58 protein-coding genes and 2 pseudogenes are annotated in these 55,288 nt (G+C 58.3%); 16 read left to right on the forward strand and 44 right to left on the reverse strand.

Annotated features, from left to right (window positions below):
- Both AACS24_RS00690 and AACS24_RS00695 read right to left on the reverse strand, forming a co-directional pair.
- The coding region (locus AACS24_RS00690; RefSeq protein ID WP_181364138.1) for a transcription-repair coupling factor at nt 1-2,383 on the reverse strand (2,383 nt) is incomplete at its 3' end.
- An 18-nt stretch (nt 2,384-2,401) separates the two neighbouring features.
- On the reverse strand, nt 2,402-2,980 hold the full coding sequence (locus AACS24_RS00695) for a PilZ domain-containing protein (RefSeq protein ID WP_033113131.1): 579 nt from the start codon (nt 2,978-2,980) through the stop codon (nt 2,402-2,404).
- A 76-nt stretch (nt 2,981-3,056) separates the two neighbouring features.
- Between AACS24_RS00695 and AACS24_RS00700 the strand changes: the two genes are divergently transcribed.
- Genes AACS24_RS00700 through lolE form a run of 3 tightly spaced genes read left to right on the forward strand, consistent with a single transcriptional unit; the run spans nt 3,057 to nt 6,287 of the window.
- Nucleotides 3,057-4,292 (forward strand): lipoprotein-releasing ABC transporter permease subunit, encoded by a 1,236-nt coding sequence (locus tag AACS24_RS00700; protein WP_108570454.1) that lies wholly within the window; start codon nt 3,057-3,059, stop codon nt 4,290-4,292.
- A 55-nt stretch (nt 4,293-4,347) separates the two neighbouring features.
- Nucleotides 4,348-5,046, forward strand: a complete 699-nt coding sequence (lolD, locus tag AACS24_RS00705; protein ID WP_181364134.1) for a lipoprotein-releasing ABC transporter ATP-binding protein LolD — start codon at nt 4,348-4,350, stop codon at nt 5,044-5,046.
- Nucleotides 5,046-6,287, forward strand: a complete 1,242-nt coding sequence (gene lolE / locus AACS24_RS00710) for a lipoprotein-releasing ABC transporter permease subunit LolE (protein ID WP_108570456.1) — start codon at nt 5,046-5,048, stop codon at nt 6,285-6,287. The genes lolD and lolE overlap by 1 nt, the downstream gene beginning before the upstream one ends.
- Before the next feature lie 113 nt (nt 6,288-6,400).
- Here the strand turns inward: lolE and yfbR are convergent, their stop codons facing one another.
- A complete protein-coding gene (gene yfbR, locus AACS24_RS00715) occupies nt 6,401-6,991 on the reverse strand; it encodes a 5'-deoxynucleotidase (protein ID WP_108570457.1) in 591 nt (196 codons plus the stop codon).
- 95 nt (nt 6,992-7,086) lie between these two features.
- The gene (locus AACS24_RS00720; RefSeq protein ID WP_042032366.1) at nt 7,087-7,521 is read right to left on the reverse strand and encodes a YccF domain-containing protein; all 435 of its coding nucleotides are present in this window, start codon (nt 7,519-7,521) and stop codon (nt 7,087-7,089) included.
- Nucleotides 7,522-7,978: 457 nt separating this feature from the next.
- Here AACS24_RS00720 and tig point away from each other — a divergent pair, with 457 nt between their 5' ends.
- The 6 genes from tig (at nt 7,979) to ppiD (ending at nt 16,418) form a co-directional block, all read left to right on the forward strand.
- Entirely contained in the window at nt 7,979-9,289 is a 1,311-nt protein-coding gene (tig, locus tag AACS24_RS00725; protein WP_041207530.1) for a trigger factor, read from the forward strand.
- 86 nt (nt 9,290-9,375) lie between these two features.
- Nucleotides 9,376-9,999 (forward strand): ATP-dependent Clp endopeptidase proteolytic subunit ClpP, encoded by a 624-nt coding sequence (clpP, locus tag AACS24_RS00730; protein WP_033113124.1) that lies wholly within the window; start codon nt 9,376-9,378, stop codon nt 9,997-9,999.
- 70 nt (nt 10,000-10,069) lie between these two features.
- A complete protein-coding gene (clpX, locus tag AACS24_RS00735; RefSeq protein WP_033113123.1) occupies nt 10,070-11,344 on the forward strand; it encodes an ATP-dependent protease ATP-binding subunit ClpX in 1,275 nt (424 codons plus the stop codon).
- A gap of 141 nt (nt 11,345-11,485) precedes the next feature.
- A complete protein-coding gene (gene lon, locus AACS24_RS00740; RefSeq protein ID WP_041207531.1) occupies nt 11,486-13,840 on the forward strand; it encodes an endopeptidase La in 2,355 nt (784 codons plus the stop codon).
- 240 nt (nt 13,841-14,080) lie between these two features.
- Entirely contained in the window at nt 14,081-14,353 is a 273-nt protein-coding gene (hupB, locus tag AACS24_RS00745) for a nucleoid-associated protein HU-beta (RefSeq protein ID WP_005315375.1), read from the forward strand.
- 151 nt (nt 14,354-14,504) lie between these two features.
- The gene (ppiD, locus tag AACS24_RS00750) at nt 14,505-16,418 is read left to right on the forward strand and encodes a peptidylprolyl isomerase (protein WP_181364135.1); all 1,914 of its coding nucleotides are present in this window, start codon (nt 14,505-14,507) and stop codon (nt 16,416-16,418) included.
- A 199-nt stretch (nt 16,419-16,617) separates the two neighbouring features.
- Here the strand turns inward: ppiD and AACS24_RS00755 are convergent, their stop codons facing one another.
- From AACS24_RS00755 to AACS24_RS00775, 5 genes are all read right to left on the reverse strand, one after another.
- A complete protein-coding gene (locus tag AACS24_RS00755; protein WP_108570458.1) occupies nt 16,618-18,210 on the reverse strand; it encodes an ABC-F family ATPase in 1,593 nt (530 codons plus the stop codon).
- Nucleotides 18,211-18,374: 164 nt separating this feature from the next.
- The gene (locus AACS24_RS00760; RefSeq protein ID WP_108570459.1) at nt 18,375-20,027 is read right to left on the reverse strand and encodes a cation acetate symporter; all 1,653 of its coding nucleotides are present in this window, start codon (nt 20,025-20,027) and stop codon (nt 18,375-18,377) included.
- The gene (locus AACS24_RS00765) at nt 20,024-20,335 is read right to left on the reverse strand and encodes a DUF485 domain-containing protein (protein WP_108570460.1); all 312 of its coding nucleotides are present in this window, start codon (nt 20,333-20,335) and stop codon (nt 20,024-20,026) included. The genes AACS24_RS00760 and AACS24_RS00765 overlap by 4 nt, the downstream gene beginning before the upstream one ends.
- Before the next feature lie 107 nt (nt 20,336-20,442).
- Entirely contained in the window at nt 20,443-21,069 is a 627-nt protein-coding gene (locus tag AACS24_RS00770) for a 3'-5' exonuclease (protein ID WP_108570461.1), read from the reverse strand.
- Between the two features lie 2 nt (nt 21,070-21,071).
- Entirely contained in the window at nt 21,072-22,859 is a 1,788-nt protein-coding gene (locus AACS24_RS00775; protein WP_108570462.1) for a putative nucleotidyltransferase substrate binding domain-containing protein, read from the reverse strand.
- Between the two features lie 166 nt (nt 22,860-23,025).
- Between AACS24_RS00775 and AACS24_RS00780 the strand changes: the two genes are divergently transcribed.
- Nucleotides 23,026-23,832, forward strand: a complete 807-nt coding sequence (locus AACS24_RS00780; protein WP_108570463.1) for a crotonase/enoyl-CoA hydratase family protein — start codon at nt 23,026-23,028, stop codon at nt 23,830-23,832.
- A 586-nt stretch (nt 23,833-24,418) separates the two neighbouring features.
- Here AACS24_RS00780 and AACS24_RS00785 read toward each other — a convergent pair.
- From AACS24_RS00785 to AACS24_RS00900, 25 genes and pseudogenes are all read right to left on the reverse strand, one after another.
- Nucleotides 24,419-25,492 carry an LPS O-antigen chain length determinant protein WzzB gene (locus AACS24_RS00785; protein WP_108570464.1) on the reverse strand — a complete coding sequence of 358 codons (1,074 nt, stop codon included), beginning with the start codon at nt 25,490-25,492 and terminating at the stop codon, nt 24,419-24,421.
- A 657-nt stretch (nt 25,493-26,149) separates the two neighbouring features.
- Nucleotides 26,150-27,760 (reverse strand): hypothetical protein, encoded by a 1,611-nt coding sequence (locus tag AACS24_RS00790; protein ID WP_108570465.1) that lies wholly within the window; start codon nt 27,758-27,760, stop codon nt 26,150-26,152.
- Nucleotides 27,757-28,317 (reverse strand): baseplate complex protein, encoded by a 561-nt coding sequence (locus AACS24_RS00795; RefSeq protein ID WP_108570466.1) that lies wholly within the window; start codon nt 28,315-28,317, stop codon nt 27,757-27,759. The genes AACS24_RS00790 and AACS24_RS00795 overlap by 4 nt, the downstream gene beginning before the upstream one ends.
- On the reverse strand, nt 28,314-29,186 hold the full coding sequence (locus AACS24_RS00800) for a hypothetical protein (RefSeq protein ID WP_258222878.1): 873 nt from the start codon (nt 29,184-29,186) through the stop codon (nt 28,314-28,316). Before AACS24_RS00800 ends, AACS24_RS00795 begins: the two co-directional genes overlap by 4 nt.
- 5 nt (nt 29,187-29,191) lie before the next feature.
- Nucleotides 29,192-29,782, reverse strand: coding sequence for a tail fiber assembly protein (locus AACS24_RS00805; RefSeq protein ID WP_108570467.1), 591 nt, complete (start codon nt 29,780-29,782; stop codon nt 29,192-29,194).
- A 2-nt stretch (nt 29,783-29,784) separates the two neighbouring features.
- Entirely contained in the window at nt 29,785-31,266 is a 1,482-nt protein-coding gene (locus AACS24_RS00810; RefSeq protein WP_108570468.1) for a phage tail-collar fiber domain-containing protein, read from the reverse strand.
- Nucleotides 31,263-31,946 carry a phage tail protein gene (locus AACS24_RS00815; protein WP_108570469.1) on the reverse strand — a complete coding sequence of 228 codons (684 nt, stop codon included), beginning with the start codon at nt 31,944-31,946 and terminating at the stop codon, nt 31,263-31,265. The genes AACS24_RS00810 and AACS24_RS00815 overlap by 4 nt, the downstream gene beginning before the upstream one ends.
- A complete protein-coding gene (locus AACS24_RS00820) occupies nt 31,939-33,126 on the reverse strand; it encodes a baseplate J/gp47 family protein (RefSeq protein WP_108570470.1) in 1,188 nt (395 codons plus the stop codon). The genes AACS24_RS00815 and AACS24_RS00820 overlap by 8 nt, the downstream gene beginning before the upstream one ends.
- The gene (locus AACS24_RS00825) at nt 33,123-33,446 is read right to left on the reverse strand and encodes a DUF2590 family protein (RefSeq protein ID WP_108570471.1); all 324 of its coding nucleotides are present in this window, start codon (nt 33,444-33,446) and stop codon (nt 33,123-33,125) included. Before AACS24_RS00825 ends, AACS24_RS00820 begins: the two co-directional genes overlap by 4 nt.
- A pseudogene (locus AACS24_RS00830) lies at nt 33,446-35,218 on the reverse strand (phage tail tape measure protein). The gene AACS24_RS00825 and the pseudogene AACS24_RS00830 overlap by 1 nt, the downstream one beginning before the upstream one ends.
- Nucleotides 35,219-35,224: 6 nt before the next feature.
- Complete coding sequence (locus AACS24_RS21760; RefSeq protein ID WP_375123929.1) at nt 35,225-35,413, reverse strand: DUF6890 family protein; 189 nt, start codon at nt 35,411-35,413, stop codon at nt 35,225-35,227.
- A complete protein-coding gene (locus AACS24_RS00835; protein WP_029299933.1) occupies nt 35,410-35,673 on the reverse strand; it encodes a putative phage tail assembly chaperone in 264 nt (87 codons plus the stop codon). Before AACS24_RS00835 ends, AACS24_RS21760 begins: the two co-directional genes overlap by 4 nt.
- Nucleotides 35,670-35,915, reverse strand: a complete 246-nt coding sequence (lysC, locus tag AACS24_RS00840) for an Rz1-like lysis system protein LysC (protein ID WP_258222881.1) — start codon at nt 35,913-35,915, stop codon at nt 35,670-35,672. Before lysC ends, AACS24_RS00835 begins: the two co-directional genes overlap by 4 nt.
- The gene (locus tag AACS24_RS00845) at nt 35,797-36,240 is read right to left on the reverse strand and encodes a hypothetical protein (protein WP_108570473.1); all 444 of its coding nucleotides are present in this window, start codon (nt 36,238-36,240) and stop codon (nt 35,797-35,799) included. The genes lysC and AACS24_RS00845 overlap by 119 nt, the downstream gene beginning before the upstream one ends.
- Complete coding sequence (locus AACS24_RS00850; protein WP_108570474.1) at nt 36,237-36,698, reverse strand: glycoside hydrolase family 24 protein; 462 nt, start codon at nt 36,696-36,698, stop codon at nt 36,237-36,239. Before AACS24_RS00850 ends, AACS24_RS00845 begins: the two co-directional genes overlap by 4 nt.
- Complete coding sequence (locus AACS24_RS00855) at nt 36,688-37,011, reverse strand: phage holin, lambda family (protein ID WP_021229391.1); 324 nt, start codon at nt 37,009-37,011, stop codon at nt 36,688-36,690. The genes AACS24_RS00850 and AACS24_RS00855 overlap by 11 nt, the downstream gene beginning before the upstream one ends.
- 21 nt (nt 37,012-37,032) lie before the next feature.
- On the reverse strand, nt 37,033-37,242 hold the full coding sequence (locus AACS24_RS00860; protein ID WP_042067759.1) for a TraR/DksA family transcriptional regulator: 210 nt from the start codon (nt 37,240-37,242) through the stop codon (nt 37,033-37,035).
- 9 nt (nt 37,243-37,251) lie between these two features.
- The gene (locus AACS24_RS00865) at nt 37,252-37,707 is read right to left on the reverse strand and encodes a phage protein (RefSeq protein WP_108570475.1); all 456 of its coding nucleotides are present in this window, start codon (nt 37,705-37,707) and stop codon (nt 37,252-37,254) included.
- 3 nt (nt 37,708-37,710) lie between these two features.
- Nucleotides 37,711-38,872, reverse strand: a pseudogene (locus tag AACS24_RS00870) (DUF2586 domain-containing protein).
- A 4-nt stretch (nt 38,873-38,876) separates the two neighbouring features.
- Nucleotides 38,877-39,563 (reverse strand): phage virion morphogenesis protein, encoded by a 687-nt coding sequence (locus tag AACS24_RS00875; RefSeq protein WP_108570476.1) that lies wholly within the window; start codon nt 39,561-39,563, stop codon nt 38,877-38,879.
- Complete coding sequence (locus AACS24_RS00880; protein ID WP_181364137.1) at nt 39,560-40,084, reverse strand: phage tail protein; 525 nt, start codon at nt 40,082-40,084, stop codon at nt 39,560-39,562. The genes AACS24_RS00875 and AACS24_RS00880 overlap by 4 nt, the downstream gene beginning before the upstream one ends.
- Entirely contained in the window at nt 40,081-40,554 is a 474-nt protein-coding gene (locus AACS24_RS00885; protein WP_108570478.1) for a head completion/stabilization protein, read from the reverse strand. Before AACS24_RS00885 ends, AACS24_RS00880 begins: the two co-directional genes overlap by 4 nt.
- A 116-nt stretch (nt 40,555-40,670) precedes the next feature.
- Nucleotides 40,671-41,396, reverse strand: coding sequence for a phage terminase small subunit (locus AACS24_RS00890; protein WP_108570479.1), 726 nt, complete (start codon nt 41,394-41,396; stop codon nt 40,671-40,673).
- Nucleotides 41,397-41,399: 3 nt separating this feature from the next.
- A complete protein-coding gene (locus AACS24_RS00895; protein WP_108570480.1) occupies nt 41,400-42,449 on the reverse strand; it encodes a phage major capsid protein, P2 family in 1,050 nt (349 codons plus the stop codon).
- Between the two features lie 9 nt (nt 42,450-42,458).
- Nucleotides 42,459-43,331 (reverse strand): GPO family capsid scaffolding protein, encoded by an 873-nt coding sequence (locus AACS24_RS00900; protein ID WP_108570481.1) that lies wholly within the window; start codon nt 43,329-43,331, stop codon nt 42,459-42,461.
- Nucleotides 43,332-43,505: 174 nt separating this feature from the next.
- On the opposite strand from AACS24_RS00900, the gene AACS24_RS00905 reads away from it, so the two are divergent.
- The 4 genes from AACS24_RS00905 (at nt 43,506) to AACS24_RS00920 (ending at nt 47,929) form a co-directional block, all read left to right on the forward strand.
- Entirely contained in the window at nt 43,506-45,320 is a 1,815-nt protein-coding gene (locus AACS24_RS00905; RefSeq protein WP_108570482.1) for a terminase large subunit domain-containing protein, read from the forward strand.
- Nucleotides 45,317-46,330 (forward strand): phage portal protein, encoded by a 1,014-nt coding sequence (locus tag AACS24_RS00910; protein WP_108570483.1) that lies wholly within the window; start codon nt 45,317-45,319, stop codon nt 46,328-46,330. The genes AACS24_RS00905 and AACS24_RS00910 overlap by 4 nt, the downstream gene beginning before the upstream one ends.
- Before the next feature lie 58 nt (nt 46,331-46,388).
- The gene (locus tag AACS24_RS00915; protein WP_042067783.1) at nt 46,389-46,640 is read left to right on the forward strand and encodes an ogr/Delta-like zinc finger family protein; all 252 of its coding nucleotides are present in this window, start codon (nt 46,389-46,391) and stop codon (nt 46,638-46,640) included.
- Nucleotides 46,641-46,858: 218 nt separating this feature from the next.
- Entirely contained in the window at nt 46,859-47,929 is a 1,071-nt protein-coding gene (locus AACS24_RS00920; protein WP_108570484.1) for an acyltransferase family protein, read from the forward strand.
- 88 nt (nt 47,930-48,017) lie between these two features.
- Here the strand turns inward: AACS24_RS00920 and AACS24_RS00925 are convergent, their stop codons facing one another.
- The 10 genes from AACS24_RS00925 to AACS24_RS00970 all read right to left on the reverse strand — a co-directional run bounded on the left by AACS24_RS00925 (nt 48,018) and on the right by AACS24_RS00970 (nt 53,187).
- Nucleotides 48,018-50,279, reverse strand: a complete 2,262-nt coding sequence (locus AACS24_RS00925; protein WP_108570485.1) for a replication endonuclease — start codon at nt 50,277-50,279, stop codon at nt 48,018-48,020.
- Nucleotides 50,280-50,282: 3 nt separating this feature from the next.
- Nucleotides 50,283-50,528, reverse strand: a complete 246-nt coding sequence (locus AACS24_RS00930; protein WP_108570486.1) for a hypothetical protein — start codon at nt 50,526-50,528, stop codon at nt 50,283-50,285.
- Entirely contained in the window at nt 50,525-50,974 is a 450-nt protein-coding gene (locus AACS24_RS00935; protein ID WP_236553491.1) for a hypothetical protein, read from the reverse strand. The genes AACS24_RS00930 and AACS24_RS00935 overlap by 4 nt, the downstream gene beginning before the upstream one ends.
- Nucleotides 50,971-51,168, reverse strand: a complete 198-nt coding sequence (locus tag AACS24_RS00940; protein WP_108570487.1) for a hypothetical protein — start codon at nt 51,166-51,168, stop codon at nt 50,971-50,973. The genes AACS24_RS00935 and AACS24_RS00940 overlap by 4 nt, the downstream gene beginning before the upstream one ends.
- The gene (locus AACS24_RS00945) at nt 51,165-51,425 is read right to left on the reverse strand and encodes a helix-turn-helix domain-containing protein (protein WP_108570488.1); all 261 of its coding nucleotides are present in this window, start codon (nt 51,423-51,425) and stop codon (nt 51,165-51,167) included. Before AACS24_RS00945 ends, AACS24_RS00940 begins: the two co-directional genes overlap by 4 nt.
- A 2-nt stretch (nt 51,426-51,427) precedes the next feature.
- The gene (locus AACS24_RS00950; protein ID WP_041204794.1) at nt 51,428-51,616 is read right to left on the reverse strand and encodes a hypothetical protein; all 189 of its coding nucleotides are present in this window, start codon (nt 51,614-51,616) and stop codon (nt 51,428-51,430) included.
- 66 nt (nt 51,617-51,682) lie between these two features.
- Nucleotides 51,683-52,141 carry a hypothetical protein gene (locus AACS24_RS00955; RefSeq protein ID WP_065402397.1) on the reverse strand — a complete coding sequence of 153 codons (459 nt, stop codon included), beginning with the start codon at nt 52,139-52,141 and terminating at the stop codon, nt 51,683-51,685.
- 10 nt (nt 52,142-52,151) lie between these two features.
- Nucleotides 52,152-52,661 carry a phage regulatory CII family protein gene (locus tag AACS24_RS00960; protein ID WP_108570489.1) on the reverse strand — a complete coding sequence of 170 codons (510 nt, stop codon included), beginning with the start codon at nt 52,659-52,661 and terminating at the stop codon, nt 52,152-52,154.
- 37 nt (nt 52,662-52,698) lie between these two features.
- On the reverse strand, nt 52,699-52,968 hold the full coding sequence (locus tag AACS24_RS00965; RefSeq protein ID WP_108570490.1) for a DNA-binding protein: 270 nt from the start codon (nt 52,966-52,968) through the stop codon (nt 52,699-52,701).
- 21 nt (nt 52,969-52,989) lie between these two features.
- Nucleotides 52,990-53,187 (reverse strand): Cro/CI family transcriptional regulator, encoded by a 198-nt coding sequence (locus AACS24_RS00970; RefSeq protein WP_108570491.1) that lies wholly within the window; start codon nt 53,185-53,187, stop codon nt 52,990-52,992.
- 121 nt (nt 53,188-53,308) lie between these two features.
- Between AACS24_RS00970 and AACS24_RS00975 the strand changes: the two genes are divergently transcribed.
- Nucleotides 53,309-54,007, forward strand: coding sequence for a LexA family protein (locus AACS24_RS00975; protein ID WP_108570492.1), 699 nt, complete (start codon nt 53,309-53,311; stop codon nt 54,005-54,007).
- Between the two features lie 186 nt (nt 54,008-54,193).
- Complete coding sequence (locus AACS24_RS00980; RefSeq protein WP_108570493.1) at nt 54,194-55,009, forward strand: ubiquinol-cytochrome C chaperone family protein; 816 nt, start codon at nt 54,194-54,196, stop codon at nt 55,007-55,009.
- Nucleotides 55,010-55,288 lie beyond the last annotated feature (279 nt).

Here is a 55,288-nt window from a genome sequence, read left to right on the forward strand (position 1 = left end):
TCTTGATGGCGAGCCGCTTGGCGGGCGGGGTGGCGATGATGGAGAGATCCCGCATGCCGGACATTGCCATGTTGAGGGTGCGCGGAATGGGGGTGGCGGTGAGGGTGAGAATATCCACGTCAGCGCGCAGCGCCTTGATCTTCTCCTTCTGGCGCACCCCGAATCTGTGCTCCTCATCGACGATGAGCAGTCCCAGATCCTTGAAGGTGAGTTCGGATCCGAGCAGCTTGTGGGTGCCGATGATGATGTCCACCTTGCCCTCGGCCAGCTCCTGCATGACGCTGTTTTGCTCCTTGGCGGAGCGGAAGCGGCTCAGCACCTCGACCCGCACCGGCCAGTTGGCGAAGCGGTCGCGGAAGTTATCGTAGTGCTGTTGGGCGAGCAGGGTGGTGGGCACCAGCACGGCGACTTGCTTGCCGCCGTGGACGGCCACAAACGCCGCCCGCATCGCCACTTCAGTCTTGCCAAAGCCCACGTCGCCGCACACCAGCCGATCCATGCTCTTGGCCTGACACATGTCCCCCAGCACCGCATTGATGGCGTTGAGCTGATCCTCGGTCTCTTCGAACGGGAAGCCGGCGGCAAACTGGCGATAGGCTTCGCGGTCATGTTTGAAGGCAAAGCCGGCGCGAGCGGCACGGTGGGCGTAGACATCGAGCAGCTCGGCTGCCACATCGCGCACTTTTTCTGCCGCCTTGCGCCGCGCCTTGCTCCAAGCCTCGCCGCCGAGCTTGTGGCTGGGTGGGTTATCGGAGCCGGTGTAGCGGCTGATAAGGTGCAAACTGGTGACCGGTACGAACAGCTTGTCGCCGCCGGCATATTCAAGGGTCAAAAATTCGGTGGGCAGGCCACCGGCATCGATAGTTTCGAGCCCCAGATAGCGGCCGACCCCGTGATCGAGGTGCACCACCGGTTGGCCCTGGGTTAGCTCGCCGAGGTTGCGGATCACCGCATCCGAACTCAGGTTTTTACTCTTCTCCCGTGCTCGCTTGCTGCGTACCTTGCCGCCCAGCAGCTCGGTTTCGGTGATCAGGGCCAGTGGCTGATTACTGGCATCAGCTCCCGCCTCCTGCCACAGGAAGCCGCGCTCGAGCGGTGCAACCAGCAGGCCGTGGCGATCCTTGCTCGCCATAAAGGCGTCGAGGGAGGGGAACTCCTTGGGTTGCAGGGCGATGCGCGCCAGCAACTCGCCCAGCACTTCACGCCGCCCCTCGGATTCCACCGCAAACAGGGTGCGGCCGGCAAAGCTTTGCAGGAACTGGTTGAGCGCCAGCAGCGGCTGCTCCTTGCTGTGGTCGAGTTGCAGATCCGGCAGCGTGCTGGCCGGCATATCGTGTTGTCCCGCATCGCCAGCCGTCGGCCCCTCCTGCAACCTGACGGCGCCGTAGTGGCCAAGGGCGGCAAACAGCTGCTCCACCGGCAGGTAGAGCTGGGCCGGGGGGAGCAAGGGGCGGGTGTTGTCCCAGCGCCTGTCCTCGTAGCGCTGCTCGATGTCGTTCCAGAAGCGCTGGGCGGCGGGATAGATATCCCCCACGGTGAGCAGCAGGGTTTCTGGTGGCAGGTAGTCAAACAGGCAGGCAGTCTGGTCGAAGAAGAGCGGCAGGTAATACTCGATGCCGGCAGGCCAGCGTCCCTTGCTCACCTCCTGATAGACGGAGCCCTCGGCGCGGGAGATCTCGAACTGCTCGCGATAGTGGCCGCGAAACAGCTCGATAGCCCCCTCGTCGGTCGGAAACTCCCGGGCTGGCAGCAGGCTGACGCTCTTGACCGGTTCGCTGGAGCGCTGGGTCTCCGGATCAAACGGACGGATGGAGTCCACTTCATCGTCGAAGAAGTCGATGCGATAGGGGCTGCTGCTGCCCATGGGGAAGAGATCGAGCAGGGAGCCGCGGGCGGCAAACTCGCCATGCTCCAGCACCTGATCCACCGCCACGTAACCCGCTTCGGCGAGGCGCCCGCGCAGCTGTTGCAGGTTGAGGCGCTGGCCGCTCTTCACTATCAGGCTGTATTTGTCGAGATAGGCGCGCGGCGCACAACGCAGCATCAGGGTCGAGACGGGGACGATCAGCACACCGCTGCTCATCTGCGGCAGCTTGTAGAGGGTCTCGAGCCGCTGGGAGATGATGTCCTGATGGGGGGAGAAGGTGTCGTAAGGCAGCGTCTCCCAATCCGGGAACAGCAGAACCGGGCAGCCCTTGTCGGCCAGCAGGTATTGGAGTTCCTGTTCGAGGCGCAGAGCGCTCGGGGTGTCTGCGGTGAGCAGCAGCACGGGCCCCTTGTTTTGTGTAATGAGGCGAGCGGCGATGAGCGAGAGGCTGCTGCCGACCAGTTGGCCGAGCGTGATCTTTTGGCCCGCTTTGGCGGGCAAGGCGGGTAGTGTCATTGGCATCGTTCGATTCTTTTAACGTTGTTGGCGCTCTTGGGCACGCAGTTTGAGCTGTTTGGATTGCACATGGAGGCTGGCGCGTACCAGCAGTTCACGGTCATCTTCACGGATCCGTACATAGTCGAGCACTACATGGGTGCCATGCTCGCCCGGGGTGACCTCCCTGACCTGACCATAGCAGTAGATGGCGGCGGCCTCTTCGCGCAGGAAGATCTTGAGGCGCACTATCTGGTGCGGATGCGGCGCATCCCCGTGGCCATGATAGGGGTGCAGGTAGGTGAGTTCGCCAGCGCCAAAGCGCAGGGTGTGGAAGCGCTGCTCGGGGTGATCCTGCATGGAGAGCACATAGCCCATGATCATGTCGATCTTGCGCGACTGCTGATTGACGATCTCGACCAGATCGTGCATCGATTCGTTCTGATTGCGCAGCAGCCGGCTGGTCACCATGTCGATGGAGGTGATGGCCGAGGAGATGCGAAAAGGCTCCGGCAGCTCAGCGTCCAGCTCCGTGAGCGAAGGGAGATGGAAGTCTGCCGGCATGGGGATCACATTGACCGGCATGGCATGAGTAACGCTGAAGAACTGTTCCTGCATGGAGGCTATCCCTTGTTGTCATGGACGGTTTCCCTTTATTATCCGGTATCTTATTTTGTTGGCAACGTAGATATCCTTGAAGACCGGACTTTTTCAGCCCCTTTCGCTGGCCATCGGCCTGCGTTATGCAGGCTCGAAGCGCAGCAACCGCTTCGTCTCATTTATCTCCCTGTTCTCCACCTTCGGCATTGCTATCGGGGTTGCGGCCCTGATGGTGGTCATTTCGGTGATGAACGGTTTCGAAGGCCAGCTCAAGGGGCGCATCCTCGGGGTGATCCCCCATGTGGTGGTCACCAACGATGCTGGCCGCATTGATGCCGCGCCGCAAGGGCTGCCGGACCTGGCCAGGCTGCCTCATGTGGTGGCCACGGCTCCCATGCTCGACAGCGAAGGGATGCTGCAAAGCCCCGGCCAGCTCACCGGCGTCAGTGTGCAGGGGATCGATCCTGCCCTCTGGCCCAAGGATGACATCCTGCACTCCCAGATGCTGGGGGGGCGCCTCGATACCTTGCAGGCCGGTCACTACCGCATCGTGCTGGGGCAGGGAGTGGCGCGTCGCCTCAATGTCACCATCGGCGATCAGGTTCGTCTGATCCTGACCGAAGGCTCCCGCTTTACCCCCTTTGGCCGGGTGCCGGCCCAGCGCCTCTTTACCGTCTCCGGTATCTTCGGGGTGGGTGCCGATGTGGATAACCAGATTGCGTTCATTGCGCTCGGGGATGCCCAGCGTCTGCTGCGGCTGCCGACAGAAACCGTCGGTGGCATTCGCCTCTGGCTCGATGATCCGTTTGCTGCTGATCAGGTGATCAAGACGCCGCTGCCCGATGGGCTGCTGTGGCAGGATTGGCGCCGTGAGCGGGGCGAGCTGTTCCAGGCGGTCGCCATGGAGAAGCGGATGATGGGGCTGATGCTGGTGCTGATCATCGCTGTTGCGACCTTCAACATCCTCTCCGCGCTGGTGATGGTAGTGACGGACAAGGAGGGCGAAGTGGCCATCCTGCGCACCATGGGCATGAGCGAGTCGGGGATCGTCAAAATCTTCATGGTGCTCGGTGCCTCCAGCGGAGTGATTGGCTCCCTGTTTGGCGCGCTGGCAGGGCTTGGCCTGACCCTCGGTCTCAACCCGCTGCTCAATGCGGTGGGGCTCAACCTCTATATGGCTGCGGGTGGTGGCGGTTTGCCGGTCATCGTCGAGCCAGCCCAGGTCGTCACCATTTTGCTGGGCGCCGTGCTGCTCAGCTTCAGTGCCACCCTTTATCCCGCTGCCCGCGCGGCGCGGGTGAAGCCGGCAGAGGCGCTGCGTTATGAATAATTCATCTTCTGTTGTTACCTCTGGTGCAATTACTGGAGCAAGTGGAGCCCCCTTTATGAATGAAGCCGTATCCCGTGAGCCTCTGCTGCGTTGTCAGGCCCTCAACCATGTCTACAAAGAGGGCGAGCTGGAGACCCAGGTACTCAAGGGGATCGATTTGAGCGTCGCACCGGGCGAGATGCTGGCGGTAGTGGGGAGCTCGGGCTCCGGCAAGACCACCCTGCTGCACCTGATGGGGGCGCTTGATAACCCCTCCAGCGGCGCCGTGCTGTTCAAGGGGGAGGATATTCACCATTGGGATAGCCGTACCCAGGCCCGTTTTCGCAATCAGGAGCTGGGTTTCGTCTATCAGTTCCACCACCTGCTCTCCGAGTTCAGTGCGCTGGAAAATGCCGCCATGCCGCTGCTGATCGCCGGTGAATCGGTGGCGGTCGCTACCGAGAAGGCGACCCGGATGCTGGGGCGGGTAGGGCTCTCCCATCGTCTGCACCACAGACCGTCTGAACTCTCCGGTGGTGAACGCCAGCGAGTGGCGATTGCCCGGGCGTTGGTCAACGAACCGAGTCTGGTGCTGGCGGACGAGCCGACCGGTAATCTGGATCACGCCAGTGCTACCGCGGTGTACGAGCTGCTGTGCGAGCTCAACCGCGAGCTGGGCACTGCATTTGTGGTGGTCACCCACGATCTGAATCTGGCGGCCAAGCTCCATCGCCGGGTCACGCTGGTGAGCGGCGTGATGGCGGAGGTTGCCTGATGTTCAAACCGCTGCCCCTCTTTCTGGGCCTGCGCTATAGCCGCTCCCGTCGTCGCAACGGGTTTATCGCCTTTATCTCCGCCTCTTCCCTGATCGGTATCGCCCTCGGGGTGATGGCGCTGATCCTGGGTCTCTCCGCCATGAACGGCTTCGAGCGTGAACTGAAAGACCGGGTGCTCTCCGTGGTGCCGCAAGGGGAGCTGGACGCTGTCGAGCGGCCGCTGCCGGATTGGCCGCGTCTGCGCGACTACCTGCTGGCACAGCCCGGGGTGGAAGCTGCCGCCCCTGTCATTCGTCTCAACGGCCTGCTGGAGCACGGCTCTGCCCTCAAGGGAGTTCAGCTGCGTGCGGTGCTGCCCGATCTGGAAGCCAATCTCTCAGATGCAGGCAAATACATGACGGGCCGTGGCCTGCGTGAGCTGCAGCCCGGCGAGCGGGGAGTTATCCTCGGCAAGACCATCGCCGACAAGCTGGGGGTGAAGGTTGGCGACACCCTTGCTCTGCTGTTGCCGCAAGGGGGCGATCAGACGGGTATCAAGAATCCCCGCCGGGAAACCCTGACCGTGGTCGGGTTGCTGGAGATCGGCGGTCAGCTCGATGGCCTGCTCGGTTTCATGCACCTGACCGATGCGCAAGCGATCACCGGTATGGGCAGCGATGTGGAGGGTTTCAGCCTGCGGGTGAGTGATGTGCTCAAGGCGCAGTCCATTACGGTCGCGGCGGCCCAGCGCTTCCCCCATCACGTCTATATCCGCAGCTGGATGAACAGCCAGGGCTATCTCTATCAGGACATCCAGATGGTGCGTACCGTCATGTATGTGGTGATGCTGATGGTGGTGGCAGTGGCTTGCTTCAACATTGTCTCCACCTTGGTGATGGCGGTGAACGAGAAGCGCAGCGAAATTGCCATCCTCAAGACCATGGGGGCGAGTCCGGGCCAGATCCGGCTCACCTTCGTCATTCAGGGGATGGTCAACGGTGTGGCCGGTGCCCTGCTCGGCGCGCTGCTGGGGGGCCTGCTCTCCAGCAAGCTGACCCAGATCCTGGGTGTCATCGAGACGCTCATTGGCCACCGCTTCCTCAATCCGGATATCTACTTCATCGACTTCCTGCCGACCGAGCTGCATATGCAGGATCTGGTTATCGTAACGGGGGCAGCCATCCTGATGAGTCTGCTGGCGACCCTCTATCCCGCTTGGCGGGCTAGCGGTCTGGTTCCGTCTCGAGAGCTCGGTCACTGATTGCCTGCTACTCCGTAACGAAAAAGTACATCGATAAAAAAATCAGTACGAAATAAAGGGCCCGCCGGTGTTAAACCAGCGGGCCCTTCTCTTTTGCTGTGATCTGAGTTGCTCTAGTGGGCGTTCAGCTCATCCAGCGGCAGAGAGAAGCTCGCAACGAAGGTGTCGATAAAGTAGCGCATCTCATCGCTCATCCGCGCCGCCAGCATCGCTTCGAGGCGTTTGCGAGCCGGTTCAAACTCTCGGTTGCCCGCGTTGATCTCCTCCAGACACTTGGTATAGGCGCAGAGAGTGTCGGCATCCTTGACCAGCCTGGCCAGCTCGCCATCCTGTGCTGCCGAGTCGAGCAGCGGGCGAAAATCCTCCACCAGTTCCGCTGGCAGCATGCCAAGCAGGCGCTGCTCGGCGGCCAGTTCAATCTTCTTGTATTCGCGGGCAATCTCGGGATTGAAGTATTTGACCGGGGTGGGCAGATCGCCGGTCAGTACCTCGCTGCTGTCGTGATAGAGGGCCATCACTGCGGCGCGGTCGGCATTCACGCTGCCGCTAAACAGCCGGTTTTTGATGATGCCGAGGGCATGGGCCACCATGGCGACCTGCAGGCTGTGTTCGGCGATGTTTTCCGGCTGGATGTTGCGCATCAAGGGCCAGCGATAGATGAGTTTCATGCGGGCGAGATTGGCAAAAAAGTGGCTGGGGAGCATGGAATGCCTCGAATAGATGCAATAAAAAAGGGCAGACCCTAGTCTGCCCTTTTTTTGCAACGCAGGCACCGCCTGTCATCCGATTTTTAACCCACTCAGCGGATATAGCGGCCTGATTCGGCTTCCTGATTGGTCACGATCATCTGGCCGATGGGGGCCAGACTGATGATGGCCAGCTTGAGGTGCTGGATACCAAACGGGATGCCGACGATGGTGATGAAACAGGCCAGAGCAGAGGCAATGTGGCCGATGGCCAGCCAGATCCCGATCAGCACGAACCAGATGATGTTGCCAATCAGCCCGAGGGTGCCGGTGCCGATATCACCTTGACCCGTCATCGCCTTGCGACTGACTGCCTGCTTGCCGAAGGGGAAGAAGGTGAAGGTGCCAATGACGAAGCAGGCACGCCCCCAGGGGATGCCGACCAGCGAGATAAAGCAGAGCAGACCGGCCAGCCACCAGGCCAGGCCCATAAAGACACCTCCCAGCACGAACCAGAGCAGATTGAACAAGAAGCGGAAAAAGGCCATGTGGGATACTCCAGATTTATCAAGTTGGCTGCCACCATAACGAGGCAGGGCAGGGGACGCAACGATTGATTGGCCCGGATTTACCGGGCCGGTCAACCTGGGTCGTGATACCACATATGGGCAGCTGGTATTCAGTTGCCGGATATTGACCAATAGATCGGCGTTTTAGGCAAATTTGCACAGAAAAAGGTGAGCAAGCGCAAAAATATCGCGCGATGCCTGTTGAAGTTCGGGCTGCAACTCCCCATATAAAAGGCACTTTTGCACGAATTGTGCCTCTGCGGCGCCCAATGTGGGGGTTGTGTGGCTCGACTCGACCAGAGTGCGCCGCTATAATGCCGCGTCATATTTTCTCATCACAAAGACATATTGTTGTCTTTATAAACAGGAAGACTCCGGCTTTGCCCGGAGGCAATAAAGGGTCAGCACACAGTGCTGAGTTGAACGAGGTAGAAGAATGCAAGTTTCTGTAGAGACAACCCAGGGTCTGGAACGCCGTCTTACCATCACTGTACCGGCTGCTACCGTAGACGCCGCTGTGCGCAAAGAATTGAACGGCCTGGCCAAAACCCGTCGCATCGACGGTTTCCGTCCTGGCAAGGCTCCGGTTGCCATCATCAAGAAGATGTTTGGTGCCATGGCTCACGCCCGTGTTGCCGATGAAATGATGCAGAACAACTTCATCAAAGCCATCATCGAAAACAAACTGAGCCCGGCTGGCGCGCCGACCATGGATCCGAAAGAGATCAAAGAAGGTGAAGATTTCGAATTCACCGCCACTTTCGAAGTGTACCCTGAGTTCGAAGTCGCCGGTCTGGAAAGCATCAAGGTTGAGAAGCCGGTTGCTACCGTGAAGGACGAAGATCTGGCCAACATGATCGACACCCTGCGCAAGCAGCACGCTACCTGGGCTGAAGCTGACGTGGCTGCTGCCAACGGCATGCGTGTGACCATGGACTTCGTCGGTTCCATCGACGGTGAAGAGTTCGAAGGTGGCAAGGCTGAAGGTTTCAACCTGGTGCTGGGCGCTGGCCGCATGATCCCGGGCTTCGAAGATGCCATTCTGGGCAAGAAAGCGGGCGACGAGTTCACCATCGAAGTGACCTTCCCGGCTGACTACCACGCTGAAAACCTGAAAGGCAAAGCGGCCAAGTTCGCTTCCAAGCTGAACAAGGTTGAAGAGCAGATCCTGCCTGAGCTGACCGAAGAGTTCGTCAAGCGTTTCGGCATCGAGAGCGGTTCTGTTGAAGAGCTGAAAGCCGAAGTGCGCAAGAACATGGAGCGCGAACTGGCTCAAGCCCTGAAAAACAGCGTGAAAGAGCAGGTTCTGAACGGTCTGGTTGAAGCCAACCAAATCGATCTGCCGAAAGCTGCCGTTGCACAAGAGATCGACGCTCTGCGTCAGCAGGCTCTGCAGCGCTTCGGTGGTTTCCAGGGCGGTAACGCTCCGGAGCTGCCGGCTGAGCTGTTCCAGGCTCAGGCCGAGCGTCGTGTACGCGTAGGTCTGCTGCTGGGCGACGTGATCCGCACCAACGAAATCAAGGCTGACGATGCTCGCGTGACCAGCATCATCGAATCCATGGCCACTGCGTACGAAGATCCGAAAGAAGTGATCGAGTACTACCAGAAGAACGAACAGATGCTGAACGGCGTTCGTAACCTGGCCATCGAAGATCAAGCTATCGACCTGATCCTCTCCAAAGCGCAAGTGACCGAAAAAGAAGTTGCCTTTGACGAAGTGATCAACAAGTCTGGCGCCGCTGCCTAAGAACATTTGACTTAAGGTCAAGACTGTTAAGTATAATGGCTCGTGTGATCTCCACTCGGGCCATTTTATTTTAGGGACAATGCCTTATGTACAAGAACTATAACGATGTGACCGATTCTCCCAGCAATGCGCTGGTCCCCATCGTGGTCGAACAGACTGCCAAGGGTGAGCGTTCCTACGATATTTACTCCCGTCTGCTGAAAGAGCGGGTGATCTTCCTGACCGGTCAGGTTGAAGATCACATGGCCAATCTGGTGGTTGCCCAGTTGCTGTTCCTCGAGTCCGAGAATCCGGACAAGGATATCTACATCTACATCAACTCTCCGGGCGGCTCAGTGACTGCCGGCATGTCCATCTATGACACCATGCAGTTCATCAAGCCGGACGTGAGCACCGTCTGCATGGGGCAGGCCTGCTCTATGGGCGCCTTCCTGCTGGCTGGCGGTGCCAAGGGCAAGCGTTTCTGCCTGCCCAATGCCCGCGTGATGATCCACCAGCCACTGGGCGGTTTCCAGGGCCAGGCATCTGATATCCAGATCCACGCCCAGGAGATCCTGAAGATCAAAAATACCCTGAACGAGCGTTTGGCTTTCCATACCGGTCAGGATATGGCTACCATCGAACGCGACACCGACCGCGACAACTTCATGTCTGCCGAGCAGGCAGTCGCTTACGGTCTGGTCGACGGTGTCTTGACTCAGCGCGGCTGAGCAGGGTGTCCCGGTCTGTTGTAAACTCAACAGGCCGACCCATCCTCTATTGATAAAACGAGGTTGCTGAATGACAGAAAAACGCAAGGGTGAGGGTGATAAGCTGCTCTACTGCTCTTTTTGCGGCAAAAGCCAGCATGAAGTGCGTAAGCTGATCGCTGGCCCTTCCGTCTATATATGTGATGAGTGTGTCGAGCTGTGCAATGACATCATCCGCGAGGAGATCCGCGAGATCTCTCCCAAGCGCGATGGTAACGAGCTGCCGACCCCTCATCAGATCCGCGCTCATCTCGATGACTATGTGATCGGGCAGGAGTACGCCAAGAAGGTGTTGGCCGTTGCCGTCTACAACCACTACAAGCGTCTGCGCAACAGCGGCGAAAACAGTGGTGTGGAGCTGGGCAAGTCCAACATCCTGCTGATTGGCCCGACCGGTAGCGGCAAGACCCTGCTGGCCGAGACTCTGGCTCGCCTGCTGGATGTGCCGTTCACCATGGCCGATGCGACCACCCTGACCGAAGCCGGTTATGTGGGCGAGGACGTGGAGAACATCATCCAGAAGCTGCTGCAAAAGTGCGACTACGATGTGGAGAAGGCCCAGCGTGGCATCGTCTACATCGACGAGATCGACAAGATCTCCCGCAAGTCGGACAACCCCTCCATTACCCGCGATGTCTCCGGGGAAGGGGTGCAGCAGGCCTTGCTCAAGCTGATCGAAGGGACCATCGCTTCCGTGCCGCCGCAAGGCGGTCGTAAGCATCCGCAGCAGGAGTTCTTGCAGGTTGATACCTCCAAGATCCTCTTCATCTGTGGCGGTGCCTTTGCCGGTCTGGACAAGGTGATCGAGCAGCGTTCCGTCAAGGGAACCGGTATCGGTTTTGGCGCCGAGGTGAAGTCCAAGGATGCCAAGGCCTCCTTGAGCGAAACCTTCGCCAAGGTGGAGCCGGAAGATCTTATCAAGTACGGTCTGATCCCCGAGTTCATCGGCCGTCTGCCGGTGGTGGCTACCCTGACCGAACTGGACGAGGCTGCCCTCATCCAGATCCTGCAAGAGCCGAAAAATGCGCTGACCAAGCAGTATGCCGCGCTGTTCGATCTGGAAGGGGTTGAGCTGGAGTTCCGTGAAGATGCGCTGCACGCCATTGCCCGCAAGGCGATGGAGCGTAAAACCGGTGCTCGTGGTCTGCGTTCCATCGTAGAAGCTGTGCTGCTCGATACCATGTATGACCTGCCTTCTCTGGAAGGGGTCAGCAAGGTGGTGATCGACGAGACCGTGATCAAAGGGGACTCCGCGCCCTTGATGATCTACGAAAATCCTGAGACTCAAGCTGCCGCATCAGAGTAACAGTCTGATTTTTAATCAAATGGAAGGGGCTTTTTGCCCCTTTCATGCTTTTTGCGGTTTAGACGATTGAATCTCGTTGGAGCGCCCCCATATACTCAGCCAAGCGCTTTGCCAACGGTATAACAAGCCGAGAGGACATATATGAACCTAGAGCGTTCAGAACGCATCGAGATTCCCGTCCTGCCTCTTCGTGACGTGGTGGTTTATCCCCACATGGTCATTCCACTCTTTGTGGGGCGGGAAAAATCCATTCGCTGTCTGGAAGCGGCCATGGAGCAGGACAAGAAAGTTCTGCTGGTGGCCCAGAAGGATGCGTCAACCGATGAGCCGACTGTGGAGGAGATCTTCACCGTCGGGACAGTGGCCAATATTCTGCAGATGCTCAAACTGCCGGATGGCACCGTCAAGGTGCTGGTAGAAGGTGGGCAGCGTGCTCGCCTGGAGCGGATGATCGACGACAAGGACTTCTTTGTCTGCGAGGCCCAGTACATCTCCTCCAAGGCCATTGACGACAAGGATCAGGAAGTTCTGGTTCGCTCCGCCATCGGCCAGTTTGAAGGTTACATCAAGCTCAACAAGAAGATCCCGCCCGAGGTTCTGACCTCGATTTCGGCGATCGACGATGCTGCGCGTCTGGCCGATACCATGGCCGCTCACATGCCGCTCAAGCTGGAAGACAAGCAGAAGGTGCTGGAGATTGTCTCTGTCTCCGAGCGCATCGAATTCCTGATGGCGATGATGGAGTCGGAAATTGACCTGCTGCAGGTCGAGAAGCGCATCCGTACTCGCGTCAAGAAGCAGATGGAGAAGAGCCAGCGCGAGTATTACCTCAACGAGCAGATGAAGGCCATCCAGAAAGAGCTGGGTGAGCTGGAAGATAGCCCGGATGAATTCGAAGCCCTCAATCGCAAGATTGAAGAGGCCGGCATGCCGGAAGACGCCCGTGAAAAGGCTCAGGCCGAGCTTGCCAAGCTGAAGATGATGTCGCCCATGTCTGCCGAGGCTACCGTGGTTCGCAGCTATGTGGACTGGATGGTACAGGTGCCGTGGAAGGCGCGCTCCAAGGTCAAGAAAGACCTCGGCAAGGCGCAAGAGGTGCTGGATGCCGATCACTATGGTCTTGAGAAGGTCAAGGATCGCATCCTCGAATATCTGGCGGTGCAGGCGCGGGTGAACAAGCTCAAGGGCCCCATCCTCTGTCTGGTTGGCCCTCCCGGTGTGGGCAAAACATCGCTGGGCCAATCCATCGCCAAGGCGACCGGCCGCAAATATGTGCGGATGGCCCTCGGTGGGGTGCGTGATGAAGCGGAGATCCGCGGTCACCGTCGCACCTACATCGGTTCCATGCCAGGCAAGCTCATCCAGAAGATGGCGAAAGTTGGCGTGAAGAACCCGCTGTTCCTGCTCGATGAAATCGACAAGATGAGCTCGGACATGCGTGGCGATCCGGCTTCCGCTCTGCTGGAGGTGCTCGATCCCGAGCAGAACAACAGCTTCAACGATCACTACCTGGAAGTGGATTATGACCTGTCGGACGTGATGTTCGTGGCCACCTCCAACTCCATGAACATCCCGGGCCCCCTGCTGGACCGGATGGAAGTGATCCGTCTCTCCGGTTACACCGAAGACGAGAAGCTCAACATTGCCAAGCAGCATTTGGTTGCCAAACAGATTCAGCGCAACGGCCTGAAAGCCTCCGAGATCACCATCGAGGATTCGGCTCTGGTCGGGGTGATCCGTTACTACACCCGTGAAGCCGGGGTGCGGAGTCTGGAGCGCGAAATTTCCAAGATCTGTCGCAAAGCGGTCAAGCGCATTCTGCTGGACAAGAGCATCAAGCATGTTCAGGTCAATCAGGAGAACCTCAAGGAGTTCCTCGGGGTGCAGCGTTTCGATTACGGCAAGGCCACTGACCAGAACCAGATTGGTCAGGTATGTGGTCTGGCGTGGACCGAGGTGGGGGGCGACCTGCTCACCATCGAGACCACCAACATGCCGGGCAAGGGCAAGCTGACTTATACCGGCTCCCTCGGTGATGTGATGCAGGAGTCTATCCAGGCAGCCATGACTGTCGTACGTGCCCGTGCCGAGAAGCTGCGCATCAACGCTGACTTCTATGAGAAGCGTGACATTCACGTGCACGTACCGGAAGGGGCAACCCCGAAAGATGGCCCGAGCGCCGGTATCGCCATGTGCACTGCGCTGGTCTCCAGCTTGACCGGTAATCCGGTTCGTGCTGATGTGGCCATGACAGGTGAAATCACCTTGCGTGGTGAAGTGCTGCCCATCGGTGGTCTCAAAGAGAAACTGCTGGCCGCTCACCGTGGTGGTATCAAGCGTGTGCTGATCCCGAAAGAGAACGAACGTGACCTTGAGGAGATCCCGGCAAACGTCAAACAAGACCTTGAAATCTATCCCGTTCGCTGGATAGACGAGGTGCTGGAACTGGCGTTGCAGGACAATCCGCAAGGGTTTGAGCGCGTTTCTGTCGTGTAAATTTTGATGCGCCGCAAATTTGGCGCATTCGGGGGGTGGTTAAGGCTTGCATGCATCCCATAACGGAAGTAGCCTTGACCACCGATCGGGTTCTCGTGATAAGTCGCAATGCGTTGTGTGGCGCGGGTTTGCGCCAGATTGTCACTTGCAACTGGTCAGGAGGCTTGCTATAAAACCTCCACTTGTTGTGGCCAGGGAAATCAGCGCCGCAGCGGTGTTCGATAAAAGGGGAATATAAGAGTGAATAAATCTCAACTGATTGACAAGATTGCAGACGGTGCTGATATCTCCAAGGCTGCTGCCGGCCGTGCGTTGGATGCCTTCATTGACGCTGTAGGTGAAGCTCTGAAAGAGGGTGACCAGGTTGCTCTGGTTGGTTTCGGTACTTTCGCTGTACGCGAGCGTGCTGCCCGTTCTGGCCGTAACCCGCAAACTGGCGCGACCATCGAAATCGCTGCTGGTAAAGTTCCTGCCTTCAAAGCCGGTAAGGCCCTGAAAGACGCGGTCAACTAAGTCGGGCGCCGATGATATGTCGGCTACCGTCCTTGGTCGCAGACCAGACAGGTTAGAGAGTCCTCTCTCATACTGATTGACCAAGGCGCATCGCAATCGGTGCGCCTTTTCATTATTTACGCCCATCGAGTTCGGGAGCATAAGTACAAACATGATGTTGGATAAACTACGCGAAGGGGCGCAAGGCAAGGTAGCCAAGGTTATCTTGGGCCTGATCATCCTCTCCTTTGCTTTGGCTGGTGTAGGTAGTTACCTGAATGGTCCGGCCCGTACCGCCCCCGCCACTGTCAACGGCACAGATATCAGTGCAGCCGCGCTGGAGAACGCCTACCGCAACGAGCGCGCCCGCATGGAATCCCAGATGGGAGAGGCCTTCAGCCAGCTGGCCGCGAACCCCGATTACATGAAACAGTTCCGCCGCGGTGTGCTGGATCGCCTGATCGATCAGGCGTTGCTGGACAGCAAGGCTCGCGAGCTGGGTCTGCGCGTCAGTGATGAGCAGATCAAGCAGGCCATCGTCGCCATGCCCGAGTTTGCCGAGAACGGCAAGTTCAACAATGATCGCTACCTGCAGCTGATCCGTCGTGCCGGCATGACTCCCGAAATGTTCCGCGACTCCCTGCGTCAGGACATGGTGCGTCAACAGCTGATGAGTGCCCTGCTGGGTACCGAGTTCTCCCTCAAGGGTGAAGCCGAACAGCTCGACAAGCTCTACAACCAGACTCGCGATCTGCGTCTGGTGCGTCTGGCGGCCGCCAACTACGTGGCTGACGTACAGGTTTCCGACAACGAGCTGGAGCAGTACTACAAAGCCAATGGCGCCCACTTCATGAATGACGAGCAGGTGAAAGTAGACTACCTGCTGCTGGATGCGACCAACCTCGCCAAGGATATCAAGGTCACCGAACAGGATGCCCAGGATTACTACGACCAGCATCAGGATCTGTTCCAGCGTCCCGAGCGTCGTCATGTTGCTCACATCCTGATCCCGTTTGGCAAGGATGAGAAAGCGGCCGAGCAGAAAGCAGAAGCCGTGTTGGCCAAAGCCAAGGCGGGCGATGATTTCGCCGCGCTGGCCAAGGCTGACTCTTCCGATACCTTCTCCGCCAAAAAAGGCGGCGAGCTGGACTGGTTCGAAAAAGGGGTGATGGATCCGTCCTTCGAGAAGGCGGCCTTTGCCCTGAACAAGGCGGGCGATCTCTCTGCCGTCGTCAAGAGCCCGTTCGGTTTCCACATCATCAAGCTGCTGGGGGTTGAGCCTGCTCAGACCAAGCCGTTTGCTGACGTGAAGGAAGAGACCATCAACCGTCTGCAGAGCGACAAGGCCAAAGAGCGCTTCTTTGCCGAGCAGCAGAAGATGGCTGACAACAGCTTCGAAAACCCGGATTCGCTGGACATGACCGCCGAGGCCATGGGTCTGAAGGTGCAATCCTCCGACTACTTCAGCCAGGGTTCTGCACCTGCTCCGCTTAACGATCCCAAGGTTCTCTCCGTGGCGTTCTCCGAGCAGCTGCGCGATGACAACACCAACTCCGACGTGATCGAGCTGGCTGACGGCAAGGCGCTGGTGCTGCACATCACCGGTCACAAGCCCAAAGCGGTCAAGCCGCTGGCCGAGGTGAAAGAGCAGGTGATTGCCGCCATCAAGCATGACAAGGCTGGTGAAGTGGCTCGTGGCAAAGCCCAGGGCCTGCTGGACAAGCTCAAGGCTGGCAAGAGCATCGATGGCGATCTGGCTGCGCTGGGTCTGAAGGTGCAAACCCACAAAGGGGTGTCCCGCTTCGATCGCGAGATGGATCAGAATCTGGTAACTGAAGCCTTCACGCTGCCCCATCCCAAGGATGGCAAGCCGAGCGTGGCGCTGGTCGCCGAGAGCAACGGTGACCGCGTCGTGGTTGCGCTGGACAAGGTGAACGTACCTGCCGAGCCTTCCAAGATGGTTGCCATGCTGCAAGGTCAGCTGGGTCAGGGCAAAGCACAGGTGGATTACAAGTCTCTGATCGATGAGCTGCGTAAAGCGGCCAAGATTGAGTACTTCACCAGCGTGGAAGCGACTGTCGAGTAATCGTCAGTTCAATCCAGTGAAAACGGCTCCTTGATGGAGCCGTTTTTTTATCTGTGGGCGAGGGGGATACTCAAGCCCTGCTTCCTGCTCTCTGGCTCTCTGCACAGCCGTAAGCCATATCGGTCGCCATAAACATAGGATATAAAAAAACCGGCACGTGAATGCCGGTTTTTCATTGCGAGCTTGTGCTGCGCAGGGGTTACACCACGCCCTGAGTACGCAGGTAATCCTCGTAGGTACCGCCGAAGTCGCGGATGCCATCTTCGCTCAGCTCAAGAATGCGGGTCGCCAGAGAGGAGACGAATTCGCGGTCGTGGGAAACGAAGATCAGGGTGCCTTTGTACATCTCGAGAGCCAGGTTCAAGGATTCGATAGATTCCATGTCCAGGTGGTTGGTCGGCTCGTCCATGATCAGGATGTTGGGGCGCTGCATCATCAGCTTACCGAACAGCATGCGGCCCTGTTCACCACCGGAGAGCACCTTGACCGGCTTCTTGATGTCGTCCTGGGAGAAGAGCAGACGACCGAGCACAGAGCGCACAGCCTGTTCGTCTTCGTTCTCCTGTTTCCACTGGGCCATCCAGTCGAATACATTGAGGTCTGTGTCGAAATCTTCGGCGTGATCCTGGGCGTAGTAACCGATCTGGGCGTTCTCGGACCACTTGATGGTGCCGGTATCCGGTGCCAAATCCCCGACCAGCGTCTTGATCAGGGTGGATTTACCGATACCGTTGGTACCCAGAATAGCGACCTTCTCACCCACTTCCAGCATCATGTTGAGGCCCTTGAACAGGGGACCGTCGCCATAACCTTTGGACAGGCCTTCGATCTCCAGAATGTTGCGGTAGAGCTTCTTCTCCTGCTCGAAGCGGATGAAGGGGTTCTGACGGCTGGAGACCTTCACTTCCTCAATCTTGATCTTGTCGATTTGCTTGAGGCGGGAGGTCGCCTGACTGGACTTGGAGGCGTTGGCACTGAAACGGGAGACGAAGGATTGCAGATCGGCGATCTGGGCCTTCTTCTTGGCGTTGTCAGCCAGCAGACGCTCGCGCGCCTGAGTGGCGGCCAGCATGTAGTCATCGTAGTTGCCCGGGTAGACGCGCAGCTCGCCGTAGTCCAGATCCGCCATGTGGGTACAGACGGAGTTCAGGAAGTGACGGTCGTGAGAGATGATGATCATGGTACTTTCACGATCGTTGAGCACCTGCTCCAGCCAGCGAATGGTGTTGATATCCAGGTTGTTGGTCGGTTCGTCCAGCAGCAGGATGTCAGGATTGGAGAACAGCGCCTGTGCCAGCAGCACCCGCAGTTTCCAGCCCGGAGCGACTTCGCTCATCGGGCCGTTGTGCTGCTCGATAGGAATACCGGCACCCAGCAGCAGTTCGCCTGCGCGGGATTCTGCGGTATAGCCGTCATACTCGGCGACCAGACCTTCCAGCTCGGCAGCCTTCATGTAGTCATCGTCGGTGGCTTCGAGGTTGGCGTAGATGGCATCGCGCTCGGCGATGGCAGCCCACAGCTCGGTGTGACCCATCATGACCACGTCCAGTACGCGCATATCTTCGTAGGCGAACTGATCCTGACGCAGCTTACCGATCCGCTCATTGACGTCCAGGCTCACATTACCGCCAGTGGGCTCCAGATCACCACCGAGGATCTTCATAAAGGTGGACTTGCCACAGCCGTTGGCGCCGATAAGGCCATAGCGGTTGCCGCCGCCAAACTTGACGTTGATGTTCTCAAATAGTGGCTTGGCGCCGAACTGCATGGTGATGTTGTTGCTGCTTAACAAGGTATGTGTCCCAGTTGTCTGTCAAATGGCGCGCATTATGGCACAGATCCCCCAAAAGTTTTAGCAAGAACTGTGATCTTGATCGGGGCAAGCGGGGCGCCTAGCCGATTGACGGGCAATAAAAAAAGCCGACATGAAGCCGGCTTTTGCGTGATGGCTGCCCGTTAGTGGGAAGTGGCACCGGAGGCGCCCAGCCCGGTCTGGGAGCGGACGAATTGCGGCAGGAACTTGGCATGCTCGTCAGCCGCGCTCTGGGAGCTGTCGGTGATGGAGAAGAACCAGATCCCGACAAACGCCAGCCCCATGGAGAAGAGCGCCGGGTACTCGTAGGGGAAGATGGCCTGGGCATGGCCCAGCACTTTCACCCACACGGTCGGGCCCAGGATCATCAGGGTCACCGCGCTCACCAGCCCCAGCCAACCACCGTAGACGGCGCCACGAGTGGTCAGGCGCGACCAGAACATGGAGAGGAACAACACCGGGAAGTTACAGCTGGCGGCGATGGAGAAGGCCAGACCCACCATGAAGGCGATGTTCTGCTTCTCGAACAGGATGCCAAGACCGATGGCGACGACACCCAGTACCATGGTAGTGAGCTTGGAGACCCGCAGCTCGTCAGCCTCGTTGGCCTTGCCCTTCTTGATGACGCTGGCATAGAGGTCATGGGAGACCGCTGATGCACCCGCCAGGGTCAGCCCGGAGACCACCGCCAGAATGGTAGCGAAGGCGACCGCAGAGATGAAGCCGAGGAACAGGCTGCCACCGACTGCATCGGCCAGGTGTATCGCCGCCATGTTGGTGCCGCCCAGCAGGGCGCCGGTGGCATCCTTGAAGGCCGGATTGGTGCTGACCAGCAGGATGGCGCCAAAGCCGATGATAAAGGTGAGGATGTAGAAGTAACCGATAAAGCCGGTGGCGTAGAAGACGCTCTTGCGCGCTTCCTTGGCATCGCTCACGGTGAAGAAACGCATCAGGATGTGAGGCAGGCCGGCGGTGCCGAACATCAGTGCCAGACCGAGCGAGATGGCAGAGATGGGGTCAGCAACCAGACCACCTGGGCTCATGATGGCGATCCCTTTTTCGTGTACCTTCACCGCTTCGCTAAAGAGGGTGCCGATGTCGAAGTTGACTGATTTCATCACCATGATGGCCATGAAACTGGCACCGGAGAGCAGCATCACCGCCTTGATGATCTGCACCCAGGTGGTGGCCAGCATGCCGCCAAACAGCACGTAGAGCACCATCAGGATACCGACCAGTACCACGGCCACATGGTATTGCAGGCCAAACAGCAGCTCGATCAGCTTGCCGGCACCGACCATCTGGGCGATGAGGTAGAGGGCGACCACTACCAGCGAGCCGCAGGCGGAGAGGGTGCGCACCTCGGTCTGCTTGAGGCGGTAGGAGGCGACATCGGCGAAGGTATATTTACCGAGGTTGCGCAGCCGCTCTGCGATCAGGAACAGAATGATGGGCCAGCCCACCAGAAAGCCGATGGAGTAGATGAGGCCATCGTAGCCAGAGGTGTAGACCAGCGCCGAGATCCCGAGGAAGGAGGCGGCGGACATATAGTCACCAGCGATGGCCAGGCCATTTTGGAAGCCGGTGATGCGGCCACCCGCTGCATAGTAGTCAGAGGCCGAGCGGTTGCGTTTGGAGGCCCAGTAGGTGATGAACAGGGTGGCGGCCACGAAGACTACGAACATCACGATGGCCGAGATATTGAGGGGCTGGCGATGCACCTCGCCACTTATCGCATCGGCGGCCAGCAGGGGTGAAGAGGCCAGTGAGGCCAGCAGCAAGAGTTTGCCTTTCATTTTTTCACTCCCTTGAGGATCTTCTGGTTCAGCTCGTCAAACTCGCCGTTGGCACGAAACACATAGACACCGGTCAGCACGAAAGAGGAGAGGATCAACCCCACTCCGACCGAGATGCCGCGGGTAATGGTCGACCCCTCGCTGAGCGGGGTGCCGAGCCAACCGGGATCAAAGGCGATGAGCAGGATAAAGGCCAGGTAGAGTCCCAGCATCAGAGCCGAGAGGGCCCAGGCAAAACGCTGGCGCTTGGCGACCAGCTCCTGGAAGGTGGGATCTTGCTGGATCCTCAGATAGCTTTGCTGTTCCATTGCAGTTCTCCATGACATATGAGTGTCAGCGGTGGATGGGGTAACCCCGACGAGCAGGCAATCTGCTCATGTAAGCAAAATGTGAATTAAATGTTATTGCTCGACAATTAGACTTTGGGATAAGTCAGCGCAGAGCCCCGGGTCAGGCAGAGATAGACAAGTGCTGCCGTGGTGGCATCGGCCAGCGCATCGTGAGCGGGCAGGGCAGGCAGCGCCAGATGGCGGCAGATCGCCTCCAGATGAAGATCGATAACGGCATCGGGATAACGACGATAGAGGTGATCGTGATAGAGCTGGCTCACCTCTATGCCTCGTTGTGGGAGGGTCAATCCCCACAATTTACGGCAAGCTAGGTTGAGAATACGCAGGTCATAGGCGATGTGATAACCCACCAGTTCGCGTGGGCCGATAAAGTCGAGCAGCAGGCGCAGCGCTGCTTCCAGCGTCATACCCTGTTGCAGATCCTGATGGCGCAGACCGTGGATCACCACCGACTGCTCGCTAAGTGTGGCGGGCGCTTGCACCTTGATGGTGAGGGCCTCGCCGGTCAGCAGCCGATTGCCCTGGATGCGCACCGCACCGATAGAGACGATCTCGGCTTGCTCGGGATCAAGGCTGGTGGTCTCGAAATCGAGGGCGACCAGCTCATCATCGGGAGTGGGCAGGAATAGCCTGGCGAACTCCCCTTGCCGAAAATCCCGGCCATACCAGATGCGGCGAAGATGGCTCAACATGGCTATTGCCTCAGACGAAAGTGCAAGGTGAGCCACTGCTGGAATTTCTTCACCTGATGTAGTGCCTGACGCAGCAGATCCCGTTCGCTGTGGCTGAGCTCGTTGACCTGTACCCGGCTGTTGCCCCCCTTGAGCTGGCTACGCAGTCGCAACCGGATAAAGAGCCGAAACGCTTCGGCCAGGTTGGTGCCAAAGCTGGTGCTGAGCCGTTCTGCGGTTACCAACGCATCGATACGCCCCAGGGTCGAGGTCTCCAGAATACCCGCTTCAAGGGCCAGCATGCGGATGCCATGGACCAGCGGGAACAGGCCGCCGCGCTTGAGATCAAGCCCTTCGGGACGCTGCTCAAGCCGGCCAAACAGGGTGAGGGGGGCGTGAAAGGCCACCGCCGGTCGCACCATCTCTGCCAGCAGATCCCGCCGCTCGGCCAGCTGCTCGCGCAGCGCTCTGGCAACAGGCAGATGGAGCTGGCGATTTCCGGCGATGGGGTGGGCATCAGCCAGCGTGGCCAGCCAGAGCAGATCCTCCTCACTGGCCGTGGTGCAGGCGCTGGCAATGGCGCTTTGCCACTCCTCACCCGTTTTTACCCATGCCGGATTGTTCACCATTACTTGGCCGGGGCAGAGGGGGTAGCCGAGGCGCTCCAGCAGCGCACTGAATGCGGCCAGATCGGCGCCCTGGGTGGGCCACGCCAGCGCTTCTGGCAGGATCAGGGCATTATCCTGATCGGTTTTGAGGATCTGCTCGCCACGACCCTCCGAGCCCAGCATCAGCAAACAGACCTTCTCTTGCACCTCGGGCGGGATCATCAGCGCAAAGGCCTTGGCGATCAGCTGCTCGTTGATGGTGGCGATGAGCTTCATCAAAAAGGCGGTGTGGATCCCTTGGGCAAACAGCGAGCGGGTCAGCTGTTGCTGTTCGCGGGCGACCGCCTCCAGCGCGGGCAGAGTGTCGGCGCGGGCGATACGCAACGTCAGTACGTGGGAGTGGGTAGAGAAGAGCCCCAACACCTGAGTCAGTTGCAGGATCCCCGCCACCTCGTTGCCACGCCACACCACCAGTCGCTTGATGCGATGGCGGGTCATCAGCAGCAAGGCATCAAACAGATAGCTCTCCAGCGGCAGACCGATGAGCGGCGTGGGGGTTAACACCGAAAGGGGCGCCGTCAGCGGCAATCCCTTGAGGGTCAGGGCGTGGAGCAGGGTTTTGCGCGTGGCCAGCGTAAGCGAACCGTCGTGGGCCGGATAGAGCAGACAATCTGTCCCCTGAGCGACCATGGCTTCGGTTGCTGCCAGCAATGACAGCCTGCTGTCGACGATAAGTGGCGCTTGCAAATGACCGGGTTCGATGCGGGTCAGGATAAATTCTGCCAGATTCTTCTGTCCCAGCTGTTCGCGCTGCTCCTGCTGACGCTGGCGTTCAGCCAGATTGGCGGTGAAGTAGCTGGCAAACTGCGAATCTTGTTCGCAGAGAGATAGAAAGGCCGAGCGGGGGATGAGCTGGCAGAGGGTGTCTTCCAGCGCAGTAAAAGTATGGCGGCAGCGGCCGTCAAATTGGGCTCGCACATCGAACAGATCGTCGACGCCATAGTCACCAAACTGGTGGTGGGGAGCCGACTCTTCCACCGCCCCCTTGATGACGAGATAGAGCCCGGGAGGTTCCTCTCCCGCGTTGAGCAGAGTATCGCCAGCGCGAAAGTAGCAGAGCGAGAGGTGGCGGGAGAGCTGTTCACGCGCCTCTGCATCCAGCCGGTCAAACGGTGGTCTGGCAAAATTGAACAGAATTGACATGACTGCGTCCTCTGGCGGGATATGGCACCCCTTGTGCCCAGTGTGACAAAGGGGAACCGCGCCGACCAGCCGACTTTAGTCTCAGCTGTACCGCGTGTTCACACTCTGATAACTTGGTGGTATGACCAGTGTGTTCATGATCGGGATCAAGGAGAGGACGGGGGAGATGGAAAAACCAAGGGTCAAGTGCGAGGTCCATGACGGCATCGCTGAAGTGGTGCTGATGCGGGGAGAGAAGCTCAATGCGCTGGACAGGGCCATGTTCAGCGCCATTGATGAGACGCTGACGCAACTTGCACAACTGAAGGGATTGCGAGCGGTGATCCTGCATGGCGAAGGGCGCGCGTTTTGTGCCGGACTGGATGTGAAATCGATGCTACGCCAGCCGGTAGCGGCGCTCGATATTCTCAAGCGCGAGGCGGACGAGGCGACCAATCTGGCCCAGCGGGTCGCTTATGGCTGGCATCAGTTGCCGGTGCCGGTGATTGCGGTCACCCAGGGGGTCTGTTTTGGCGGTGGTTTGCAGATCGCTCTTGGCGCCGATTTTCGGTTCAGCACCCCCGATTGCCGTTTCTCTGTGATGGAGATCAAGTGGGGTATCATCCCCGACATGAGCGGCAGCGTCACCATGCGCAACCTGATGGGGCTGGATACTGCCATGGAGCTGGCCATGAGCGGGCGCGAGCTGGATGCGGTCGAGGCGAAATCCCTCGGGATGGTGAGCCGGGTCTGCGCCGATCCGTTGGTGGAAGCGCGTGAATTTGCCCGCACCCTCATCACCAAATCGCCGGATGCGCTGGCGGGGATCAAGCAGCTTTACAGTCAGGCCTGGGCCCGCAGTGACGAGGCGATGCTGAAAGAAGAGACCCGGTTGCAAAAGCAGATCCTGGGGCGCCCTAATCAGTGGCGCGCCACCTTCAACAGCCTGTTTCGCTGGCGGCTGCCATTCGGGCCACGGCGCAACGCACTCTGAGGTGGAACAGCAGGAAAAGAAAATGGCATCAGAGGCTGCCATTTATTATTAACTAAATAGTTGTTTTTTAAAGTTAAATATTTTTCAGTGACCATATAATGTCCACGCCTTTCATTTTGTGTAGTCTCTTTGACAGAGCTTCAAGTTACGGGTGGTTAATGTCGCACTGCTTGAGAGAATTGTGCATCATTCAGCGTGAGCTCCATTGAGTCCTTCGCTTTGCTATACAGCATCGATTAAATTAGTGTGTGGGGATATCAATGAAAGACACATGCTCTGATATCGATCTGTGTGAATTGATTTCAGGACCTTTTGTGGACAACGCAGTTGATTATCGCTACATCGTCAGGGTAGCTAATGACTTTCCTATTGAACATGCTGACCCTTGTTCCAGAGATCTGGAATAGCTTTGAAAGGGATATACAACACTTACTTACATTAGAAGCTAATCCCGGCCTTCTTAAGAAGGCCGGGATCTATTTTTGTGCAGAGATTTAGCACTGGAGTTGGATAAACTGTAGTAAATCCTGCTAGGCACTAAATATTGCGTTGATAAAAAAATATATAAGTGCAGTAAAAAAAACGCTCATTGAGCGGCTTTATCAATAAACCGTTGTCTGTAGTGCGCTTTGTATCTGCGTTGCTTTAATAGGTGTTGAAATAATACAATGGAAACACCTAACAACCCACCAATAACTGTTGACAGAATTGTTATTTGAGCTAGTTTGGGCTCATCTTTTGTGGTGGGTGGGAGAGGGCTCTGCAAATAGCTAAATGGCTTAAATTCAAACTGGGTTAATTTAATTTCTTTTATCTTTGCCATACTTTCTTTAAGTTTAGTCAATTCAGGCTGATATTCAGAAATTTTCATTTGGTTAATGGTGGATATTTTTTCTGCTAGTCCCTGAGTTCCTAACCTTATTGAGAATCGTCCAGAGGATTCGAAATTTGTAAGTGGACGAACAATCTCAGCTGCCTTTGCAATTTTGAATGCATAGTTAAGATCATTTAATTCCGACGCTTTATTTAAAATTGCATCTTTTAGCATTATTTGATATTGAGTTTCCCCTTTTGATAAAAAGGAGGTTTTTTCATATTCAATATTGTTGATGATTCTATTTTTCTCAATAGAGATAATATATGAAGTGTATTCGTTGAGTAAGTTCAATGCATCATCTGATTTTTTTGAGGAGACGGATATAGTTATACCTGAAGTTACGGCATTATTATCAAGAGGTCTAGCCTCAATACTATTAACCCACTTGTTGTTAGTATGGTTTTTGTGTGCATTGTTTAATAACTCACTCCCTAATGGATTGTTGGTCAGGAAATTAATTTTGTTATCATACTTGTTGAACTCTGAAATGAAGTTATCGTAAATTTCTATAGGGCTTGGAAGATTATTCACTCCATACATTGACAATTTGTCAATTGTATTTATGACAACAGATAAATCATCTTTTTGGGGCTGTGTAATTATAGCGTTAGCAGTCCATTTTTCTGTGGCAGTTATAGCGTAGAATATACCAAATAACATTGATATAATTATAAACCCTAAGATAGTGATTCGCTTTTCCCATAAAGTTGACATTAATTCAAAAAGATCAATTTCATCATTGGAAGAATCAAAAAATGGTGTTGGAGTTTTTTTTAGATCCATCTGACTACCGCTATGTTAATGATTTTTGACTTTATGAGTTATATTATCTTTGATGTAATCAAGCAATTGATTACTGATTTGAGTTGCTGTTATTTGCGCGACGCGCGCACATTTGAGTCTGATATGGTTTGTGGCTTGCTTCAGTTTTCAGAACATACTGTTTAACGTCTAACGTAATGAAAAAATAAGGTTTTTTTGTTTTATACGTGATATGTATCATTCCTTATAGTCATGTAATTTACCAAGGAAAGTAAAAAAATCATTATAATTCAACGTCTTACGGTTTTTTTGTGCTACCAATAGACCTTTCAAACTGTAAAACCCTGCAAAAATGATCCTTCATTTCAGATCCTCAACACTCTGCAGATCCTTTATCTGGCGCGGTATGGGCATATGGGTTTGCGGTAATCCACTTTTGCAAAAATTTTTACCGGTGAAGCCCGCAGGCGGGAGCGGATGAGCGCGGATTCCGTGGCGCAGACGCTGCCGTGGGCTTTTCCGTGGTGCTCTGGCGGCTGTGCTCGGCTCTGTACGTCGCGTATGATGTGCCCCTGCCTGACGGTGCCCTACATGCGGCGCCTTTCCCTGGCCATGCTTTGGTGCTGTCAGGCAGATAGAAGAAGGCCCCACAATGTGGGGCCTTCTTCGCTTGGTGGGCTACTCGATGATGGGGGAGAGGGTCTTGGCCAATTGGCCAGCTTGCTTGCTCTGGCCGTTGAACGTCTCGGCATTGGTGGGGGGCGGTCCGCCATGGGTATGGCTCGCGGTGGTTGCGGCCAGTTGCTCCACCAGGTTCATGAGCTGTAGTAGCAGACCGAAGATGTTCACCCCCTCGCTGCCCATCCACGAACGGGGTGCTTCGAAGTGCTGCAGCTCTCCGGCCACACAGTGGCGCAGTTGCCCGATCACCTCCACCAGATCACCGGCTGCGGTCTGGCTCATGTTACCCAGGCACCCCGCCATCAAGTCATCACCGGCCAGCAGCTCGATGGCCCCGAGCGCCTCGATGCGCTTCATTGCCCCGATCTTCTCCACGCTGTGTTGCAGGGTGGTGAGCTGGTGTTGGCCAAACTCGCCCAGGTAGTCGTCAGCCTCACGGTGCATTCGAATCGCCTTGTCATGCTGGGCGCGGTCGGTATGGCGGCGCTGGTTGCCCACGGTGTCGGTGCGGCTGAACACCTCGGCCCGCAGCTGCTGGAGCTGCTCGCCAGGGGCGATACCCGGCAATGGCCAGCCCGAACCCAGCACGGTGCGAATGAATGGTCGGTCAGCGCGACCGAAGGCAAACCCCAGCTCGACGATCGTCCCCTCGATGGGGAACTGCAGCAGCCCCTGCTCAGGCCCACCGAACATCACCGGCAACGGCACGGCGCGATAGAGTGGGGCAGCTTTGTCCGGCTGACCATCCTCGCCCAGCAGTTGCACATCCACCGCATAGCGCGGGCGAAACGGATCATTAAGCTGGCCAGCGGCTGCGCTGTCGCTGATGGCCTCGACCCGCCCGAACTTGGGCAGGTGCATATTGTCGACCAGCTCCGGGAACTCCCCCTCCATCTTGCGCCGCTCCGGTGACTTCACCGGTTTACCGGGCGTTGCTGTGGTAAGGGTCATCTCATCACCCTTGAGGCGCACCCGCTCCACCCGCTTGCCGTTAACGAGAGCGCCCGGGCGCATCGCCGGGATCGGCGCGGTGGTCAGGGTGTTTCCTGCCTGGCGGCCGGGGAAGGCCGGATCCAGCTCTACCGCCCGCTCGGCCCAGCGGCTGTGGGCGTGACTGCCCACGAAGATGGCGCCATCCGGTTGCTGATGCCAGATGAAGTCCGGCACTGCGAAGGCGCGACCAGCGTTGTTGAGCAGCTGATAGCCAGTGCCGGCGCTGGTGAAGTTGGGGATCGGCCGCTCGGTATAGTCGGCCCCATCCGGCAGCAAAAACGTGAGCTGGGTTTGGTCGCTCAACCAGGCCAGCAGACCGCGCAGGGTGGCATGCTGGAGGCTGACCGGAAACGAACTCCCCAGCATACCGGCCAGCTCGCGGCACATCAGCTTGCAGGCGCCATTGCTGGCGGGCTGCACGTCATACACATATCCGGTAAACCAGCGCCGCAGCTCGCCGTTGTAGCCCAGATCCACGGTCAGGGTTTGCCCCTTCTCCGCGTTCCCCTCGATGGTGAGGGCGGCGCGCCCACCCGCACAGAGATCCAGCACGATATCGTGGTCGATGAGGTTGGCCGGTTGCCCGCCCAGGGTGAGATTGGTCGAGAGTTTCACGCCATCAGGTCTCCCAGTTTGTTATCCAGCCCCTTGATGGCCTGCTCCCACGAGCTCAGCTGTTCCTGCTCGGAGGCGGGGGCTCCCTCTGACGGCTTAGCCGGTTTGGTGTTGGCGTTGCCCTGGCCCACGGTGGCGGGCGCCTTGGGCATCCGCTGTTCCCGCTTCTCGGGCACTGAGTTGTGTTCGCGCAGGGTGAACTGCACTTGCCACGCCAGCAGCCCCTCCTGCTCGCTGGCGGTGATACGCCTGGCGAACTTGGCCTGACGCACCTTCACCGACTTGGCCAAGAGTGACCCTACCCGGTATATGTGGCGCTTGCCGCCATCCCCTTTGGCATCGGCCAGCTCAAAAAACCGGCTCAGGGTCTGCTCATCTTTGAAGGGGACCAGGCCCGAGATATCGAGCTCCTTGGCTTTGGCCCCTTGTTCCGAGCTGCTGGTCGAGCTGGTCTGGCCGCTACTGTCCTTGTCCTGAAACTGCATCGATGCGGAGATCCGCATCGACTTCATCACAATCGGCTCACCGTCCAGGGTGAGCATGGCGGTGTTGCTCATCGGGTTAACTCCTGCCAGAAGGTGATCGGGGAGGGGGAGAGCAGCAGGGCGCCGACTGTCATGCTGTGGCTATGATCTGGTGGGCTGCTCTGACCCAGTTGGGCGGCCAGGCTTGCTGCATCACCTTGCGCTTGCCAGTGCCACACTTGGCCGCTGATGGTAGCCAGCTGGTCGAGTGCCTTCTCCAGCTCGGTCAGTCTGGCAGAGCGTCGTTCTGCTAGGGTGGCCAGCTGGGCGATCGGGGTGGTGGCCCCCTGTGCCAGGCTCTCCAGCTGGGCGATCTCGGCCCCGAGCAGTGAGCGAGCCTGGCGCAGCGGATCCCATACCAGCGGCTCATCAGCTTTCCAGCGTGGCACCTTGGCGGCGGTGGGTTTGCTCATGGCATCGTTGTGGGCCGTGAGGCGGCGCAGGGCTGCGCACCACTCCGGCAGCGGCAGGATGGCACAAAGCGGCGCCAACGCATCGGCCAGCGCGGTTTCACTGTTACCGGTGACCAGCCAGGCGATAGCGTGCAGTTGGCCAGTCGGTAGCAGAGGATCTGCCCCGTCCTGCAACTTGGTGGCAAGGGTCGCCACCGCATTGGGGGCGGCGAGGCTGTACTGGTTGCCCTGGTGCTGGCCCACCCCATGCTGATAGGGGGTGACCGTCAGGCAGCGACCGGTGACCAGTAGCCTGTCGAGCTCTGCCCGCAGCCCTGTGAGCGCGGCAGCGGCTTGGCTGATAGGCGTGGGGCGGTAGTGCGCCCTGGTGGCCAGTGCCTGCAAGCGAGCCACGGCGCCAGCCTGGCTGTCTGGCAGTTGGCCAAGCACCCCGCTGGCGCTGGCGTGTATCGCCCCGGTGCTGGCCGGCCAGCGAATCGTGCCTTGCATCCAACTCACTGCGGTTTCTCCGGCCACGCGATCGGGGTTACTGTCAGGTCGAGGCGGGTCAGCTCTACCCGATAGCGGCGCCACGCGTTATAGGCAGCCTGTTCATCCGCTGTTGCCATCCCCAAATCAACCGCATCACTTAACACGGCGACATGCTGGCTTGCCTCTGCCAGCAGAGCGGAACGGGTTGCAGTCGCGATGGCTAGTGCCGCGGCAGCCTCAGCATCACGATCGGTAACCCATTTCACTCCATCCCACGCATCGTATGGTGATGATGGTTTAAGCAGGGTTTCACGTTCACGCAGGGGGCCGACCTCAGTGATTTCGCGCGCTTCCTTGGTGTCAATGTTATAGGCCGTATTGCCGCGTAAGTCAGGCACGGTGGTCCACGGTGAATCGTGGTCTGTTCTACTCGGCCATACACCTGCTTGAAATGGGGGCGGCGCGTCTAGATACGCTCCGGCTGGCAGCCCACTGTTAATGCTTACATATTGTTCCATTTCCCCCTGATAAATCCCTCGTCCATCACAACAGTGACAGCTTTCCCAGCCGCTTTCTGTGGCAAAACCCTGTTCGTCATACTGGAGGTTTGGCATGTTTACCCTCTCATTGTGATCATGTTGTATGCGGTGTTATCTGGATATGTGCTACTACCATGTGGATTGTTCACTGATGTGTCTGCGTACGTTCCACCAGAAGAATTATTTGGTGCTAAATAGTTCGCGGTCCCGGGTGTAATAGCGCCTTGCAGAAACTTTGTTGTGTGAGTGTGGCTACCAATAGACGCGGCCTGGTTTGACAGCAGCACACGGTCAGGATCGACTCCCTTTCCGTTATCCCATGCACGGATAAACCCGGCACGAATGTCCGGCATTTTCAAAGTTGGGTATCGTGATGCGAGGATGGGGTCTGTGGCCGGATTGATGGTTTGCCCTGTGATATTCATGCCCCATTCCGGTGGCTCAGCTTTCATCCATGGCAACGGGATACCAACAAACATCTGCTTGAGCATCTCTTTGACCGCATCGGCGACGTTCTTGGCTGACATCACTGCGTCAATAGCCGAGCCAAGTCGCGCCTCTTCATCTGTAGCCATGCGCACCATCCCTTTGTCGGTGGTGGTGGCAGAGGGGTGGTTTCTCCCCTTGGCATGGTCTGCCAGCGCTTTCGCCATGTCACTGGCGCTTTGCTCCGTCTGCTTGCGAAGCGCCTCCAACGCGGCCCACAGGTCGGCAGACTCATTGGCTGGGCGCTTGTCCGTGACGGTTGCGTTGGCTTCGACAACCCCCAGCTTGGCCACATAGTGGCGATAGCCGTTGCTGTCGGTGTAATCAGTCAGCTCTGTGGTGCTGGTTTTGAACTCGAAGTGGTTATCCCAGCGGCTCAGGATGGTGCCGGCGTGATGCACATCCACCCACACCCCGACCGGCTTGGCCCCAACTGTGACAGCCTGTTCTGCATCCAGCTGAATACGCAGGCCGCCGACCATGGCCACCCCCGGCTGCACTTTGTAGCTGCCCGCCTTGTTGAACAGCTTGAAGCCGTCGCCAAAGAAGGCCGATGACCCGAAGCAGGCGATCGCTTGCAGGCGCAGCTGTTCGTCCATGCCGAGCAGGCGGGCGGAGTAGTCAATCTGCCAGGTGCCCGCCTCGACGGTGGTCACGGTGGCGGTGGCCGCTTGGTCGTACTCCATCAACATGGATTTCACCAGGCTGTTGCCGGTGGTACCTGTTGCCTGGTCAGTCTTGGTTTTGGTCTCTCGCCCCTTGTAAACAATCATCCCGACCATGCCGCTGGCCTTGTTGATGAGGTACATGGCGTTGAATGAGAAGTTGCCCACGGTGGTATCCATCACGATGGAGTACGCCACAGCGTTGTTGTTGATGCGGCCGCGCTGATCCACCGGATGGCGATGGACAATCTGCGCCTGCGGCGGCAGGCCGGTATTCGGGTCGATGGGGGTGGTGATATCCAGATTGGGAATATCCGCCAGCACGACCTCATCGAGCACCACCGGCACCTGGTCAGTGAGGCAGCCTTGCCAATAGGTCTCGAATGCGTTGGTGATGACTTGGCTCATCGTGTCTCCTTGGTTTTCAGCGTTGCGCTATAGACGTGCTGGATCATCTGGATGTGTCCAGGTGCCAGCCGATATTTGGCTTTGTGCGGGGTGAGGCGGGCGGCAAAGACCTCCTGACTCATATCAAACTGGCCATAGCCGATGTGACCGGCGACCGGGTAAACCACCTGAAAGCGATAGCGGCGGCAGGTGCGGCCATAATGCTGGATCAGCGTTTCCATCAGCTTCTGGTTGTTGGCGATGCTGCTATCGGTCACCTCGATGGTGATAACGTCCCACGGCGCACTGGCTTGCCGTTCGTGGATGTCGCACCAGCCGATGCCCAGGCGCTCGAATATGCGCTTGAACCCTGCGACCTCTCCCGCGTCACGGGCATTCACAAAGGCGAACTTGACCCGCTTGCGAAACAGCTCCAGCGGCTCAGATTCAAAGCGGGCAATGTCCCGCTCCCATGCCAGCATGTTGAGCAGTGAGAGAGAGCAGGTCAGCGGGTCTTGTTCAGCCAGCGGTGCCAGCAACCAGCGCCGGATTGACTGCCAGAACGCCATGATGCCGCGTGCCAAAAAGGCAGGCTCTTTCACGCCATCGGTGATGGTTTGGCCATCTTCCCACCACGGGGCAGACACCTTGGGCATGGCCGGGGCATTGGCGTTGTGATCGATGCGGGGTGAATTAGTCATGCAGGGTGACCTCCAGCGAGCTCAGGCGCGGGATGGAGATCCCCGACACGATATCCTCCTGCCCAAACTTGAGGCTCAGCAGCTGCGGGAACTGGCTATGCAGCTCTTTGCCCAGTCGCGAGATAGAGAATCTTGCCTGTGGCCAGGTTCTGGTCACTGCCGGAAAATCTGCCGACTGACGAAACGCCGCTTTGACCAGCGATTCCGCGCCCAGTTTGAGGGCCGCCTTCTGCTCATCGGTGAGGTTGGCCACCGGCCACAGCTCCAGGGTGAGGTTGTGCTGGGTCTCCGGCATCGCCATCACAAACAGGTCATCGCCGTGGCCATGGTTGCCCTGGCGGCCCACGTAGTCGTTAAGCTGGGCAATCAGGCTGGCCGGGGTAGCGCCCACTTCCAGCAGGATGTAGGCGTTGGCAGTACCCGGGCCCCGCGGCGCCTCATGCTCGAAGAAGATGTGATCGGCGCGAATGCCGGCGACGCTTGCCAGCATCGAGCGGTAAATCGCGTCGATGTGATAGCGGCCTACTGCCGAGAACTGGTTCTGAATCCGCAGCCCCAGCGCATCGTTGCTCTCGGCATCGGCGCCCTGGGTGGTGATCCACTCCTTGTCATCGTTGCGGGCCGACAGGATGCCGGTGACCGGTTCGCTCAGCAGGTTGTAATAGCCCGGGGCCAGATTCCAGGCCGCGCCCGCGAACTCGGCCTCGCACACCACCCGGGCTACCGCTTCGCCGGCCGGACTCACCACCGCCTGCAGCGGTTTGACCCGGTAGATGGTGCCGCTGATGCGCTCGGTACTGACCCAGATATCGGCCGGGATGGTGACCGCTTCGCCTGGACTCACTTTGACGAAGTTGATCACCCCGCGGGTTTTCTGGGCGCCCTTGCGGGTCAGGTCCACATCCCACGCCTTGAGGTCGAGATAGGCATCGGTGGCGGTAGCGGCAAAGGTGTTGGGCAGCACATGGCCCGCCAAGAGGGTACGGATAAGCCAGAGTGCCGGGGTGATCACCACGCCGCGCACCAGTCGCCAGAAGGGGCTCACATCGCTGTCGTTGGTGATAAGGGAACCGGCGGCCTCCACCTCTTTTTTCAGCTCGGCCTCCATGGCCTGCTCGGTGGTCGACACGCCGGTCTCGGCAAGCAGGGCCATAAAATCCACGTTGGGGCGCAGGTTCACAGGGTTACCTCCAGATCGCCAAATTCATAGGTGCGGGCAGTGACCAGCACCCGCTCGGGGGCTTCTTCACGGATCACGATAGTGCCGGGCACCAGTCGCTCGTCGTTCTCAACCAGCAGCTCGATCTCGGTCATCACATCGGCGCGCAGGGTCGGGCTGCGCTCGCCAATCAGCTTGCGAGCCAGCCCGGACTCCATGATCCTGTGCTTGATGTCCTGACCGATGCTGTGGCGGTCTTGGGTGTAACGGGGCTGGCCGCCGGCATCGAGCAGCCAGGCGCCGTTCACCACCAAAATGTCGATGTACTTGGCGTCGCTCATTACGGGGTCTCCAGCCAGGCGTTCTCGGCCATCTGCTCAGGGGTCATCGGGTTCTGGTTGTGCATGTGCACCTCCCCGATGCTCAGGTACTTGGGCGGCTTCTGGTTGGCAGTGGTCGCGGCCGCGTTGGCCTGGATCAACTGCTGGCCCAGCCCGCCCGCCGGTACGCGGCTTTGGTTGCCCTGGCTAAAGCGGGCGAGGGGGGCGTTGATGTTCTCCTGATTGGGCAGGTTGAGATCCGGCATGCTGCCCATCTCGATATTGACGCCCGGGATCATGTTCAGCTTCTCGACCAGCCAATCCACCGCCTGCCCGAGCAGCTTGAACACGCTCCAGTCGGCCATGCTCTTTTTCAGGTCGTCCCAGTAGTAGATGGCTGCCGCCACGGCACCGATCAGCAGCACGATACCCGCCACGATCAGGCCCACAGGGTTGGCATACATGGCGATGTTGACGGCCAGCAGGATGGCGCGAAAGGTCGCCATCCCGGCATTGAGCAGGGCAAGCGGGGCGGTGATGATGGACCAGGCGATGCCGAGCCCCAGGGTGGCCAGCTTGGCCAAGCCGGCGATCAGCATCCAGGTACCGGTGACCATGCTCAACCCCACGATGGCCAGCAGGGCATAGCTGATGACCTTGGTCAGGTTCGGGAAGAGGTGTGTCCAGCGCAGCACCTCGTTGGCGCCATCGGCAAAGACGCTCATCACGGCATTGATGGCGGGCAGCACCACCCCGAACGCGGCGGCGCGGATGGCAAACCAGGCTTGCTCGACCCGCTGTCACTGGTCGGTCATGGCGGCAGCCATCTGCTCAGCCTTGCCCATGCCGTGGGTGTTGGCCAGCGCATTGATGTTGGTGGCGAGCCCTTTGGTGTTGGTCATCAAGAGCTTGATCATGCTGACCGCTTCATCCGAGCCAAACGCCTTCTTGAGCTCGTCCCCTTCGGCCACGCTCAGGGTGTCGCCATAGCGGGCCTTGAGCTTGTCCAGCATGGTGAGCACCGGCAGCATGTTGCCCGCGGCATCGGTGAATTGGATACCGAGCGCCTTCTGGGCATTGCCGACACCCGCCAAAAACGCCTTGAACTTGGTACCGGCCTCGCCGCCACTCATGGTGGCCTGCAGCTGGCCGAGCACCGCGAACTGCTCATCCATTGCAATGCCGGCGGCGGTGGCGTTGGCGCCGATTGCCCCGAACGCATCGGCCATGCCTTGGCCGGTGGTTTTGAACAGCTGCACCGCGAGCGCGGTCTTGCCGGCCACATCCTCGACCCAGTTGGCCTTGCCCATCTGCTTGGCCTGCTGCTCGAAGATGCCGTACATGGTGCCCATGTAGTTGGTGATGGTGGCGGTGTCGGCCTTGGTCGCCTTTGCCAGAGTGGTGGAGGCGCGGGTGAAGGCGGGCAGCTCGTTACCTTCGAGCCCCGCAATCGCCGACTGGATATCGTAGGAGGAGCGGACAATCTCGGTGGCCGACTCCCCGTACTGGATAGAGAGCTTCAACGCCTCGCGGCCCAGCGCCCCGAGCACCTCCTTTTGCACATCAAGCGAGGCCACCTCGGCCAGCGCCCGGTCCATCTCGATGGCAGGGCCCAGGGCAGACTGGATCGCCATGCCGCCGGCGGCCACCGTGGTAGCCCCCATCGCCATGCTGCTCCAGCCCTGGCGGCCGGCCTTGCTGACCTTGTCCATCTGGGCATTGATGCCAGCAAGGGGCTTGGTGACCTGATCCACCAAAGCCACCTGCATCATCAATTTTTCCATCCAGGCCATAGGTCGTTATCCGTTGAATGCGTTGGCGATGCCCTCGGCCACCGCAGCGGCGTAGGACTCCCGGGCGTGTCGGTCTAACCAGAGGGCGCGGGCCAGGCTGTCGATGTCGTCATCGTCGTGGGGCAGGTAGTGGCGCCGCAGTGCCAGCGCCTGCTCCAGGTGATTGCGCTCGATGGCCTCGGCGCGCGCCGTCAGTTTTTTACGGTGATCTCCAAGTCGGGGGCGAACTGCTGGTTAATGGCGCCCGCCAGCTGCAGCGCCGCGCCCGGGCGTTTGAGCAACTCATCAAGCGCCTCTTTGCTCTCCTGGCAGACGATCTTCTTCAGGTAGTTGTGGGCCGGTGCCACCTTGTCGCTTGGCATCATGTCATTGATAAAACCGTTGTAGGCCACCATGGTGGGGGCGAATTTCAGCTCTTTGCCGGCGACGTCCAGGGTGATGATGGGTGTGGTCATGGGGTGGTTTCCTCTTGTTCAATCCAGTGGTTCAGGGTGTTGATTTGGGTTTGGCAGCGGCGCAGCGCCATCTGCAGGGTGGGGATAAACCGCACGGCATCGCCGTATGTCGTCCCCGTGAATTCAGGTTCCGGGCAGTTTGGTACCAGCCCCGGCGGCGGCAGCCGCTTGACCACCTTGGTTTGCACCTCGGTTGTGGGCTGGCTGGAGCAGGCGCAGAGCGCCAACAGGCAGAGGCTCACTAGCGCAGTTCGGGCGGCCTTCCGGTGGCGTGGCCAAGGCTTGTTCCAGTTCATAGGCTGTTTTCCTGTTCTGTTGGTCTAGCTCGGCCATGGCGGCGTTCTGGGTACCCAGCAACGTGCGCAGCCCTTCGGCATCGCGCTGTAGTGTCACCAGCTGGCTGGCCTGCAGCTCGGTGGTCTGCTGCAGGGTGTTGATAGTCTCGTTGGCGGTGGCGAGCGCCTTGCTACGGCTCTCCAGCATCCGGCTGCCAAGAAACAGGGCGGCGCCCATCACTAGCACCAGGACCAGCAGCACATTGGAGAGCAGTGCCTTGAAGGTGCTCATGCCAGTACCCCGCCAAACTCGGTGAATTTGGCCAGCAGGTCAGCCAGCTGGTGCTCGCGCTGACCATAACCGGCCCGCGGCAGGCTGGCCCAGATGTTGGCGCACTTGGCCACCGCTTGGGGGATACGCCCCTTGAGCACATCGTCCAGCGCCTTGCGCTCGCGAATAAGCTGGATTGCCCAGCTGTCTTGCGACGCGGGGCCAAAGTCAGGCAGACCGAGCTGGTCGCGGTAGTGGGCCCAGTGTTTTGACAGGAACTGATAGCGGCCGGCCGCGGTGCTGCTCAGAGTCTTGTTGACCTGCACCAGCACGTTCGGGTGGGTGGCGTAGCTCTCAAAGAACCCCGCCGGATTGACCAACTTGTTGTAGCCGTCATCGCCCCGGCCTTTGGTGCCTTCGGCATAGGCCAGCATGTCGAGAAACGCGGCCACCTGCGGGTGGCAGTGACTACGCGGCATCGTTGTTCCCCCTTTTGTTCAGCACGGTCTTGGCCTTTTCGCGGATGATGTCCACCCCAAGCAGCCCCACCACACCCCCGATAAAGGGGGCCGCCTCATAGGGGACGCCGAGCAGGGTGGTGCCCGACGCCGCGGCCAGGGTAATGAGGCCGCACAGGGTGGATTCGATCAGACGGCGGCGCCCGCTGCCGCCGTCATAGGTGATGCGCATGAAGGAGATGCTCAGCGCCAGCAATGCCCCGGACACGGCGGGCCAGTTGTCCATCAGCCAGGCCATCAGGGCGGCCCAGAGGGTGGGGTCTTTGTTCGGCATAGGGTTCATATCCCGTTCTCGTTATTGCCCGCGTCGCTCGGCGCGGCTCTGGCAGGGGACACACAGCCGCACCCCCGGCACATGTTGACGGCGTGCTGCCGGGATGGGGTCGTCGCACTCTTCGCAGTGGTGGCGGCTCTCCCCCTGGTAGCGCCCTTTGCCCACCTGGTTGGCCAGATGCACGGCCAGCATTCGGGCGGCGTGGCTGTTTGCGCGGTCGATATCGTCCACCTGGCCTCCTTACCCTTTGAGGTGGCGAGTGTCGTCATCTGAGAGGTACGGCACGCCATTGATGTGAACGAAATCGGGGGAGGTGACGATGCCCTTGAGCTTGTGCACTCCCTTGCTGCCCCCCTTGGGGTCGATGTCGAGCAGGTCGGCGATCTGCAGCTTCACGCCGAAGGCCTCCACCTTCATGGTTTCGTCGCCGGTGTCGGCGTAGAACAGCACATCGTCCGGTTTCAGCCCGCGCCAGCTGCCGGCCCGTTTGGCGGCATCGCTCAGCAGCTTGAAGTTCTTGGCATCGAGCTCGAACTCGCACTCGGCCGATACCTCACCATCCACAAAGCCGTCAGGAATGCCGCGGGTTTGCGCCACGGCGCTGCTGTCGGTGATAGTGAGGCTGGCCTTCTCGACGTGAACCATGGTGCCCAGCAGTTCAATGTCGAAGCTCTGCCCTGAAATGCGTCTGGTCATGGGTTAGCCCTCCCCATTGGTGAGGCTCAGATCGAGCATGATGTTGATGGTGATCCCCTTGGGGCAGTCCACAGTGCGGATCACCACGTAGATGGAGACGTGGTTTTTGTCGGTCCACTGGACAGCGATATCGCCATCCTGGGGGGAGGTGATCTCGCCCGGGAACGGCTGGCCGTTGATGGTGGTGGTCCTGGCCATCTCGCGCAGGTCTTTGCCAAAGTAAAGAATGGCGGCGGCCGTGCTGCCCGGAGTGGAGTTGAACGAACGATCGCCGATGCGGGCGATGGCGCGGACCCGCATCCGGCGCGCCACCTTGTAGGCCATCCGCAGGTTTTCGATCACCTGGTAGTCACCGCCCTCGGCGTCCAGGGTGCGGCCGTCGGCCCAGTAGATGCCGTCATAGTCCGGGTACCACATCGGCCCAGTAGATGCCGTCATAGTCCGGGTACCACATCGGCACCGAGAAGCGGTTCTGCTCCAGGGTCTGCAGGGTGGCCAGCGGTAGCTCGATCCCGTCCTTGTCTTTGGGCTTGTTGCCAAGGCCGACCAGGGCGCCGGTTTTAACCCGGCACGGGGTATCGGCAATGCTCACCGCCCGGTTGCACAGGCGACCGGCATAGGCGCCGGCGAGGTTTGGCCACAGCTGCGGCAGCAGGGTGACGGACTCTGCCTTGATGCCATCTTGCAGGGTGACCAGGGCCGCCTCGTAGTCGCTCCAGCTCTGGTCATCCTTCTCGGCGGCATTGATCCCCGCGACCGCCAGCAGCATGAACTGCCAGCGACCCCACTTGGCGATCAGCTCCTGGTTCAGCGCATGGGCGGCGTTGATCTTCGCCTCGTCCCACTCTTGCCCGAGCACCACCACCCCTTCAAAGGAATGGGTCTTCTGGGCCGCGCGCACCGCCTCTTGCCACTCCATATCGGTGGGCAGCACGAAGGCGGCGGCCGTCCAGTTCTGGCCGGCGTTGGCCATGGCTGCCTGCAGGTTGGTCTTGAGCGCGCAGGCGGGCTCGCCCAGCAGCTGGTCAAAGTCACTCTGGGTGTTAAGGGAAAGCAGTTTGCCGGTATTGCTTGGCGCCGTGCCGACAAACAGCAGGTGGCGTTCGACCTCGGTCACGGGCCCCTGCATCTGGTTCAAGTTGTTGATCTGTACATAAGGCCACATGGCGTTATTTCCCCTTCATCTCTTGCTTGTTGACGTCCCAGCCGTAGTCGATGCTCTGCAGGGCGCGGGCAAAGGCTTGCTCCCGTTGTTTGGCGTTGGCACCGAGGAACGGGCGGGCAGGGAGCTCAATCTCCCAGCTCGCTTTCACCGGTTCATCCTTGAGCTTCCTGATGAGCAATCCCGCCTGGGCGTAGTTGAGATTGCCGGTGATCCAGCCAAGCGACGCCGAGCGGTATGACCCTTTGCGCGCCCCCGGGCGCTTGAAGCAGAGCTCGCGCAGCTTGCGGGCCTGCGCCTTGGTCGCGGGTTTGAGTTTGCCGCCCTCGCTGCTCGCTATGCGGCGCCGGCTGGCCGCGGTCACTTGGTAGGTGTGCCCCTTCTGGTGGGTGTTGGCGATGACCCCGGCGTGGGCGTTCATCGTCCCCCGTTTGAACCCGAGCTCGGCCACATCCTGGCTGGGGGCGTGGATCTCCAAGAGCTTGGGCAGGCTGCGCAGCATCTTGCGTTTGCCCCGCTTGCGCGGAGCCCAAGGCTTGCCGTTGGGATCTTGTTGCTGGCGCACATGACGGGCCGCCAGCTTTTTGAGCTCGGCCGCGGCGCGCCACACCAGGCGCTTGCGTTTCTGGGGCGGCAGGGCCAGCAGGTTGAGCTGGTCCTGGCTGCGGCGAGCGTCCAGGGTGATGGTGATCATGCCGGGTCACCTACCTGGTGATGGCCGGTGTCACCGACGTTCATGTCGATGTGGTCGGCCACCCAGATCTCATAGGGGGCAACCTGCCAGCGCTTGCCGAGCCAGTTGATGGGGCCGCTCGGGTGCTCGATAAGGCGCAGCGGCTCGGTAAAGGCGAGCTGGATCTCGAGATCGGCGCTCTTCTCATCGTTCGGGGTTACCGCGTATTCCGGGTCGGCCAGCTCAAACTGTTCACGAAACGAGTCGTGCTCCTGCACCCAGGCGGCCACCGCGGCCAACACGATGGCCGGATCCAGTTCACGAAAGGGCAGCTGCTCCACGATGAACACCGCCTGATAGGTGAGCCAGGCCACGTCTACGCCGGTCGGGCCCATGTTGCGGGATTCGAGCCGGATCGTTCCGTTCTCCATCCAGCTGTCGAGGGACTTGCGGCACTTGGCCGGCAACACCCGGTTGAGCTCGGCGTGGAGGGCGTGCAGGAAATAGCCCTGGGCCTGCTGTTCACTCATCTCTTTACTCATATCAACGACACCCCCGCCCGGTGTTTGCCCTTGATGCTGCGCACCAGTTGCTGACTTTCGGCCAGTAGTTGGGCCCGTTGCTCCGGTGCCCGCTCGGCCAGGTTGTTGGCGGCCGGCCGCTCGGTGACGCTGGCGAACTCCGGCAAGAGGGCCGCCTTGGCGCTGGCAAACACCGCGGCCAGATACTGCTCGGTCAGGGCATTACTGCCGGCGTTAGAGCCACCTTGCAGGCTTGGCCCCGGCACCTCGGCGGCGCAGGCATAGCCCTCGGCCATCAATGCGGCCTGGCGCATCGCCAACTGCAGGTTGATTTCCGAGATGGCCGCCAGCAGTGCGGCGCCGGTGGTTTGCGGGTCAAGGTCGGCAGGCAGGGCGCGACGGCGCTCAAAATCGGCCACGGCCACATCGGGCCAAAACCCGTCATTGCGGATAGTGGCGGCGCTGTAGTCGAACTCTTTGCCTGCAAACATCAGTGACCTCGCTGGTTGAATAGGTGCACCCCTGTAGCCACGCAATTGCCGCTGGGTTCGCCAGAGGCGGTCCATGGCATTCGCGCCGGGGTGCGACGGCGCGGAGAGACGGTTCGTTATTCGGGATTGAGCACCCGCAGGCGCATGGCAATCTTCTGGCGCAGGGTGTTGACCCCCACCTTGCTGTGCAGCTTCTCTGCCTGGGCCAGCCAGTGGTCGGCCTGCTCCAGCGTGGCGGAATCCCCCACGGCGCTCGGCCGCGGCTGGCCGTCCTGGTCACGTAGCAGCAGACAGCCCGCAGCCTTGAACCACTTGGCGGTGAGTCGCTCGTTGAGGCGCCAGTCACCCCGCACCTTGTCGAACACCCGGGAGAACCAGGGCTCGACGGCATGACCCTCGGCCGCTTGCTTCTCGGCCCACTCCAGCACGGTGTCGGCCACGAAGTGGGCCCAGTCTCGCTTGATGTTGCTCGGGGTGCGCTGGCCTTGAGCAATGGCAAGCTCGGCCCAGGCGATACCGGTGTCGAAATCCCCCACATCGAAGGCCCAGACGGTGAGCAGCTGAAACAGCTCGTTTTGATAGGGCTGGCCGGACTCACTGACTGCGGCCAGATAGCGCTCCACATAGGGGCGGTATTTGGGCATCAGCTCGCTGCGCTTCATGTTCACCCGGTCCCCGATGCGAGCCAGCTTGCGCAGCCGCACGATGTCCTGTTCCAGGGCAATCATCTGCAGGTGCAGGCTGTCCGCCACCGCACCGGTGGCCATGCCTGTGCAGGCGGCCTGCGCGGCCCCCTGCATGGCTTGCACCCGTTGCTTGTGGCGTTGACCCGGTGAGCTCATGGCTTACTCGCTCGGCGCAGTGGGGGCGGCACCGATCTCGATGTCGGCCTCTTCAAACCCGCCATAGGCCAGGTATTCGCCGATGGCATAGCCTTCCATCCGCCAGTACTGGTTATCGAAGCACTTCTTGTCCTGGTTATCGTCGGCCTTGCGCTTGCGGGTACCGCGCTGGGTGTAGATGTGCAGGTTGTCGAGGGTGGTCACCACCATCCGCTTGCCCGGGAAGAAGGGCGGGATGTAGGCCTTGCGCCCGGCGATGGATTCGGCCAGCTTCTGGGCGGCGATCTGCTCGGTCGGCTTGGTGGCTTCGCTGTAGAGCTTGGCCTGAGCCGAGGCCACCAGGTCGGTGCCGACCAGCACGACCAGACGCGGGTCCTGGCGAAACAGCGGATCGATGGTGGTGTTGATAAGGTCGGAGGCCATCTCGTCCAGGGTCTTGTAGTCCCCCTTGCCGTCCGGGTCGAAGTGGATCTTCTTGCCGGCCTCGGCCTTGATGATCTGGCTGCCTTCGTTCCACTCGCGGGCCAGCTGGTGCCAGCCTTTGTTAACGTCCTCGCCCAGCGGATGAGCTTTCGGGTCGGTGTCGTCAGCCGCTTCAACGCCGTTCCAACCGACGCGCAGCATGTCCAAGGCAAACGCCTTGTTGATGAAATCGCCCACCAGGCGCAGGAACTCGCCCTCGCTGCCGGCGTTGGCCCAGACGCACAGGGTCGCCCAGTCGAGCGAGGCACACGAATCGGTCTCGGTCAGCTCGTAGGTGTTGCCGGCGACGCCGATCTTGCCGTTGAAGCGGCCATCCTTCTTGCGGCCGGTGAACAGCTTGCCGATGCCCACTTGCACTACCTGGCCCTTGATCTGATCGACGTCGAGGCAGGTGATGAGGCCCAAGAACTCGACGGAGGCGAGCAGCGCGGCGCGCAGGCCGGTTTCCACCGGACCAGTGACGCTGAACTGTTTGGCCAACGCGTTGACGGGGATGCCGTAGGCCTTGGCCAGGGCATTGCTGTATTGCTCCAGGCGCTGTATGGCCTGGACGGTAAGGGTCTGGCTCACGGTCGCTCCTTAATAGACTGCGGGGGTATCGTCACCGCCGAGGGCGTCCGGGCGCTGGCCCGGCTTCTCGACAGAGAACTGGTCGATCTTGCTGTTCAGCTCGCCGAACTTGTCGGTCAGGCTGGCCAGGGTCTGTTCCAGCTTGCTGAACTGCTCGGTGGTGATGCCGGGTTGCTCCTCCACCTTTGCGGGCTCGGTGACCGGTTGGGTGGTGTCGTCGTTGGCCGGTTTGGCTTCCAGCTTTGCGCTGAAGGCATCGATCTTGGTGCCAAGGCCGTTAAGGGCCCCCAGCATCTGATCGAACTGTTCTGGTTTCATTTCCTCATCCTCGGGTTGGCTGGGGGCAGTCATGGGCGCTTGCTCGCCATGGCTGGCCAGGAAGCTGAAAAACTTGGCGATCAGGCCATCGGCCTTCTCGTGCTTGGGGAGCTTGAACGCGGAGAGATCCAGCTGTTCGCTGGTGCCGATGGTGTGGCGTCTGTGCTTGGAGTTGAACTTGAGGCGCGTGGTACCGATGCTTGCCGGCTCGTCAGTGACGCCGAGGCCAAACAGGTAGGTGCGCCCGGTGTCGGCGAAGTTCTCGAAGGGTTCGATGGAGCAGAACTGGTACTGGCCGTTCTGGTTGTAGTAGATGAGATCGCGATTCGGGCAGAGGATGGCGTACAGCTTGAGCTTGCCATCGACCTCCACGGTTTTGAGCGCCTGCACCACGCCGAAGTTTGACCAGCGATCGTGCTCCGGCCACAGCAAGGCCGTGTAGAAGTCGGGATCGTAGGTCTCGGCCATATCGGTGAGCCAGTCGCGGGTAATATCCCGCCCGTCCACCGATTTGCCTTCGGTGGCGATACAGACCCAATCTGTTCTCAAGGTTGTTGCGCTCATGCCTGCTCCCAATAGATGCGGGGTCAGGCTATCGGGTCGGCTAGGGGGTTTCATCCAGTTGTGTTCGTGGCGATTCGGATCCAGCGGGATATCCGAATTACGTGGAACATCAGTGAGATAAGCAAGGGGAGGGGCTGGCTATGATGGCGCCATCATTCACCTGATGGAGGCGCCGTGGCGTATCCCGAAGAGATCCGCAATGCCGCGCGGGGACTCTACCTTAAACGATGGACACCCCAGGAGATCAAGGACGAACTGGGGCTTAACTCCTGCCGCGTGGTCTACTTCTGGGCCGAGAAGTACGGCTGGCGTGACCTGCTGACCGAAGAGGCGGTGGAGGATGCTATTGCCCGTCGGGTGCAGTCGTTGCTCGGGCGAGAGAAGAAAACCAGCGCCGAGCTGGACGAACTGGACCGGCTTATCGGCCACCATGTCAGCCTCAAAGAGAAGGCCATCAAGTGGGCCGAGCGCCAGCAGGCCCTCAGAGCCCAAAGTGAAGGGGGAGAGGAACCCGCTCCACAGAGAACCCCACGCGGGCGCGGTGGCCAGGAGGGTGGCCGCAAGGGGAAGGGCGGTAAGAAGGGCAAGAACGAGGTCGGCCAACTGACGGAGGCAGACTTTGCCGAGTGGTTGGGCACCCTGTTTGGCTATCAGCTGCGTTGCAGGGAGGCCAAGAACGACCCGGCACTGCCGCGCACCCGCAATATCCTCAAATCCCGCCAGATCGGCATGACCTACTACTTCGCCGGCGAGGCGCTGGAAGATGCGGTACTGACCGGCGGCAACCAGATCTTCCTGTCAGCTACCCGCGCCCAGGCTGAGGTGTTTCGCTCCTACATCTGCAAGATTGCCCTGACTTTCCTCGGCGTCACCCTGACCGGTAACCCCATCGTCCTGTCGAACGGCGCCGAGCTGCATTTTTGCTCCACCAACTCCAACAGCGCCCAGTCCCGCTCCGGCAACGTCTACATCGACGAGTATTTCTGGATCCCCAATTTCGAGAAGCTCTCCGACGTGGCCAGCGCCATGGCGACCCAATCGCGCTGGCGCAAGACCTACTTCTCGACCCCGTCGAGCAAGGTTCACGAAGCGTACCGGTTCTGGACCGGGGATCGCTGGAAGGGCCAGCGCCCGAGCCGGGTGGCCATCGACTTCCCGGGCGAACATGACCTGCGTGATGGCGGCCACGTCTGCCCTGATCGGCAGTGGCGTTACGTCATCACCATCGAAGATGCCATTCGCCTCGGCTGTAACCTCATCGACATCGAGGAGCTCAAAGACGAGTACCCGGAGGAGGTGTTTGATCGCCTCTACATGTGCCGCTTTATCGACGATGCGTTGTCGGTGTTCAAGTTCCAGGACATGGAGCGGGCCGGGGTAGACCCCAGCCGCTGGGAGGACTACAAGCCCGGGCGGCCGGATCCGTTCGGCCGTCGCGAGGTGTGGATGGGCTACGACCCGAGCCGTACCCGCGACAACGCTACCCTGGTGGTGGCGCCGCCCATGGTGGCCGGTGAGCGCTTTCGGGTGCTCGAGAAGCACTACTGGCGCGGGCTTAACTTCCAGTACCAGGCGCAGGAGATTGAACGCATCGCCAAGAAGTTTCGGGTCACGTATCTGGGGGTCGATGTCTCCGGCATCGGTGCCGGGGTCTATGACCTCTTGAAGCCCACCTTCAAAGGCATATGCCACCCCATCAACTACAGCATCGAAAGCAAATCGCGGCTGGTGCTCAAGATGATCGACGTGGTGGAGGCAAACCGCATCGAGTGGGACAGCGCGGATCGGGATATACCGCTGGCGTTCCTCGCTATCAAGCGCAGCACCACCGGCGGCGGCCAGATGACGTTTCGGGCCGCCCGGGACAATGTGACCGGTCACGCTGACGTGTTTTTTGCCATCGCCCACGCCGTGGCCAACGAGCCGCTCGATACCACCCGCAAACGTAAATCCACCTGGGCAACCAGCCAGGAGAGAAAGGCAGCATGACCAAGCGACACAAATCCCAACCAGCCCTGGCGACCGCCCCAACAAAGAGCGCGGTGGAGTTCAGCATGCCGGAGGCCATCGATCCCACGGCCTGGATGACCGATTACACCGGGGTGTTTTACAACCCCTATGGCGAGTATTACCAGCCGCCCATCGAGCGCAAAGGGCTGGCCAAGGTGGTGCGGGCCAATGCCCACCACGGGGCCATCCTGATGGCGCGCCGCAACATGGTGGCAGGACGCTTCACCAACCAGCGCACCACGGTCACCGCCTTTGCCCATAACTACCTGCAGTTCGGGGACGCGGGCTTGCTCAAGCTGCGCAATGGGTTTAACCAGGTAGTGGGGCTGCTGCCGCTCTCCAGCGTCTACCTGCGCCGGCGGGAAGATGGCTGCTTTGTCTATCTGCAGCAGGGCAAGCCGAACCTGATTTACCGACCGGAGGATGTCATCTGGCTGGCCCAGTACGATCCCGAGCAGCAGATCTACGGCATGCCCGACTATCTGGGCGGCCTGCAGTCGGCGCTGCTCAACCAGGATGCCACCCTGTTTCGGCGCAAATACTTCCTCAACGGCGCCCACATGGGCTTCATCTTTTACGCCACCGACCCGAACATGGACGACGACACTGAGGAGGAGATGAAGGAGATGATCGCCAGCAGCAAGGGGGTGGGGAATTTCCGCTCCATGTTCGTCAACATCCCGGACGGCAAGCCCGATGGCATCAAGCTGATCCCGGTGGGGGATATCGCCACCAAGGACGAGTTCGCGGCCATCAAGGGGATCACCGCCCAAGATGTACTGACCTCTCACCGTTTTCCGGCGGCGCTGGCGGGGATCATTCCGACCAATGGCGGGGGAGGGCTAGGAGACCCTGAGAAGTACGACGCCACCTATGCCCGCAACGAGGTGCTGCCGCTGTGCGAGCTTATCCAGGATGCCATCAACAGCGCGGGACTCCCTCGTTCCCTCTGGGTCGATTTTCGGGAGAATATCGGTTCAACTGTATAAACAAACAGTGTTTGCTATGGCAAGATAGGCTGTTGATTTGGATAGAAAAGGGGGCGTAATGCGGGTTTATTGCAAAGTGTGTGGCCAGCGGGGCCGCATTACCAAGACCAACCGACTGAGCGATGATGTCTCGGATCTCTACTGCCAGTGCACTGATGCAGAGTGTGGCCACAGCTGGGTGGCCACTTTGTCGTTCGCCCACACCCTAAGCCCCTCGGCCAAAACCACCAACCAGCTGGTACTGAGCTTGATGGGTTCGCTGACACCAGAAGGTCGGCAGCTGGTACTGAAAGGACTGGGGGCGCAATAGCGCCCACAGATAATCTGCCGCAACTCATATGCCTCTATCGAGTCATGTCTTCTCATTGATGAGTAATAGCCGTTCACTCATCTCCGTGAGCCTGTATGAATATAATATATGGCTACATAAAGTAAAAAGAGTGTATAATATGCGCAAAATATTAAATCTGCAGTAAAACCTACAGTTTATTGGATGGTTTTCGTGCGTTGTGTAATTCAGGGGCTAAATTGGAAAGAAAACTATCTAGAAGCAACTCTTCAATATTAGACTTAATTAGAGGTATATCTGCTCAGTTGGTAGTGATAGGCCATGGAATTTCATTTTGTGGAGTTGCATTAAAATTTCATCAACCCAACTTTCCGTGGGTGCAAAATATTGCTGTCGTTATATTTTTCATTCTCTCTGGGTTTGTTATCTCATACAGCTTAGGTCGAAAGTCATATCGAGATGATTATAGTTTCTCTCACTACTTTGTTGATAGGTTTGTTAGAATATATACGTCATTTATTCCAGTTCTTATTTTCATTGTTGTGATTGATTTTTTTAGTAAGTCAATTAATGGTTCCTTATATGCTTACAATGAGGCATTTAATGTAAAAACATTTATATCTAATGTTTTTATGCTCCAAGATTATCCGTTTATAAATTTTGTGACCAGTTTCGGTTCTGCTAGGCCGCTATGGACAGTTGCAATTGAGTGGTGGATATATCTTTTTGTTGGCGCACTTTTTTTTACTTTAAAAAATAAAAGCAAGAATGCTTTCGTCTATTTTTTTATTGTGTTTTTGTCAATTGTACCAATGTATAATTTAATTGGTGGAAGAGGCAATGGGTTGACCTTGTACTGGGTCTATGGTGTGATGATTTACTACATATTTGAACGTGCGATATTAAAAAGCGTCAGTGTTATAAGTATGTTTATAATGATGATTGCTCTTGTGGTAATGGCCTGTTACAGGGTGATGAGTGATCTGCAAGAATATGATTATTTGTTTGCTTTGTATATTGCTGGTGTGATTGTTTTGCTTGTTGAGATTTCTACAAGGTTTAACTTCAATGCTATTGTAGTACGAGTATCTACATTTTTAGCAAGCTATTCGTATTCTTTATATTTGATCCACTATTCAATATTTGATTTTCTAGTGACTCGCTATGGTGGTGGTTACACTGTATTCTTTACTGCATTTATTTTTTCCAATGTTGTTTCATATTTTTTTGCTATGCTATTTGAAATATATTTAACAAACAAAATAAAGAGAGGTATCTATAGCTTTTTTAACTGGAGATACATGGGATAATAATGATGTCAATTTTGAATGATACCTAAATTAGGTGAATAGGTATCGTTACCTAAGTAAGCCATCAAACCATTCATTCCCCCAGCCCCTAGTGACCGCTACTCTCGGGGCTTTCTTGCCGCCATTTTGGCGCATCCAGCCCCTCCAGCACCCGCCACATCTCTGACTGATAGGGCTGCGGCAGCATCTCGATCCAGCGGTGTGCCCCGGCGTGGCCTTGTGCCTGGTAGACCTCGCCGCACAACTCAATCAGCATTGGCCAGTCCTGGTCCCCTTCCGGTACCGCGTATTCATCCGGCGGGTTCTGTTCTAATCGCTCCAGGCCCTCAGGCTGCCAATCCGGCTCGCTTGGAAGTGATCTGCACGATTGCACCTGGCCGTTCTCCAGCCAGAGGGTGAAGCCGTCCGTGCTGACGCTGGCACCAGCCCTTAATCGCTCAATGGAAAAGGGCGATAACCCCCACTGTTCCCTCATGATCTGGTCTGCGAAGGCATCAGGAGCGGGCCGCGTACAGTTATTGTCAGAGCTCCAAGGTGCCGGGCTGTCGCCCGTCTTAACCCCAACCCCCCTCGCTGCTGCCTCGGCGGCTTTCCTGGCTTCATGGGTGCCGGCGGGCACAATCTCCCACCCTTGCAGGCGGGTCTTGATGCCAAGGCGAGCGGAGGTAAGGCCCATCAGGCGCTTGATGTCTTCGCCATAGCAGTTGGCCTGCTCCTCAATAAGGTGGGCCAGCTTGATGGGGTGTTCGGCACGGGTTGCCAGTGCGCCGCCCATGGCGTGCAGATAGCAGCGAAAGATGCCGTTATCTGCGGCAAAGCGGGCGGCCTCAAAGCGCGGGTCTTGCAGCACTGGCTTGGGTGGGCCAACCAGATCGGCATGCTTCTTGGCGTTGCTGATGCGGCGCAGCTCGCGCCATACTCCCACCGGGGCACCTCCGATCTGCTGGAAGGTACGAATGCCCCACCAACTGGCCCAGGCCACGGCATGCAGGGCACCCTCATCGGCGGCGGTGCCAGCCTCTTCGTCATCGTCCAGGTAGGCGCCGTCGATGTTCTTGGCAATGTATTTGGCGATATAGCCCGCAGCATCCCCCTTGGCCGGGTCTATCTCTTTCCAGTCAAAGCGGGGAGTAAAGTCGGTAAAGGGTGGGGCACCCTTGATATCCCGTACCAGCTCGTCGTGGTCGTCGGTCAGGGCATAGCGTTGCAGGATGCCGATCACCCGGTTGCGATCTTCCGGGCGCATAAATAGCAGCAGGTGCCAGTGCGGGGTGCCGTCGTGGTGAGCCTCGCACACGCGAAATCCATAAACGGGGGCGTTCCACCGTTTGAGGGCAGCTCTGGCGCGGCTCCAGAGTTTGGCCAGATAGGCGCAGGTTTCCCGCGGCGTGGCCCCTTGATATCGTTTGTTCTCTACCGCTTTGCCGTTGTGTTTTTGTGTCCAGGCATGAAAACGGCTCGGCGCAGTCCAGGTGAAGAAGACCCCTACATGACCCTGCTCTTCGGCATAGTCATTGAACCCCCGAGCACGCACCATCATTTCGTTGCGGCGGTTCACTGGGTTGGCGTTGCTGGCCTCCCAGCAATCCTTCATCGACACGACCAGGTCATACTGCTCGTTGACCACTTCCGACTCGGCCAGCCAGCGCATCATGGCCCGCTTGCGTTCGCGCACCACCTTCATGGTGGCGTTCGATATATAAGCCGACACCCCCTTGCGCACCTTGCCGAGCAGAATGTTGATCTGCTCCTGCAGCCGATCCCAGCAGCGGCTGACGCGCTTCTCCCACCACTTGGCAGAGAGCAGGCGCACCAGCACGCTCAGGATCCAGTTATCCCGCACCTCGTCGGATTTGAACTTGGGCATCTTGCCGATAAAGCCCCACTGATCGGCCGGCTGGCGCATCAGGGCCCAGGTCCGCAGCAGATCCGGCTCGGCTCCGTCTTTAATGCCCTGTTCGATGTTCTTGTAAATAGCTGCGGTCTGGTTGGCGAACTGGTGGGCTACCTTCTTGCGGCCGTCTTCATCGCGCATCTCCCTTGGGTTGACCGGTATGGAGTGGAGCAACTGGCGCACCCAGCGGGTTCGCTCACGCAGCCAGATATTGGCCGCTCGGCAATGGGTGAAGCTGCAATCCTTGCGGCGCCGTGCGTACTGCTTGAACAGGTCGCGGGTTAACTCGGGGGAGAGGCCATCGAGCAGCTGGATGGCCCAGAGTAGATCGTATTGGCCGCGTGGGCCGCCGAAAACGGCGTCAAAGTTGACGCCGGGCAGAGAGTTGCAAAGGGTGTTGACGCGCTGCAGCTGTGCTTTTCTCGACAGCGGCAGCCGGGTGGTGAGCTTGGTCATGCGTTAAGCGGATAACGTCTTGATGCGAAACAGGCATCCACTGATGCGCTGCTGGGCATGGTTTTTCATTCGCCGAGCGGCCGCGCACTGACGCAGCAACAGCTTGATGCTGACGTGGGGGCGGGCAGGTAGCCGGCGCGCATGGGCCAGCTCCCGTTGATAAAGACGCAGCCGTGCTGCGTCTTCCCGATAGGTCTCTTGCCAGCGATGCATCTGGCTGGTCAGTTCCTGCTGCAGGTGATGAGTCACTTGATCACCTCACCTTGTCCATGCAGTGGCGCGCACTCGTGCCACCACTCGCCGATCTCTTTGGCCAGCGCGGTTGCACCCTGGCCGAGGGCCAGCCAATAGACAGAGCGCACCGCACCGAGTGCCAGCAGCTCCCGGGGGATATCCCGATCGCCTCTGGCCTCACCGCCGGCGGCGATAAACTCGGCGCGGGCTGCCAGCCAGTGGGTGGTCAGCGGGTTGTGTGCGGGGAGTGCGGCCGCCTCTTCATCGTCCTCGTCGCCGTCATCATCGAGCAAATCAGCCGGGTTGCTGGTCGCAACCAACTGCAGCTGGATGTACTGCTGGCCGGAGTAAACCCCGCCCAGGGCGATGCGGTTATCTTCTGCATTGGCGGCGAACATATCGGCCAGCAGCCCCTCGACCACTTTGGGCGCCTGGCGGGCAATCTTGATGATGTCGCTCATTGGCAGGCCCTCCGGTTGATGCTGAGAAATAGCTGATGCCAGCGCAGGGCACGCTTTGCCTGGGCTAACAAGGTTTTACCCTCCGTTCCCCTGAGACATGAGGAGTGGCGGGCTTTGGCGGTGAGCCGCTGGCGCAGGCGCGGCAACTCGGCCAGCGCCTCCTGCTCGGATATGGGATGGAAGATCTTGCTCATGCCTGCACCTCCGGCGTGGCGATACCGGTCAGCAACCAAGCGAGATGGCGTTTCAGCTCCGGGTGGTTGGCGATCAGCAGGAACAGGCCACCCCCGATCTCGCGGTATCCCAGTTCGTAGTTCTTGAGCGTGGTGGGCGGAATGCCGAGCTGGGCGGCAAACTTCGGACGGCTTAGCCTCAACTGTTCCCGCAACTGGCGCAGGCGCTTGGCGGCATGGTGGTTGAGCAGGTTGATTTGGGTTGGTTGTGCATTCATGGTCAGGCTCCTTGTTGAGTGGTGCAGGGGTTGATGCGGCTGAACAGAGAAGCCCAAGCCAGTGCGGTTGACCGCTCCATAAGCGCAACCCCGTCCGGGTGTTGGCTAAGACGGGCGCCATAGCGGCCCGTCAGCTTGCGTTGTTGGATGCGAAGGTTGCGCAGGGCGCAGGGGATCGCTAAAGTTGCCATGTCGACTTCCTCATGCGTTGTTGATAGAGGCCCGCTTGGAGTTGCCGCTCCGTAATGCGGGCTTTTTTATTGCCCAATTGGTCGTGGGCCTTGCCCGGTCATCTGGCTTGCTGCCAGCACCGCGCGTTTCATGCGCAGCTTTGCTGCTCTCTCTTTTTTCTCCCTCTCGATATCCCTGATAGATCTGGTGACCGGTGCCGGGTGCCACACCTTGGTGTCACAGCCGCCGCGAAATTCGCTTTGGTACTCCAGTGCAATCACCGCAAGGCGGATCGCTTCACGCTGCGCATGCGGCAGTGCCGACAGCGTGGCGCTCATCAGTTCGCCCCGAGGCTGGCGGGCGATGGCACAGATGGCCGCTTTCTTGGCCTGGCCCAGTGCCAGCCAGTCGGTGTCGAGGCTCGAGCGCTTCTTGCCGAACATCTCGCGCAGCAACATGCAGCCGGCGGTGTTCATGGCCACCTGTTCCTCTGGCGTCAGGCCAGCCAGATTGCGTTGTTGATGGTCAATGCGTTGGGTTTGCATGGGTTCCCCCTTACATGGTCATGGTTTGCATCAGGATGTCTGACGCACAGGCCAGGGTCGGCACCGCCTGAAAGCGGGCCTCAATGTCGTGGATCAGGATGGCGAGTGACCCCATGGCCGAGGTGGCCACGTTCACCAGGGTGTTGCGCTCGGAGCGGGTGATCCGGCCGCGGTCGGTCAGCTCCAGCGCCCGCTGGCCAATGCTGGCGATCTTGGCGTTCAGGTCGATAGCCTGATGGGGCAGGGAAGGGGCCCGCTCTGCCTTGGGAATAGCCACGGCAGTCAAACCACAAACAAACAGGGCGCCATCGAACAGGGTTTCATCCCCCTCACTTGCCTCGGTGATGGCAATCAACTCGGCCACCGTCAGCTCGTGAGGTTGGTCGGGGTTTAACTTGTTGCGCAGGAGCTGCGGATTCATGCCAGTTCGCTGTGCGAGCTCGGCCATGTTGTGACTGGCCGCAAAGCGTTGGCATGCGCTGATCCAGTGCGGATGTTTGCTGGCGTATTCGGTAAACATGCGAGGTTCTCCTTGACCCGTTATGGTGTTTGCAGGTTCACGCGAGCGTCATGGTGACGTAGCGCTCAGCCTGATAACGGGCTTTCAGGAACAGGGCATAAAGATTGACCTCGCGAGGTGCTCCCGGGCCGTCTTGCAAAATGGGCAACTGGCCGCGGTCGGCACGCTTTTTGACCGCTTCCAGGCTAATACCTTGGCGGTCGGCGTACTCCTTCAGGCTTTCACTGACGCGATTACCAAAGGGGTAATCAAGCGGTAGCTGGCTCACATCACTGGGGATGCGGATAGGTTTGATTCGAGTAGTCATGATGAATCCTTCTTAGGGGGTTCAAACACAGGGGGTGGGTTGTTGCGGGGTGCTGCGCGGGTCGGCCTTTAACTTGCCGCCGGTCAGGACTTCGATTTGGTAGGCCAGGCCTTTGGGAATGGTGTTATCCCATTTGCTAACCGCTACATGGGAGATCCCAAGAGCCCTGGCTGTTGCCGTTACGGTGCCAAAGTGCTCTAAGACAGTACTTTTCTGCATTATTTCGCCCTCTCTTTTTCGTTACCTAAGTGTCGATAAGATTGAAAGGTAACTTATGGGTCGGGTTCAAATCAAGCTGTTTAGTTGCTTTAGTTACGTCACCGAGTGGTAACTTAGGTTTATGGAAACAATCAATGACCGTATTGCAGCACGCAGGCGTGCGCAGAAAATGAGCCAAGATGAGCTTGCAAGGCGCATCGGGATTACCCGTGTCTCAATTAGCAAGTGGGAATCTGGACTTAACCAGCCGAAAGGCCGCTATCTCAATGACTTGGCAGCAGCGCTGGGGGTAACCGTTGAGTGGCTTTTGACGGGGGAGGGGAGTGCTCCTGAATCATCAGGGGAGCCACGGATACCTGGTTATCACAACGTAGAACCAGCAGTGATTTATCAGGGCAAACGGATCCCGATTCTGAGCTATGTCCAAGCGGGCAACTGGCGTGAGATGTGCGAGCAGGCCACTGCCTTCGATGGCAATGTCGAATATGTATCGGCAGGAGGCGAGATCGGCCCCTACGGATTTGGCCTTTGGTTACGTGGTGACTCCATGGTGCCGCTATTCAAGGAAGGAGACCTCATCATCGTGGACCCTGACGAGTCACCCCTGCCAGGGGATTATGTCGTGGCCAAGAACGGCAGCAACGAGGCCACGTTCAAAAAGTACCGGCCCCGCGGCATCGATGAGAGCGGCCAAGAAGTATTTGAGCTGGTCCCCCTCAATGAGGATTACCCCACCATGCACTCCGACCGACAGCACATCCAGATCATCGGCGTGATGGTAGAACACCGATCATATAGAAAAAGAAAAGTAGGGAGTTAACCAAACGCCTTTAAAAAATAAGTTCTAGCACGATATATAATTTCGTGATTAATGACATGTGCGCATTTTTGATATGTTCTGATACGTATAAGATCTGCGCGTAAAAATGAAAGCAAGCGGCGTTCACATAAGATAAATAGCGCCAAAATATATTTAACAATAGAACCTGATGATATAGGTGCCTTTATGGGTATGGTTTACGATAAAGATTTGTTATTCATGGCGGATTTTACTGACAGGGAAACTCTATGGGAATTGCGTAAATTTCTTACATGGGATCCTAATGATGGGCGAAAGCGCATTATGTCCAACTTGGATGAAAATATAGAAAAAAATTCTAATCCATATTGGCAATGTATTGCTGAAGAGCTCCAATGTTACGGTGGAAATAGTATCGCCAATGCTTGGCGTGGTCATGGAGTTCCGTATCGTGAGGTGCTTGAGGACTGTATGAAGAAACTCAAGATACCCTTCATTGAAGGAGAGAATATAGAAAGCATGGAAACAAAGTACATGATGCACTTCGTTATGATGTACATCAAGAACATGAATGAGAGCCAGCTACATGAGTTGGCAATGTCTCTTGAACTACAGGACCTTGATAACTTCAGTAGCACTTACTATACAAACCCTTCATTGTGGTACGATATTATCACTATTGTATTTCGTCGTGGTGGTTTTAAAAGTTATCAAATGACCTTGCACATTATAAATTATGTGTGGAAAATGATTTTTGGTAAAGGATTAACCATCGGTACCAATGCAATGATTGCAAAAGTATTGGGTGTAATTACGGGGCCTGTTGGCTGGACAGTGAGTGCGGCATTAACAGCAAAAGATATTGCTGACCCAGCAATGCGCGTTACCATTCCCGCCTGCATATTAGTAGCGCAAGCTCGTATGATTCATAAAGATAATTTTCCAGAAAAATACCAGGAAGTAGAAGTTAACACACCGGGTATGTTATCAGGTTCAACTCTTAAATTGGTAGGTTTATTTTAATTTAGTGTGGCCCTGCCATGATGGTGGGGTTTACATTATCTTACTTAAAACTTATGTGTCGAATGCCAAAAAATATTTTTAATGGCTTGTTATGTTGATAAAATGGCAAGCTAACTTTATAGCTACATGTAAAATCAATTTTCCTTTGCGGCTGAACTTGTTATTAATAAATTAATTTAGAATTATTTGATTTGAATGAGTATGGCGTCATTAATCGCACGCTGATGTTTTTTTTAAAACTATTTTCGTCTTAGCCTTAAGTGTTTAATAAGTATAAGC

Source organism: Aeromonas sp. HMWF016 (assembly GCF_963878195.1).
GTDB classification, from domain to species: Bacteria; Pseudomonadota; Gammaproteobacteria; order Enterobacterales; family Aeromonadaceae; genus Aeromonas; species Aeromonas lacus.

What these genes read in the sequence shown, in the direction of transcription:
- AACS24_RS00770 (WP_108570461.1), bottom strand. Translation starts at nt 21,069, where the DNA reads ATGTTGAGCCATCTTCGCCGCATCTGGTATGGCCGGGATTTTCGGCAA.
- AACS24_RS00765 (WP_108570460.1), bottom strand. Translation starts at nt 20,335, where the DNA reads ATGGAACAGCAAAGCTATCTGAGGATCCAGCAAGATCCCACCTTCCAG.
- clpX (WP_033113123.1), top strand. Translation starts at nt 10,070, where the DNA reads ATGACAGAAAAACGCAAGGGTGAGGGTGATAAGCTGCTCTACTGCTCT.
- AACS24_RS00915 (WP_042067783.1), top strand. Translation starts at nt 46,389, where the DNA reads ATGCGGGTTTATTGCAAAGTGTGTGGCCAGCGGGGCCGCATTACCAAG.
- lolE (WP_108570456.1), top strand. Translation starts at nt 5,046, where the DNA reads ATGTTCAAACCGCTGCCCCTCTTTCTGGGCCTGCGCTATAGCCGCTCC.
- AACS24_RS00980 (WP_108570493.1), top strand. Translation starts at nt 54,194, where the DNA reads ATGGGTATGGTTTACGATAAAGATTTGTTATTCATGGCGGATTTTACT.
- AACS24_RS00970 (WP_108570491.1), bottom strand. Translation starts at nt 53,187, where the DNA reads ATGCAGAAAAGTACTGTCTTAGAGCACTTTGGCACCGTAACGGCAACA.
- AACS24_RS00910 (WP_108570483.1), top strand. Translation starts at nt 45,317, where the DNA reads ATGACCAAGCGACACAAATCCCAACCAGCCCTGGCGACCGCCCCAACA.
- lon (WP_041207531.1), top strand. Translation starts at nt 11,486, where the DNA reads ATGAACCTAGAGCGTTCAGAACGCATCGAGATTCCCGTCCTGCCTCTT.
- AACS24_RS00785 (WP_108570464.1), bottom strand. Translation starts at nt 25,492, where the DNA reads ATGGATCTAAAAAAAACTCCAACACCATTTTTTGATTCTTCCAATGAT.
- AACS24_RS00965 (WP_108570490.1), bottom strand. Translation starts at nt 52,968, where the DNA reads ATGACTACTCGAATCAAACCTATCCGCATCCCCAGTGATGTGAGCCAG.
- AACS24_RS00850 (WP_108570474.1), bottom strand. Translation starts at nt 36,698, where the DNA reads ATGCCGCGTAGTCACTGCCACCCGCAGGTGGCCGCGTTTCTCGACATG.
- AACS24_RS00845 (WP_108570473.1), bottom strand. Translation starts at nt 36,240, where the DNA reads ATGAGCACCTTCAAGGCACTGCTCTCCAATGTGCTGCTGGTCCTGGTG.
- AACS24_RS00945 (WP_108570488.1), bottom strand. Translation starts at nt 51,425, where the DNA reads ATGAATGCACAACCAACCCAAATCAACCTGCTCAACCACCATGCCGCC.
- AACS24_RS00760 (WP_108570459.1), bottom strand. Translation starts at nt 20,027, where the DNA reads ATGAAAGGCAAACTCTTGCTGCTGGCCTCACTGGCCTCTTCACCCCTG.
- AACS24_RS00865 (WP_108570475.1), bottom strand. Translation starts at nt 37,707, where the DNA reads ATGACCAGACGCATTTCAGGGCAGAGCTTCGACATTGAACTGCTGGGC.
- clpP (WP_033113124.1), top strand. Translation starts at nt 9,376, where the DNA reads ATGTACAAGAACTATAACGATGTGACCGATTCTCCCAGCAATGCGCTG.
- ppiD (WP_181364135.1), top strand. Translation starts at nt 14,505, where the DNA reads ATGATGTTGGATAAACTACGCGAAGGGGCGCAAGGCAAGGTAGCCAAG.
- AACS24_RS00720 (WP_042032366.1), bottom strand. Translation starts at nt 7,521, where the DNA reads ATGGCCTTTTTCCGCTTCTTGTTCAATCTGCTCTGGTTCGTGCTGGGA.
- AACS24_RS00815 (WP_108570469.1), bottom strand. Translation starts at nt 31,946, where the DNA reads ATGACTAATTCACCCCGCATCGATCACAACGCCAATGCCCCGGCCATG.
- AACS24_RS00940 (WP_108570487.1), bottom strand. Translation starts at nt 51,168, where the DNA reads ATGAGCAAGATCTTCCATCCCATATCCGAGCAGGAGGCGCTGGCCGAG.
- AACS24_RS00975 (WP_108570492.1), top strand. Translation starts at nt 53,309, where the DNA reads ATGGAAACAATCAATGACCGTATTGCAGCACGCAGGCGTGCGCAGAAA.
- AACS24_RS00810 (WP_108570468.1), bottom strand. Translation starts at nt 31,266, where the DNA reads ATGAGCCAAGTCATCACCAACGCATTCGAGACCTATTGGCAAGGCTGC.
- AACS24_RS00880 (WP_181364137.1), bottom strand. Translation starts at nt 40,084, where the DNA reads ATGAGTAAAGAGATGAGTGAACAGCAGGCCCAGGGCTATTTCCTGCAC.
- AACS24_RS00695 (WP_033113131.1), bottom strand. Translation starts at nt 2,980, where the DNA reads ATGCAGGAACAGTTCTTCAGCGTTACTCATGCCATGCCGGTCAATGTG.
- AACS24_RS00885 (WP_108570478.1), bottom strand. Translation starts at nt 40,554, where the DNA reads ATGTTTGCAGGCAAAGAGTTCGACTACAGCGCCGCCACTATCCGCAAT.
- lolD (WP_181364134.1), top strand. Translation starts at nt 4,348, where the DNA reads ATGAATGAAGCCGTATCCCGTGAGCCTCTGCTGCGTTGTCAGGCCCTC.
- yfbR (WP_108570457.1), bottom strand. Translation starts at nt 6,991, where the DNA reads ATGCTCCCCAGCCACTTTTTTGCCAATCTCGCCCGCATGAAACTCATC.
- AACS24_RS00775 (WP_108570462.1), bottom strand. Translation starts at nt 22,859, where the DNA reads ATGTCAATTCTGTTCAATTTTGCCAGACCACCGTTTGACCGGCTGGAT.
- AACS24_RS00835 (WP_029299933.1), bottom strand. Translation starts at nt 35,673, where the DNA reads ATGACCACACCCATCATCACCCTGGACGTCGCCGGCAAAGAGCTGAAA.
- AACS24_RS00890 (WP_108570479.1), bottom strand. Translation starts at nt 41,396, where the DNA reads ATGAGCTCACCGGGTCAACGCCACAAGCAACGGGTGCAAGCCATGCAG.
- AACS24_RS00855 (WP_021229391.1), bottom strand. Translation starts at nt 37,011, where the DNA reads ATGCCGAACAAAGACCCCACCCTCTGGGCCGCCCTGATGGCCTGGCTG.
- AACS24_RS00795 (WP_108570466.1), bottom strand. Translation starts at nt 28,317, where the DNA reads ATGAGCAACACCGCCATGCTCACCCTGGACGGTGAGCCGATTGTGATG.
- tig (WP_041207530.1), top strand. Translation starts at nt 7,979, where the DNA reads ATGCAAGTTTCTGTAGAGACAACCCAGGGTCTGGAACGCCGTCTTACC.
- AACS24_RS00955 (WP_065402397.1), bottom strand. Translation starts at nt 52,141, where the DNA reads ATGCAAACCCAACGCATTGACCATCAACAACGCAATCTGGCTGGCCTG.
- AACS24_RS00960 (WP_108570489.1), bottom strand. Translation starts at nt 52,661, where the DNA reads ATGTTTACCGAATACGCCAGCAAACATCCGCACTGGATCAGCGCATGC.
- AACS24_RS00950 (WP_041204794.1), bottom strand. Translation starts at nt 51,616, where the DNA reads ATGGCAACTTTAGCGATCCCCTGCGCCCTGCGCAACCTTCGCATCCAA.
- AACS24_RS00805 (WP_108570467.1), bottom strand. Translation starts at nt 29,782, where the DNA reads ATGCCAAACCTCCAGTATGACGAACAGGGTTTTGCCACAGAAAGCGGC.
- AACS24_RS00935 (WP_236553491.1), bottom strand. Translation starts at nt 50,974, where the DNA reads ATGAGCGACATCATCAAGATTGCCCGCCAGGCGCCCAAAGTGGTCGAG.
- AACS24_RS00900 (WP_108570481.1), bottom strand. Translation starts at nt 43,331, where the DNA reads ATGAGCGCAACAACCTTGAGAACAGATTGGGTCTGTATCGCCACCGAA.
- AACS24_RS00825 (WP_108570471.1), bottom strand. Translation starts at nt 33,446, where the DNA reads ATGAGCGACGCCAAGTACATCGACATTTTGGTGGTGAACGGCGCCTGG.
- AACS24_RS00780 (WP_108570463.1), top strand. Translation starts at nt 23,026, where the DNA reads ATGGAAAAACCAAGGGTCAAGTGCGAGGTCCATGACGGCATCGCTGAA.
- AACS24_RS00800 (WP_258222878.1), bottom strand. Translation starts at nt 29,186, where the DNA reads ATGCAAGGCACGATTCGCTGGCCGGCCAGCACCGGGGCGATACACGCC.
- AACS24_RS00925 (WP_108570485.1), bottom strand. Translation starts at nt 50,279, where the DNA reads ATGACCAAGCTCACCACCCGGCTGCCGCTGTCGAGAAAAGCACAGCTG.
- AACS24_RS00875 (WP_108570476.1), bottom strand. Translation starts at nt 39,563, where the DNA reads ATGATCACCATCACCCTGGACGCTCGCCGCAGCCAGGACCAGCTCAAC.